This is a genomic window from Allomuricauda sp. M10, assembly GCF_020782875.1.
Lineage (GTDB): Bacteria > Bacteroidota > Bacteroidia > Flavobacteriales > Flavobacteriaceae > Flagellimonas.
In genome coordinates, this window is the sequence record NZ_JAJGBN010000002.1 from 346,029 (window position 1) to 403,699 (window position 57,671).

The 57,671-nt window shown below is 43.1% G+C and carries 50 protein-coding genes (2 of these 50 cut by a window edge); 18 read left to right on the top strand and 32 right to left on the bottom strand.

The window, feature by feature from the left end; genetic code table 11:
- Together LKX84_RS06655 and LKX84_RS06660 are read right to left on the bottom strand one after the other, a co-directional pair.
- Positions 1-202 carry the 5' portion of a YkoF family thiamine/hydroxymethylpyrimidine-binding protein gene (locus LKX84_RS06655; RefSeq protein ID WP_228236815.1) on the bottom strand. The gene continues 59 nt to the left of window position 1, outside the view, so the window shows 202 of its 261 coding nt (coding positions 1-202); the start codon lies at positions 200-202; its stop codon lies off the left edge, out of view.
- A gap of 44 nt (positions 203-246) precedes the next feature.
- On the bottom strand, positions 247-888 hold the full coding sequence (locus tag LKX84_RS06660) for a 4'-phosphopantetheinyl transferase family protein (RefSeq protein ID WP_228236356.1): 642 nt from the start codon (positions 886-888) through the stop codon (positions 247-249).
- A 74-nt stretch (positions 889-962) separates the two neighbouring features.
- Here LKX84_RS06660 and ahcY point away from each other — a divergent pair, with 74 nt between their 5' ends.
- On the top strand, positions 963-2,279 hold the full coding sequence (gene ahcY / locus LKX84_RS06665) for an adenosylhomocysteinase (protein WP_228236357.1): 1,317 nt from the start codon (positions 963-965) through the stop codon (positions 2,277-2,279).
- Positions 2,280-2,349: 70 nt separating this feature from the next.
- Here the strand turns inward: ahcY and LKX84_RS06670 are convergent, their stop codons facing one another.
- Positions 2,350-2,928, bottom strand: a complete 579-nt coding sequence (locus tag LKX84_RS06670) for a DUF3332 domain-containing protein (protein WP_228236358.1) — start codon at positions 2,926-2,928, stop codon at positions 2,350-2,352.
- Positions 2,929-3,092: 164 nt separating this feature from the next.
- Between LKX84_RS06670 and LKX84_RS06675 the strand changes: the two genes are divergently transcribed.
- Positions 3,093-4,205: an alanine racemase gene (locus LKX84_RS06675; RefSeq protein ID WP_228236359.1), complete on the top strand. Its 1,113-nt coding sequence runs from the start codon at positions 3,093-3,095 to the stop codon at positions 4,203-4,205.
- Positions 4,206-4,208: 3 nt separating this feature from the next.
- Here LKX84_RS06675 and eutC read toward each other — a convergent pair whose 3' ends face one another.
- The 8 genes from eutC to LKX84_RS06715 form a co-directional block, all read right to left on the bottom strand.
- Positions 4,209-4,964 carry an ethanolamine ammonia-lyase subunit EutC gene (eutC, locus tag LKX84_RS06680; protein WP_228236360.1) on the bottom strand — a complete coding sequence of 252 codons (756 nt, stop codon included), beginning with the start codon at positions 4,962-4,964 and terminating at the stop codon, positions 4,209-4,211.
- Entirely contained in the window at positions 4,964-6,334 is a 1,371-nt protein-coding gene (locus LKX84_RS06685) for an ethanolamine ammonia-lyase subunit EutB (RefSeq protein WP_228236361.1), read from the bottom strand. Before LKX84_RS06685 ends, eutC begins: the two co-directional genes overlap by 1 nt.
- A 52-nt stretch (positions 6,335-6,386) precedes the next feature.
- Positions 6,387-7,373, bottom strand: coding sequence for a phytase (locus tag LKX84_RS06690; protein ID WP_410548870.1), 987 nt, complete (start codon positions 7,371-7,373; stop codon positions 6,387-6,389).
- A gap of 149 nt (positions 7,374-7,522) precedes the next feature.
- The gene (locus LKX84_RS06695) at positions 7,523-10,426 is read right to left on the bottom strand and encodes a TonB-dependent receptor (RefSeq protein ID WP_410548871.1); all 2,904 of its coding nucleotides are present in this window, start codon (positions 10,424-10,426) and stop codon (positions 7,523-7,525) included.
- A 170-nt stretch (positions 10,427-10,596) separates the two neighbouring features.
- Positions 10,597-12,195 carry a tetratricopeptide repeat protein gene (locus LKX84_RS06700; RefSeq protein WP_228236364.1) on the bottom strand — a complete coding sequence of 533 codons (1,599 nt, stop codon included), beginning with the start codon at positions 12,193-12,195 and terminating at the stop codon, positions 10,597-10,599.
- Positions 12,196-12,336: 141 nt separating this feature from the next.
- Positions 12,337-12,597 (bottom strand): 50S ribosomal protein L27, encoded by a 261-nt coding sequence (gene rpmA, locus LKX84_RS06705; protein ID WP_163631761.1) that lies wholly within the window; start codon positions 12,595-12,597, stop codon positions 12,337-12,339.
- Between the two features lie 24 nt (positions 12,598-12,621).
- Positions 12,622-13,143, bottom strand: a complete 522-nt coding sequence (gene rplU / locus LKX84_RS06710; protein WP_228236365.1) for a 50S ribosomal protein L21 — start codon at positions 13,141-13,143, stop codon at positions 12,622-12,624.
- A gap of 95 nt (positions 13,144-13,238) precedes the next feature.
- On the bottom strand, positions 13,239-13,691 hold the full coding sequence (locus tag LKX84_RS06715; protein WP_228236366.1) for a DUF4199 domain-containing protein: 453 nt from the start codon (positions 13,689-13,691) through the stop codon (positions 13,239-13,241).
- Between the two features lie 186 nt (positions 13,692-13,877).
- Between LKX84_RS06715 and LKX84_RS06720 the strand changes: the two genes are divergently transcribed.
- Together LKX84_RS06720 and LKX84_RS06725 are read left to right on the top strand one after the other, a co-directional pair.
- Positions 13,878-15,200, top strand: a complete 1,323-nt coding sequence (locus LKX84_RS06720; RefSeq protein ID WP_228236367.1) for a M16 family metallopeptidase — start codon at positions 13,878-13,880, stop codon at positions 15,198-15,200.
- Position 15,201: 1 nt separating this feature from the next.
- Positions 15,202-17,274: a M16 family metallopeptidase gene (locus LKX84_RS06725; protein WP_228236368.1), complete on the top strand. Its 2,073-nt coding sequence runs from the start codon at positions 15,202-15,204 to the stop codon at positions 17,272-17,274.
- Positions 17,275-17,338: 64 nt separating this feature from the next.
- Here LKX84_RS06725 and LKX84_RS06730 read toward each other — a convergent pair whose 3' ends face one another.
- Positions 17,339-19,435 carry a TonB-dependent receptor domain-containing protein gene (locus tag LKX84_RS06730; RefSeq protein WP_228236369.1) on the bottom strand — a complete coding sequence of 699 codons (2,097 nt, stop codon included), beginning with the start codon at positions 19,433-19,435 and terminating at the stop codon, positions 17,339-17,341.
- Positions 19,436-19,515: 80 nt separating this feature from the next.
- Positions 19,516-19,911 carry a hypothetical protein gene (locus tag LKX84_RS06735; RefSeq protein ID WP_228236370.1) on the bottom strand — a complete coding sequence of 132 codons (396 nt, stop codon included), beginning with the start codon at positions 19,909-19,911 and terminating at the stop codon, positions 19,516-19,518.
- A 146-nt stretch (positions 19,912-20,057) separates the two neighbouring features.
- On the opposite strand from LKX84_RS06735, the gene LKX84_RS06740 reads away from it, so the two are divergent.
- A complete protein-coding gene (locus LKX84_RS06740; RefSeq protein ID WP_228236371.1) occupies positions 20,058-20,486 on the top strand; it encodes a hypothetical protein in 429 nt (142 codons plus the stop codon).
- Here the strand turns inward: LKX84_RS06740 and gldD are convergent.
- From gldD to mutY, 4 genes are read right to left on the bottom strand one after another with little or no spacing between them, the layout of a single operon-like run.
- Positions 20,483-21,037, bottom strand: coding sequence for a gliding motility lipoprotein GldD (gldD, locus tag LKX84_RS06745; protein WP_228236372.1), 555 nt, complete (start codon positions 21,035-21,037; stop codon positions 20,483-20,485). The genes LKX84_RS06740 and gldD overlap by 4 nt on opposite strands.
- A complete protein-coding gene (locus LKX84_RS06750; RefSeq protein WP_228236373.1) occupies positions 21,027-22,337 on the bottom strand; it encodes a gliding motility-associated protein GldE in 1,311 nt (436 codons plus the stop codon). Before LKX84_RS06750 ends, gldD begins: the two co-directional genes overlap by 11 nt.
- Positions 22,338-22,362: 25 nt before the next feature.
- Positions 22,363-22,818: a single-stranded DNA-binding protein gene (locus tag LKX84_RS06755; RefSeq protein ID WP_228236374.1), complete on the bottom strand. Its 456-nt coding sequence runs from the start codon at positions 22,816-22,818 to the stop codon at positions 22,363-22,365.
- 23 nt (positions 22,819-22,841) lie between these two features.
- Complete coding sequence (gene mutY, locus LKX84_RS06760) at positions 22,842-23,879, bottom strand: A/G-specific adenine glycosylase (RefSeq protein WP_228236375.1); 1,038 nt, start codon at positions 23,877-23,879, stop codon at positions 22,842-22,844.
- Between the two features lie 126 nt (positions 23,880-24,005).
- On the opposite strand from mutY, the gene LKX84_RS06765 reads away from it, so the two are divergent.
- The 4 genes from LKX84_RS06765 to LKX84_RS06780 all read left to right on the top strand — a co-directional run bounded on the left by LKX84_RS06765 (position 24,006) and on the right by LKX84_RS06780 (position 29,070).
- On the top strand, positions 24,006-24,296 hold the full coding sequence (locus LKX84_RS06765) for an HU family DNA-binding protein (protein WP_228236376.1): 291 nt from the start codon (positions 24,006-24,008) through the stop codon (positions 24,294-24,296).
- A 269-nt stretch (positions 24,297-24,565) separates the two neighbouring features.
- Positions 24,566-26,119, top strand: a complete 1,554-nt coding sequence (locus LKX84_RS06770; protein WP_228236377.1) for an Rne/Rng family ribonuclease — start codon at positions 24,566-24,568, stop codon at positions 26,117-26,119.
- 93 nt (positions 26,120-26,212) lie between these two features.
- Positions 26,213-28,585 (top strand): glycogen debranching protein, encoded by a 2,373-nt coding sequence (locus LKX84_RS06775; RefSeq protein ID WP_228236378.1) that lies wholly within the window; start codon positions 26,213-26,215, stop codon positions 28,583-28,585.
- A gap of 2 nt (positions 28,586-28,587) precedes the next feature.
- Complete coding sequence (locus LKX84_RS06780) at positions 28,588-29,070, top strand: regulatory protein RecX (protein WP_228236379.1); 483 nt, start codon at positions 28,588-28,590, stop codon at positions 29,068-29,070.
- 1 nt (position 29,071) lies between these two features.
- On the opposite strand, the gene LKX84_RS06785 is transcribed toward LKX84_RS06780, so the two are convergent.
- From LKX84_RS06785 to bioA, 6 genes are all read right to left on the bottom strand, one after another.
- Entirely contained in the window at positions 29,072-29,947 is an 876-nt protein-coding gene (locus LKX84_RS06785) for a cupin-like domain-containing protein (RefSeq protein WP_228236380.1), read from the bottom strand.
- 58 nt (positions 29,948-30,005) lie between these two features.
- Positions 30,006-31,103, bottom strand: coding sequence for a biotin synthase BioB (gene bioB, locus LKX84_RS06790; RefSeq protein WP_228236381.1), 1,098 nt, complete (start codon positions 31,101-31,103; stop codon positions 30,006-30,008).
- Between the two features lie 77 nt (positions 31,104-31,180).
- Entirely contained in the window at positions 31,181-32,623 is a 1,443-nt protein-coding gene (locus LKX84_RS06795; RefSeq protein WP_228236382.1) for a flotillin family protein, read from the bottom strand.
- A gap of 5 nt (positions 32,624-32,628) precedes the next feature.
- The gene (locus LKX84_RS06800) at positions 32,629-33,204 is read right to left on the bottom strand and encodes a hypothetical protein (RefSeq protein ID WP_228236383.1); all 576 of its coding nucleotides are present in this window, start codon (positions 33,202-33,204) and stop codon (positions 32,629-32,631) included.
- A 71-nt stretch (positions 33,205-33,275) separates the two neighbouring features.
- The gene (locus LKX84_RS06805) at positions 33,276-34,433 is read right to left on the bottom strand and encodes a beta-ketoacyl synthase N-terminal-like domain-containing protein (RefSeq protein WP_228236816.1); all 1,158 of its coding nucleotides are present in this window, start codon (positions 34,431-34,433) and stop codon (positions 33,276-33,278) included.
- Between the two features lie 12 nt (positions 34,434-34,445).
- Complete coding sequence (gene bioA, locus LKX84_RS06810; protein WP_228236384.1) at positions 34,446-35,732, bottom strand: adenosylmethionine--8-amino-7-oxononanoate transaminase; 1,287 nt, start codon at positions 35,730-35,732, stop codon at positions 34,446-34,448.
- A gap of 62 nt (positions 35,733-35,794) precedes the next feature.
- Here bioA and LKX84_RS06815 point away from each other — a divergent pair, with 62 nt between their 5' ends.
- Complete coding sequence (locus LKX84_RS06815; protein ID WP_228236385.1) at positions 35,795-37,273, top strand: ArnT family glycosyltransferase; 1,479 nt, start codon at positions 35,795-35,797, stop codon at positions 37,271-37,273.
- Here LKX84_RS06815 and bioD read toward each other — a convergent pair.
- From bioD to LKX84_RS06830, 3 genes are read right to left on the bottom strand one after another with little or no spacing between them, the layout of a single operon-like run.
- Positions 37,262-37,876 (bottom strand): dethiobiotin synthase, encoded by a 615-nt coding sequence (gene bioD, locus LKX84_RS06820; RefSeq protein WP_228236386.1) that lies wholly within the window; start codon positions 37,874-37,876, stop codon positions 37,262-37,264. The two genes, LKX84_RS06815 and bioD, sit on opposite strands and share 12 nt — an antisense overlap.
- The gene (locus tag LKX84_RS06825) at positions 37,873-38,259 is read right to left on the bottom strand and encodes a DUF2007 domain-containing protein (RefSeq protein ID WP_228236387.1); all 387 of its coding nucleotides are present in this window, start codon (positions 38,257-38,259) and stop codon (positions 37,873-37,875) included. The genes bioD and LKX84_RS06825 overlap by 4 nt, the downstream gene beginning before the upstream one ends.
- A gap of 2 nt (positions 38,260-38,261) precedes the next feature.
- The gene (locus tag LKX84_RS06830; RefSeq protein WP_228236388.1) at positions 38,262-39,410 is read right to left on the bottom strand and encodes an aminotransferase class I/II-fold pyridoxal phosphate-dependent enzyme; all 1,149 of its coding nucleotides are present in this window, start codon (positions 39,408-39,410) and stop codon (positions 38,262-38,264) included.
- Between the two features lie 63 nt (positions 39,411-39,473).
- Between LKX84_RS06830 and LKX84_RS06835 the strand changes: the two genes are divergently transcribed.
- Together LKX84_RS06835 and LKX84_RS06840 are read left to right on the top strand one after the other, a co-directional pair.
- Positions 39,474-41,270: a M61 family metallopeptidase gene (locus LKX84_RS06835; protein ID WP_228236389.1), complete on the top strand. Its 1,797-nt coding sequence runs from the start codon at positions 39,474-39,476 to the stop codon at positions 41,268-41,270.
- Entirely contained in the window at positions 41,271-41,801 is a 531-nt protein-coding gene (locus tag LKX84_RS06840; protein WP_228236390.1) for a GNAT family N-acetyltransferase, read from the top strand.
- A gap of 49 nt (positions 41,802-41,850) precedes the next feature.
- On the opposite strand, the gene LKX84_RS06845 is transcribed toward LKX84_RS06840, so the two are convergent.
- From LKX84_RS06845 to LKX84_RS06870, 6 genes are all read right to left on the bottom strand, one after another.
- Positions 41,851-42,129, bottom strand: a complete 279-nt coding sequence (locus LKX84_RS06845; RefSeq protein WP_228236391.1) for a F0F1 ATP synthase subunit epsilon — start codon at positions 42,127-42,129, stop codon at positions 41,851-41,853.
- A gap of 76 nt (positions 42,130-42,205) precedes the next feature.
- Complete coding sequence (gene atpD, locus LKX84_RS06850) at positions 42,206-43,714, bottom strand: F0F1 ATP synthase subunit beta (protein WP_228236392.1); 1,509 nt, start codon at positions 43,712-43,714, stop codon at positions 42,206-42,208.
- Positions 43,715-43,876: 162 nt separating this feature from the next.
- Positions 43,877-46,636, bottom strand: a complete 2,760-nt coding sequence (locus tag LKX84_RS06855; protein WP_228236393.1) for a TonB-dependent receptor — start codon at positions 46,634-46,636, stop codon at positions 43,877-43,879.
- Positions 46,637-46,845: 209 nt separating this feature from the next.
- Positions 46,846-48,693 carry a glutamine--fructose-6-phosphate transaminase (isomerizing) gene (gene glmS / locus LKX84_RS06860; RefSeq protein ID WP_228236394.1) on the bottom strand — a complete coding sequence of 616 codons (1,848 nt, stop codon included), beginning with the start codon at positions 48,691-48,693 and terminating at the stop codon, positions 46,846-46,848.
- A 129-nt stretch (positions 48,694-48,822) separates the two neighbouring features.
- Positions 48,823-50,646, bottom strand: a complete 1,824-nt coding sequence (locus tag LKX84_RS06865; RefSeq protein ID WP_228236395.1) for a DUF4270 domain-containing protein — start codon at positions 50,644-50,646, stop codon at positions 48,823-48,825.
- 5 nt (positions 50,647-50,651) lie between these two features.
- Positions 50,652-51,461 (bottom strand): glycogen/starch synthase, encoded by an 810-nt coding sequence (locus LKX84_RS06870; protein WP_228236396.1) that lies wholly within the window; start codon positions 51,459-51,461, stop codon positions 50,652-50,654.
- Between the two features lie 102 nt (positions 51,462-51,563).
- Here LKX84_RS06870 and panC point away from each other — a divergent pair, with 102 nt between their 5' ends.
- The 6 genes from panC to LKX84_RS06900 all read left to right on the top strand — a co-directional run.
- On the top strand, positions 51,564-52,412 hold the full coding sequence (gene panC, locus LKX84_RS06875; protein ID WP_228236397.1) for a pantoate--beta-alanine ligase: 849 nt from the start codon (positions 51,564-51,566) through the stop codon (positions 52,410-52,412).
- Positions 52,413-52,424: 12 nt separating this feature from the next.
- The gene (gene panD, locus LKX84_RS06880) at positions 52,425-52,775 is read left to right on the top strand and encodes an aspartate 1-decarboxylase (RefSeq protein ID WP_119640500.1); all 351 of its coding nucleotides are present in this window, start codon (positions 52,425-52,427) and stop codon (positions 52,773-52,775) included.
- Between the two features lie 2 nt (positions 52,776-52,777).
- Positions 52,778-53,743, top strand: coding sequence for a lysylphosphatidylglycerol synthase transmembrane domain-containing protein (locus LKX84_RS06885; RefSeq protein WP_228236398.1), 966 nt, complete (start codon positions 52,778-52,780; stop codon positions 53,741-53,743).
- A 25-nt stretch (positions 53,744-53,768) separates the two neighbouring features.
- Positions 53,769-54,914 (top strand): alpha/beta hydrolase, encoded by a 1,146-nt coding sequence (locus tag LKX84_RS06890; RefSeq protein WP_228236399.1) that lies wholly within the window; start codon positions 53,769-53,771, stop codon positions 54,912-54,914.
- 123 nt (positions 54,915-55,037) lie between these two features.
- Positions 55,038-56,396, top strand: a complete 1,359-nt coding sequence (radA, locus tag LKX84_RS06895; RefSeq protein WP_228236400.1) for a DNA repair protein RadA — start codon at positions 55,038-55,040, stop codon at positions 56,394-56,396.
- Between the two features lie 58 nt (positions 56,397-56,454).
- Positions 56,455-57,671 carry the 5' portion of a PQQ-binding-like beta-propeller repeat protein gene (locus LKX84_RS06900; RefSeq protein WP_228236401.1) on the top strand. The gene runs 937 nt beyond the window's last position, so the window shows 1,217 of its 2,154 coding nt (coding positions 1-1,217); it begins with the start codon at positions 56,455-56,457; the stop codon falls past the right edge of the window.

Sequence of the window (57,671 nt, forward strand, 5' to 3'; positions counted from 1 at the left end):
CATGATCTAAATTTTCAAAAGCTTCCTTGATTTCGGATTGAAGCAGCTCCATGACCTTATCATAATCCCCATAAACCTGGGTACTCAACGGGTTTTCCAATACCGTGAGCCCTGAAGCTCTCAAGTTTTTTATGAATGCTATGATCGGGGGTTCAAAATCGTCTTGAAGCGGGGTAAGGGTAAGTTCGGCAGATATTTTCATGGGCATGATTGCAATTCGGAAACAAAACTACTAAAAAGAAACCGTCATCCGCCCATCATTGTTAGGGCATAGACACAGGTAAAGCCTTCAAACTCCAGAAACTCGATTTCGTAATGCGATTTTTTTCCTTTATATAAGATCTCGGCAACGGTACGTCCGTCGGCAAATGCAAAATCCATGACATCAATATGCCTTAAAAAACTAAGCCCCTGCTGGGCATAAATTTTATATAGCGATTCCTTGGCACCCCAAACAATGGTCAGTTTTCTCATAAGGGCCTCGGCGTTGGCCAAAGTCTTGTATTCCCCTATTGGGGTAAATTTATGGGCAATCCGAAGGATTTTGTCGCGCTGCATTTCTATATCAATGCCCACCTCATCGGTTTCACTGACAATGATTCCTGTAAAATTGTGCGAATGGGTGATGGATATATGGTTCCCGTCCTTTAAATGGGGCTTACCAAAATCATCATAAACAAGGTCCTTGTCCTCATAACCCGCCAAGGCCAATAAGTGTCTGATACTCAGGAATGCCCTTCGGTGTGCTTCTGATTTCATGCCATCCATCCGGTTTTGGCAGTGCTGGGTAAGCTCCACATTTTTTCCCAATTCTTCCTCTGGCTCGGTCACCTTCCAGATGTAAACTTTGGTTGTTGGGGAAACTGTTATGGTTTTGTAAATGGGCATGACCAAAAATTAAGCGAATTTGTATCTTTGTCGCACTATAAAAGCGAAGCTACAAAAGTTAATTTATATAAAGTATGAGCACAAAGACAATTCCGTATGTACCTTATAAAGTGAAGGATATGTCCCTGGCGGATTGGGGAAGAAAAGAGATTGAGCTTGCCGAGGCCGAAATGCCGGGGCTCATGGCAATACGTGAAGAGTACGGTAAAGAGCAACCTTTAAAAGGTGCCCGAATTGCGGGATGTCTGCACATGACCATCCAAACGGCTGTTTTGATCGAGACGTTGGTGGCCCTTGGTGCCGAAGTAACCTGGAGTTCCTGTAATATTTTCTCAACCCAAGACCATGCCGCCGCTGCCATTGCCGCTGCCGGAATTCCTGTTTATGCTTGGAAAGGTATGAACGAAAAGGAATTTGATTGGTGTATAGAGCAGACCCTTTTCTTTGGAGAGGACAGAAAACCGTTGAACATGATCTTGGACGATGGTGGTGACCTTACCAATATGGTGTTGGACCTCTATCCTGAAATGGCAGCTGGTGTTAAGGGACTATCCGAAGAAACCACTACAGGAGTGCACCGTTTGTACGAAAGGGTGAAAAAAGGAACCCTGCCGATGCCTGCTATCAACGTGAACGACTCCGTGACCAAATCCAAGTTCGATAACAAATATGGATGTCGCGAAAGTGCCGTGGATGCTATCAGAAGGGCTACGGATACCATGTTAGCCGGAAAACGCGTAGTGGTTGCTGGATATGGAGATGTTGGTAAAGGAACCGCCGCCTCTTTCCGTGGGGCCGGTGCCATTGTTACCGTTACTGAAATTGACCCTATTTGTGCCCTACAGGCCTGTATGGACGGGTATGAGGTGAAGAAATTGGAATCCGTTGTGGAAAATGCCGATGTAATCATCACCGCAACCGGAAACAAGGACATTATCCGTGAGGAACATTTCAGGGCGATGAAGGACAAGGCCATTGTTTGTAATATTGGTCACTTCGACAACGAAATTGACATGGCTTGGTTGAACCGCACTTATGGCAACACCAAGAACGAGATCAAACCTCAAGTGGACAAATACACCATTGAAGGTAAGGATGTGATCATTTTGGCCGAAGGCCGATTAGTAAACTTGGGCTGTGCCACAGGCCACCCAAGCTTTGTAATGAGTAACTCCTTCACCAACCAGACATTGGCTCAAATTGAATTGTGGAAAAACCACGACAACTATGAAAACAATGTGTATACCTTGCCCAAACATTTGGATGAAAAAGTGGCCCAACTGCATTTGGCCCGATTAGGTGCTGAGCTTACTGAATTGAAGCAAGATCAAGCGGAATATATCGGTGTTACGGTTGAAGGACCCTTCAAACCGGATTATTACAGATATTAAGATTTCGAAGAAATACAATAGAAAAACCCATGGTTTAGGCCATGGGTTTTTTTTATTTAAATGTGATGGTTTAATCCGCTAGAAGCCCTTCACCGTAATAACAGGTTTTGGCCTCATTCAATAGAGCCAAACCTTCCTGTTGGGTGTTCATCGGGTCTATTTTGATTTTTTCACCATTGGGCATATATACAATGTAGAAACCTTCTTCAAAAGAGGAAAGTTTGATGATCTCACCATTAGGACGTACGGCGTTCCATGATTTTTCATCGGGCTTGTATACCAAATCCAATTTCTTGCCTTTTTTAGGTCCTTCTACCACTGTAATCTGAACCCTGTTTTTTGTAGCGACCATCTCAAAGGTATTGCCCTCGTGTTCTACCATTTGGGTTTCAGTCTCCCCATCTTTCATGGCAATAGGATTAGATCCGGACCAGAACTCGATCACATTAAAGATCAAGGCATCACCCAAGAAAAACAGGCCATACACGGGTACAATATTCAATCCCCAAAAAATAAGGTTGTCCAAGAATTTACTGCTAGTGGCACCTTGGTTCCAATCTTTTAGATTGTTAAATGCCTGGAAAGACCCCAAACAGCTGGTAAACAAAATGGAGCAGGCTAGCAATGATGAAATAACGATTTTTTTCATGATAAATGAGTTATGGTTAATATTCTTAAAGCTACGAAAACATTTTATGGGATTCGTCTACAAACCTAAAATCCGAACCTGCTTTTTTGCAACATCACCAAACTAAAAAGATGGCTCACATGTCTTTTGGGATCCTTACCTTTATTCAATCAAAATGCAAAAGGATGAACAACGATTGGTATAGGATTAAAAATGTGGAAACGGTGGACTCCCCATCCATTGCCCTGTATTTGGAAAACTTGAAATTCAACGTACAGGAAATGATTTCACTGGTCCATGGTAATACAGAACGATTGATGCCCCACATCAAAACCAACAAAATGCCTAAAGTGATGGATTTTTTGTTGGAATCCGGAATCTCCAATTTTAAGGCATCCACAATTTCTGAAGCTGAAATAGCGGCAGAAGCTGGGGCCAACTCCGTGTTGATTGCCCATCAATTGGTGGGCCCTAAAGTGGACCGCTTCCTTCAACTGTGCCAACATTTTCCCAATACCCAATTTTCAACCTTGATCGACAATTTGGGCAGCGCTGAACTTTTGAACAGCAAAGCACTCGAAAGTGGAACAATGGCCCACATCTATATCGACATCAATAACGGTATGGACCGATCTGGCATCAAGATAGATACTGGATTGGATGACTTGTTACAATATTTAGATACTTGCAATGGCCTTCATTTTGACGGATTCCATGTGTACGATGGTCACTTACGGGATTCTGAATTTAGCCAACGCAACGAAAAAATTGAGCATGACCTGGAACAGGTCACTGGGTATTTCAACAACATCAAAAATCAATATCCCGAGGCAAAAATGATCTGTGGAGGCACGCCTTCCTTTACCTCCCATTTATTGGAAGAAAATAGAATCACTAGTCCAGGAACCTGTGTGTTATGGGATTGGGGTTATGGGGAAAAACTTACCGAACAATCCTTTAGATATGCCGCTTTGGTGGTAACGCGGGTAATTTCCAAACCCACGGAAGGCATCATCACAGTGGACATGGGACATAAATCGGTATCTGCGGAAAACCGGATCGATAAACGCATCAAGTTCCTCAACATCAACAATTATGAACTGCTTTCACAAAGTGAAGAACATGGAGTAATCCGTGTGAGCGATTGGGACCATTGGAAGGTTGGCGATGTACTGTACGGAGTTCCTTATCACATCTGCCCTACCATTAACCTGCACGACGAAGTATCAGTAATTGAAAACGGAGAAAAAGTTGACACTTGGAACATTACGGCCAGAAAGCGAAAACTTCAATTCTAAAAATTAATCTTCCAAAAGTTCTTTCAGATTGATTTTGATATCGACACCACTGATCTGTTTGGCAAAGGATTGACGGACCAAATAGCCAACCAAAGAAGCAGCTTGTTGATGGTCAAGTCCATTTTCATGAATGTTGGAAATACAATTTCGGCGTTCGTCGGTCAGACCCATTTTGGGGGCGTAGGTGGTATAAATCCCCATGCTTTCCGGAGAGGACAATCCTGGGCGTTCCCCGATGAACAATGCCACAAATTTGGTATTCAGAGCACTTCCAATGGCATCGCCTAACGCTACACGGGCCATGGTAGCCGTAACAAATCCAAAGGAATACCCCTGCAGTTGGGGCAACAATAGCTGAAGTAAGGGAAGTGCATTTTGGTTCACCGCTCCGGCTGAAAGCCCATCTGCCAAAACAAAAATGATATCAAAAGTCTCAGTGTTTTTTTTCAACAGTACTTCCGATTCCGGATCCAATTTTCTTCCCAGATCGGGTCGTTTAAGATATTCCGACCTATCCGAAGCTTGACTTTTTACTTCCCAAATGGGAAAGCCCCAAGATTCGATTTCAGTCTTCAACATAGGAACGTCTAATTCTGTTGTAATGGCATCTTTGGAATGGGCATGGGCAAACTTGAACTGCAATACCTCGTTTAATGGAATAGCATTGCCAGTACTCCCCAAGGCAATACGGGCATTGGTGAACTCCTTTAAATTTTCCCACGGATCCCTAATGGTCGGTTTAGAATGTTCTTTTTTCATCACAGGTTCTTTAACAATCGATGGGAGGGTTCAATGGGCAAACGATTTCCAACATCGTCCAAAATCCCCATGTTTAGGAGCCATTTTTCAAACTCTGGAGCCGATTTTTTGTTCAGTACTTTTCGCACGTAAAGGGCATCATGAAAGGAGGTGGATTGGTAATTCAGCATCACGTCATCCGAACCCGGAACCCCCATAATGAAATTACATCCTGCAACTCCCAAAAGAGTCAATAAGTTGTCCATATCATCTTGGTCGGCCTCGGCATGGTTGGTGTAGCACACATCCATCCCCATGGGCAATCCCATTAATTTTCCACAAAAATGATCTTCCAATCCGGCACGGGTAATCTGTTTGCCATCATACAAATATTCAGGACCAATGAACCCCACCACGGAATTCACCAAAAGCGGATTAAATTGTCGAGCCACGGCATAAGCTCGGGCCTCACAAGTCTGCTGATCCACTCCCCAATGTGCATTGGCTGAAAGGGATGATCCTTGACCCGTTTCAAAATACATGAGGTTGTTTCCCAAGGTTCCCCTGTTCAATTGTAAAGCACCGTCATAGGCTTCCTGCAACATGGAAAGGTTTATGCCGAAGGATGCATTAGTTTTTTCCGTTCCGCCGATGGATTGAAAAACGAGATCAATTGGGGCCTTGTTCAACAATTCCAAAGAAGTGGTCAAATGACAGAGCACACAGATCTGAGTGGGGATATCGAACCGTTGACGGATCTCGTCCATCATTTTAAGTTGATCCCCCACTATGTCCACACTATCTGTGACAGGGTTGATTCCAATGACAGCATCCCCGCTTCCGTACAAAAGTCCATCTACAATACTGGCGGCAATGCCATGCAAGTCATCTGTAGGATGATTGGGTTGTAACCTGACTGACAGATGCCCTTTTTTACCAATGGTATTTCGGAATTGTGTGACCACCTCGCACTTTTGGGCCACGGAAATCAAGTCTTGGTTCCGCATCAGTTTGGAAACAGCGGCGACCATTTCCGGGGTGAGGGCTTTGGCAATCTGTGCCAATTTTTGAGAATCCACTTCATGGGAAAGCAACCAATTACGCAAATCGCCCACGGTAAACTCCGAAATTTCCTGAAAAGCAACGGCATCATGGGTGTCCATAATCAAGCGGGTCACCTCATCCTTTTCGTAAGGAATAATGGTCACATTTAGAAAATCTTTCAAGGCGATTTCACTCAACACAAATTGGGCCGCCACCCGTTCCATATTGCTTTCGGCCGCCAAACCTGCAAGGGCATCTCCCGTTCTAAATGGGCTGGCCTTGGCCAACACCGATTTTAGATCGGGAAATGAATATACATGTTGCTGAATGGTATCGGAGTAGGACATCTATAAAGATCTTCCCTTAAATATACCCTGTAAGTACATGCGGAAGAAGGAATCACTCAACTTTTAATTCCAATTTGCCCAAATCGTAAAAATAGAAGTCTTTTTGATCATTCATGGCAGCAAAAAGCCCATTTTTAAAAGTGTCGTTCAAAGGTACGGTGACCACATCACAACCATCGGTTTCTGTAGTTGACAGGTTTACCGCCTTGATGAAACTGTTGTCCTTTCTGGAAAAGATATTGAACTGTCCCCGCTGTTGATCGGAAACAATGATGAACCCTTCCCCATTTGGGTAAGTGGCAATGGCAATTCCCTCAATGTCCTGTAAAAAATGTTCGCCACCAAAGCAGGCAAGCTCCTCATTCCCCATGGAAGGTTCGGCATAATATTTTTTGATGCAGACGCCTTCATCGGAATAGTACACAAAGCCTTGTTCGTCATCCACAGCAATGGCCTCGATTTCTTCCTTACCACTAAAACTGCCAAATTTCCTGACCAAATTGGCCTTTACCCCTGTACTGTCCATCTCCAATTTGTACTGATAGAGATACGAACCGCTGGGACCCGTTTTTCTACCCACAATGGCATAAATGGCCGAATCCTTTGGGGATTTGTAGAGGCTTATACCCATGGGCAAACGTTGTTCCAGGTTGGTCTCATCTTCAAAAACAGGAAAACCACCACCGTCCAAAGGCTGCATATCGGGTACGGAGAACAAACGGAATTGTTGCTTTTCCCTTTCCGTAAAGGCCAAAATGTCAACCGCAACGGAATCGTTCAGTTGAAAACCGTATTCAAGGTCTACATTGTTGGGGCGTTCTATATTTTTGATGGATTTTTCATGAATGATTTTTCCATCAAGGTCAAAGGCATAGATACCCCCATTAGTTTGTTTATCAGTTCCGAAAACGATGCTTTTTGAAGGGTCATCAGGATGGATCCAAATAGCGGGATCATCGGTATCGTTGGGTGTTTTTTCAGTAATAATATCGGGAGCTATTGCAGGTAATTTGGTTGCCTGTTGTTTGCAGGAAAACATAAATATTGATAGAAAAAGTAATATTTGTATCTGTTTCATCAGAATCTATCTATTAAAAGTACATTCAAAAATGTCATATCGAGCGCAGTCGAGATGTTTTCCAAAGAAATCGTTCATACTCGTTCTCGACTGCGCTCGAACTGACAATGCTATTTTTTAAACAAGTCATATTTCAACCCAAAAGTCCATCGAGTACTATAGAACTCCGCTTGTTGGGTCCTTTCCTTCACCCCTTGGAAATACCTTAAAGGTTGGTTGGTGATGTTGTTCACATCGGTATAGATCCTCAAGTTTTTGTTGATGGCAAAACTGGCATTGAAATCCAAGAAGAACTGAGTATCATAGTATCTGTCCTCAAAAGCGTTTCCGCCGATCTCATCAATATAGAAATCGGAAAAGTTGGCCGATAGCCTTGCACTGAACCTCTTGTCCGCATAACCCAACGAGCCGTTAAACATATTGGGTGCCGTGTTGGGAAGATCTAAATCGGTACGCTCGTCACCATCTTCATTACGGATGCCATCGGCACTGGAGGTCAAATAGGTATAGTTCAGATAGATGCTGAAATTTCTAGCGAAGCCAGGCAAGAAATCCAATTGTCTTTGGAAGGAAAGTTCAGCTCCAAAAATGGAGGCAGAATCCCCGTTCAACGGCTGGAACACATCATATCCAGTAGTTCCCGATCCAAAGGTATCGTCTTGTGCTTCCGTGATGAAGGTATAAATGAAGTCATTGATCCTTTTGTAGAAAACGCCACCGGAAATAATCCCTACACTCTCAAAATAATGCTCTGCATTCAGATCGAAGTTCATAGAAGTGGTAGGGTCCAGCTCAGGATTACCAACTACTACCTCTGCATCTTCATTGATGATCTCTGCCCTTGGAATCAAATCGGAATAATTGGGACGTGCCAAGGTATTGGTCCAAGCAAATCTCAAGATGGTATTGTTGTCCACATCATATTTAAAGTGTACTCCAGGTAGAAGGTTGGTGTATGAGTTTTCATCGGATACGGATTGCACCTCAATGCCTTCCTCAATACCGTTGTCTTCATCTTCTTCAATATAGATAACCCTGTTGCCATCGGATTCCAATTTGGTATTCTCCATACGCAAACCTGCTAAAACGCTTAATTTATCCGTCAGTTTTTGATTGAACATGGCATAGGCGGCCCAAACATTTTCCTTCACTTTGAAGTTGCCAGGAAGATATTCGTCCGGAACATCTTCGCCATTGGTGCTGTTCAAATCCAAAGAACCCAACCATGCTTCGCTAGCAAAAGTTCCTGCTTGGTATTTGCTTCCAGCCAAATAATCGGGGTCAGTGTAAATTTTAGTAGGCACGTCTGCAAGGGTTGGGTACAAGTCCTCCAAATCGTATTCGAAGAAATCATTTTCACGTTCCTTGGTCTTGAAACGACCTCTGGCACCAAATTTCACGGTTCCGTTCCCTTGTCCAAAAAAGTCGGCAGGTAACTCAAAATTGACGAAAAAGTTCATATCCTTTTCATCGGTATATTGGTTTTCATTGGTCACTTCCCCAAATTCAAAGCTACCCAGATCATTAAAATCGTTTGGATCCACGGCAGTCATGATCGGATACTTGGGATTGCTGTTGTCGTTATTGACGATGTATTCCGATTCGTATTCGGCATAGCGTTCGTTCAAACGCTCTTCGGATGCCTTGGCATAGGAAGCCATCCAATCCAGTTTCAAAGATCCCCACAAGTGATTACCGCCAAGGGTATAGTTCTGCATGCGCTGATCTTCCAGACGGGCATTTTGGTTGCGTCCGCCTGCAATACCCCCTTTGGTCTGTCTTTTGATTTCCGCAGGGAAACGGGTCAATGCACCATTGGTGATGGTAAAATCGCCCACTTCAATATCCTCTCCATCCAAAATTTCCTGCTCCAAACGGAAACGGTTTTCACGGTCATCCCTCCAGTTGTACATAGCTTTCAGGAAAACATTGTTGTTCGGATCAATTTGAAAATCAAAATTGGCAGCAAAACTTCTTCTTACCCTTTGCACAAAATAAGTACGCTGTTCGGTGACATTGGTATAGGGATCAACATCCACTTCTTCCAAAATAGGATCACCCTCATCATCTTCTTCACCAGTGTTGTACTCAAATTCGTTTTCCCATTCGGCTTCAATATCATCTGATCCAAAATCATTGTCGTTGATGGTGGCGGAAAGCATATAACCGAATTTTCCATCCTTGGTGCGATCACCTACCAAAATAGATCCGTTCCAAATTCTTTTATCGGTGATGAAGTTAACACCTGATCCAGCTGTGGCGGAAACCCGAAATCCTTGCGGTGCGGTTCGCGTAACCAAATTCACCGAACCACCCAAAGCATCTGCATCCATGTCGGGCGTTACCGCTTTGTTGACCTCGATAGTTTGGATCATATCCGAAGGAATCAAATCCATTTGAACGTTCCTGTTATCGGCTTCTGCGGAAGGAATTCGGCTTCCGTTCAAAGTCACGGAGTTCAGCTGTGGCGACAAACCACGCACAATGATGTTCCTTGCCTCACCCTGATCCACTTGCATAGTGATCCCTGGAATACGTTTTACCGCATCCCCGATATTCGCATCCGGAAACTTTCCGATTTGGTCCGTGGAAACCACATTGGTAATATTAATGTTGGTCTTCTGCGTGTTCAAGGCCTTGGCCTGCCCGCTAAGTCCATATGCGCTTACCTGTACTTCATCCAATTCCACATTTGAAGGATTCAGAGACATGCTAACCGAAGTGGTTTTGCCAGCCGTAACGACAACTTCCTGCTCTACGTCGGCATAACCCATATACGTTATTTTCAAGATATAGTTGCCTTCGGGGATTGCCACCAAGGTGAATCGACCGTCAAAATCGGTAATTCCTCCTTTGGAGATGGATTCAATATAAACGTTCGCCCCAGGTACATATATTCCATTTTCATCGGTAATGGTTCCCTGAATATTTCCGGTTTGGGCCTGTGCCATGGCCATCCCAACCATCATAAAAAGCGTTACAAACAATAGTTTTTTTAGGTTCATTGGTTTCATTTTGGTTCTTGTTAGAATGCATTCCAAAACTATGTATATCAACCTATTATGATTTAAATTAAAGGGAAACAAAAAGGCAACAAATGGGAAATTGGACAGAAACAAGAGGGCAACAATTACAGTTAGTTTACATTGGGCTAACCTTTTCCAAAAAAGAGGCGAAAAATGAGCTATAGATCGATCATAAAGTTTACCAATTCGTCTTTTTGGTCAATGGGAAGTTTTTTACGGAGACGATGACGGGCCACCCGAACACTATCAGGCGTCACCCTTAAAATGGAGGCAATCTCTTTTGAAGAAAGGTTCAATCGCAGCAACATCCCCAACCGAAGTTCCGCCGGTGACAAATTGTTATCGGAGAGGGTCGATAGTTTTTTGATAAACTCCGGATGGATTTCCTTGAAGAAAATCATAAACTCGTCCCACTCCTGTTCCTGTTGTAGGTTAAAATCGATTTCCTTTACTAGGTCTTTGATTTTATCGGAGGTGTTCATGTTTTTTCTACCGGCAATGTTTCGCAACGTATTGGCAAGATCAAGCAAAATCTTGTTTTTCTGTGACAGGTGCAGGCTGTATCGGGACAACGACGATGTCTTGAGTTGTATTTCTTGCTGAAGATTTTGTTCCTCAATGGCCTTCTTTTCCAACTCCGCCTTGAGCATACGTTGTTTGTACTCTTGGATTTTAAGTTTCGCCTTGCGCTTTCTTCCCAAATAGTTATACAAAATGGTGAGGATGGCAGCAATGGCAAAAAGAGCTACCCACAACAGGTTTTGATTGGCACGGCTCACTTTGTTCTGCTCCTTCAATAACCGGATCTCAGCCTCCTTTTTGTTTGTTTCGTAAATGGTCTGAAGTACATTGAGTTGGTCCGTATTTTGAGCCTTGAGCATGGCACTGTTGAATTCTTCCGCTTGAAGGAGGTGTGCATGGGCTTTTTCAAAATCACCCAAAAAAGCATAGGTCTTGGAAAGGTCTTTGTGTGCGCTTTCCAATTGATGAAAGTCGTTCAGTTTTTGAGCCACTTCCAAAGCCAAAGTGGTTTTTTCAAGAGCAACGGAATAATTACCTGTTTTCCTGAAAGAATCGCCCAGATTATTTAACACGTTTACCTCTTCGGCGGTGCCTTTTCCTTCAAAATAATCATATGCCCTTTGGAAATATTGTCTTGCCAGATCAAACTGCTCCAAATCCTCATAAATGCTCCCGATATTCTCGTTGGTCGTTGCCACTCCATGCTCATCGCCCATTTTTTGGAACAACAAGAGGCTTTCTTTTTGATCCTTTAGTGCATCATCATACTCAGCTTGTTTTTCGTGGCTTGCTCCCAACAAACCCAACGAAATAGCCAATCCCCTATCATTATGTATTTCTTTGGAAGCATTCAAGGTTTCAGTAAAATGCTGTTCGGCCAATTCAAAGTTGTTCAGCGATAGATACACCTTTCCAATATTGTTGTTCAAGGTGATAAAGAGTGTATCGTTGAAATCGGTACCCAATTGATCCAAAGCCTTGTTGTATTGTTCCATAGCTTCGGAATACAAACCCAAGGAATGGTAGTATTCTCCCAGTTTTAAATGGCTCTGAGCTATTTTTTTAGGTTGGTCAGGGTTCTTTTTGGAAATATCCAATTGATGTTGAAGTGTGCGAACCACAGAATTGGGATCACTGATAGTCTGTTCCATCCCAGGCTTTTGCGAAAAACCGTGGTGATGGACAAGGATGACCATAAACAGGACCATTTGTGCATACCGGATAATTCTTTTCATGGACTGACCTTGGAATAACCGAGGTAAGAAAATCAATCAGCCTCATCCCAACATCACCATTAGGTTATTAAACCTTTAAAAAATGGTGTAAAAAAAAGGCCCCGCAAATGCGGGGCCTTTAACTTGTATATAAACTCGTTCTTAAGCTTGGAAAGGCTCGATGGAAACGAATGATTTTCCACCGGATTTTTTCTCAAACTTAACGATACCGCTTACCTTGGCGTGCAAGGTATGGTCTTTACCTGCGTATACGTTGTCTCCAGGATTGTGCTTGGTACCACGTTGTCTTACAATGATGTTACCAGCAACGGCAGCCTGACCACCAAAAATCTTAACGCCCAAACGTTTCGATTCCGATTCCCTACCGTTCTTTGAACTACCTACACCTTTCTTGTGAGCCATGATATCTAAATTTTGGTTCTTTTCTTATTTGCTTAATGCTTCGATCAACTCGGCTTTCTTCATGGAAGAGTAACCGTTAATGTCCTTGGCTTTGGCCAAATCCCTCAATTCAGCAACCGTTTTGGAGCTTAGGTCCTCTGTTGCAGCTGGAGCTTCAGCTTTAGGAGCTTCCACTTTTTTGGCAGCTGGTTTTTCATCAACCTTTGCCTTAGCTGGAGCAGCTTTCTTGGCACCGGAAGCAACAATACTTTCAACCACGATCTCGGTCAAATATTGTCTGTGTCCGTTTTTCTTTTGGTAACCTTTACGTCTTTTCTTTTTGAAGACGATTACTTTATTTCCCTTAAGGTGCTTTACAACTTTGGCCTCTACGGCCGCACCTTCTATGACTGGGGCGCCAATGGTAACGTTTCCACCATCTTCCAAAAGAAGCACTTTGTCGAAAGTAACTTTGCTACCTTCATCTTCTTGTAAACGGTGAACGTACACTTTCTGGTCTTTTGCAACTTTGAATTGCTGCCCTGCCATCTCTACAATTGCGTACATAATGCGTTGATTAGATTAAATTTATTTCGCTTTATCCATTTAAGCGGGTGCAAATATACTGCTAAATCCTTAATCCACAAGTATTATTACCGCAATTACCGATTATTTTTTGTAGTTGTTGGGGTTTTGAACAACTGCATAAAGGAAAGGGTCAAGACCAAGGTTGTGGCAAAACCCATAATGGCCACAGTGAAGAATACGATTCCCTGAAAGTTTTTATAGTCCTTGGACCATGCCGTAGAGAGTTTGTCCAAAAAACTACTGTCCAGTTCCGTAGCATAAAAAGCAAAGAAAATGGTGAAAAGCAGCGTTGCCACAAAACCTGTGGTCACCCCTGCCGTAAATCCATTTCCATAACTGAACCCCTTGCCCTGCCGAAGCTTCGTGTATTTAATCGTCTCGTAGATTCCAAAACCCGTTATAATCCCATTGAAAAGACTGAAGAAAACGTTGGTGTGTTTACCCATTAGAGCCAAAAGCAAAAAATAGGCAATGAGAACGGCACTGGTTACAATGCCAAAGCGGATCGGAAGGGTTAAATTTTTCATTGTCATGCTTTTTAAATCCATTGTTTAAATTACTGAATATTTGCCAATTATGCCTTAACTTGTGGTAAAAGACTGACTTGGATTCCAACTTTATTTCTATTTTATCCTATATTTAGCGTAACATCAATCAACAAATCGCTACCAACCTTATTACAACACCATTAATTTCTAATACTAACTATTAAAATGAAAAAACATTTGCTTTCAGCATTCTCGTTGCTTCTTGTGGGAACCCTGGTTTCTGCACAGGAAGTGGCTTTTGAAGAGTACGATCTGGACAACGGATTGCACGTGATATTACATCAGGACAATTCCGCTCCAGTGGTCACCGTTTCCGTGATGTACCACGTGGGATCTAAAGATGAAGATCCTGAAAAAACAGGCTTTGCCCATTTCTTTGAACACCTCTTATTTGAAGGAACGGAAAATATTGCCCGTGGTCAATGGGATCAAATCACGGCTGCCAATGGTGGACGAAACAATGCCAACACCTTTTTGGACCGTACCTATTATTACGAAGTTTTCCCATCCAACAGTTTGGAAGTTGGCCTTTGGTTGGAATCTGAACGAATGATGCATCCCATCATTGGGCAAGTTGGAGTGGATACCCAAAAAGAAGTGGTCCAGGAAGAAAGAAGACTGCGTGTGGACAACTCCCCTTACGGCGCCTTCTTTGAACAACTTTTGAAAAATCTGTACACCAATCACCCTTACCGTTGGGCCGTAATTGGTTCTTTGGACCATTTGGCCAGTGCCACTTTGGACGATTTCAAAAAATTCAACAAAACCTATTACGTTCCCAACAATGCGGTGTTGATCGTAGCCGGGGACATTGATTCCGATAAGACCAAAAAAATGGTCAAGGATTATTTCGGACCCATCCCAAAAGGGGCCGATATCAAAAGACCTGATGTTCAGGAGGCCCCGATTACCCAAACCATTTATGCCAAGTACAACGATCCCAACATCCAAATTCCGGCCATTCTTTTGGCTTACAGGACTCCGGGGCAAGGACAACGTGATGCTTATGCCATCAACATGATTTCCACGTATTTGAGTGATGGTGAAAGCTCCAAACTCTACAAAAAATTGGTGGATGAAAAGAAAATGGCCCTTCAAGTCATTTCGGTTCCCATTGATGCCGAAGATTACAGTTCTTATGTGGTAGGTGCACTTCCCGTAGGCGAAAATTCCATCCAAGACCTGAAAAAGGAAATCGATGAGGAAATCCTAAAACTTCAAATGGAACTGATCTCTGAAAAGGATTATCAAAAGCTTCAGAATAAGTTTGAAAACATGTATGTGAATGCCAACAGCAGTATTGAGGGCATCGCCAACAATTTGGCCGAAAACTATATGTTGAAGGATGACACCAACCTCATCAATACCGAAATCGACATTTACCGCTCCATAACCCGTGAAGAGATCATGGAAGTGGCCAAAAAATATTTGAAGGTGAACCAACGAGTGGAATTGGAATATCTACCCGAACAAAAAGACGCTAACTAAGATGAAAAAGTATTTTGTATTGACTGTGCTGTCTTTATTGATGACGGCAACATACGCACAAATTGATAGGAGCAAACAGCCCAAACCAGGACCTGCTCCAGAAATAAACCTGAAAGAGCCGCAACGTTTTGAGCTCAATAACGGATTGAAGGTTTTGGTGGTAGAAAACCACAAACTACCCCGTGTCCGTATTCAATTGAATATTGACAATCCACCAATTTTACAGGGGGATAAAGCCGGAGTTTCCGACCTGACATCCAGCATGTTGGGAAAAGGTTCCAAGAGCATTCCAAAGGATGATTTTTATGAGGAAGTGGACTTTTTGGGGGCCAATATCTATGTGGGCGATCAAAGTGCCTTTGCAAGTTGTCTCTCCAAATATTTTCCAAGAATCTTGGAACTGTTGGCGGATGCCTCCCTCAATCCAAACTTTACACAAGAGGAATTCGACAAGGAAAAGGATAAGATCATTACGGGTATCAAATCAGAGGAAAAAGACGTTTCCGCTATTTCAAACCGGGTTCAGGTTGCCTTGGCGTATGGAAAAAACCATCCTTTTGGTGAAATCACCACCGAAGAGACCGTAAACAATGTAACCCTTGCCGATGTAGAGCAGTTCTATCGCTCCTATTTTGTGCCTGCCAACGCTTATTTGGTGGTCATCGGGGATGTAGAGTTTGATAATGTGAAGGAACTGGTGACCAAATATTTCACTCCTTGGTCTAAGGCAGCTCCACCTTCCTTTTCATATACAGAACCAACTGATGTGCAATACAACCAAATCAACTTTATTGATGTACCCAATGCCGTTCAGTCTGAAGTGGCGGTGGAGAACATTACCAACCTAAAAATGAAGGATCCCGATTATTTGGATGCCCTTTTGGCCAACCGAATTTTAGGAGGAGGATCTCAGGCCCGCTTGTTCAAAAACCTTCGGGAAGACAAAGGGTATACTTATGGATCTTATTCCGGACTGCGTGACAACAAATACAGCCCCATGCGCTTTAGTGCATACGCGCAGGTACGTAACGCCGTGACCGATAGCTCCGTGGTGCAGATCTTGGAAGAAATCAACAAGATGACAACCGAGCCAGTAAGTGCAGAGGAATTGGCGAATGCCAAGGCCAAATATGCAGGCAGCTTTGTAATGGCATTGGAAAGTCCTGAAACGGTGGCCAATTATGCCTTAAACATTGAAACAGAAGGTTTGCCCAAGGATTTTTACAAAACCTATCTGGAAAGACTGCAATCCGTTACTGCGGCGGACGTTCAAAAAGCGGCCCAAAAATACTTTTCCACTACCAACACAAGGGTTGTGGTAACAGGAAAAGGAAGTGATGTTTTGGAAAACTTGGAAAAAGTTTCCTTCAATGGAAAAGCAGTACCTGTTTTGTTCTATGACAAATATGCCAACAAAACGGAAAAGCCCAATTACAATGCGGAAGTACCGGCCGGAGTCGATGCCAAAGCGGTTCTTGAAAAGTATATTGAAGCGATTGGAGGAAAAACCAAATTGGATGGCGTACAATCCTATTCCATGGTGGCCGAGGCCGAAATGCAGGGCATGAAACTGGAGCTTGAAATGAAGAAAACCACCCAAGACCAGTTTATGCAAGATGTGAAAGTAATGGGCAACTCCATGAGCAAACAAGTATTGGATGGCGACTCAGGTTACATGATGATACAGGGGCAACGTAAAGATCTTTCTCCAGAAGAAATTGAAAAGATCAAGGAGGAATCCTCGGCTTTCCCTGAGTTGAATTATTTGGCTGCCGGAAATGTTTCTTTGGAAGGCATTGAGCCTGTGGGGGATTCCAAGGCGTACAAGTTGAAAATCAGCAATGATAAAACCGCTTACTACGATGTGGAAACTGGCCTGAAAGTTCAAGAGATCAATACCCAAGAAGTACAAGGTCAGCAAATGAGCAGCACTTTGGGCTATGGTGATTATCAAGAAGTTTCCGGGATTTTATTCCCATTCAAGATTACCCAAAGCATGGGTCCGCAAAACTTTGAATTCATGGTGAAAGAAATAAAAGTCAATGAAGGGGTGGATGCCTCGGACTTTAAATAATTTCATGAAACTATATAGAAAAGGCGCCCAATGGGCGCCTTTTTTGCTTTCACCAAATATCACCTTAAAAACTATACTGAACAAAAGCAGTAAGGTTCCTTCCAGGATCGTTGATGGGCACCCTGCCAAAATCAGCTTGGTTCACATAGGAAAAGTTGAGGTGGTTGTGATAGGCTACATCAAAAAGATTGGAAGCGGCAACCCCAACCGTAAAATGTTGAAATGGTTTGGCACCGAAACTTAAATCCACAATGCCATAACCCTCCGTTTCCGTTTCTCCGAACGAGGGAGCAATCTCCGATTGTTTTGAAGTAAGGGTATAGGTAGCCCTTGCCCAAATTTTCTCCTTTTCAAAACGTAGGTTGAAACGGGACACCAAAGGTGGAGTCAAAGGTAGGGATTCGTCAAGGTCCTTGTTCTTGGCATGCACATAGGACAATTCTGTTTTAAAGGAGAAGTCCTGAAGAAAATCCAATTGTGCGAAAACCTCAAAACCTGTTTTATAGGCTTGGTCCAAATTGGTGAATCTTTTCACTTCGGTTGGTTGAACGGTTGGCATATACTTCTTATCCAGACTAGGATCTATTATGGCAACGATGTAATTCTCATAAATGGAATAATACATAGAAGCACCATAATCCAAGCCATTGAAGGCATAACCTTCAAAAGGTTTTTTGGCCTTAAAGCCCAACTCAAATTGATTGTTTACCTCGGCATCCAAAAACGGATTGCCCACATATTCATAGGCATCCTGGCCGACAGTAAAATGGTTAATGTACCGCTCGATCATATTGGCTGAACGCACCCCTCTTCCAAAAGCCAATTCAAACAAAAGATTGGAACTCGCCATATATTTGAATGATACCGTTGTGCTGATATTGTTCTCGGTCCTCGCATCCAAATCGGGGTACAAGGCAACGAAATCTTCAGCAGGAGCATCGGCTTTGGAACATACCATATCATAACGTACCCCAACATTCACCAAGAACTTTTCTGAAATCGGATATTTACCTTCCACAAAAGCGCCAAAGTCATCAATTTGGGCATCTTGCCAAACCTCATCCATAAATTCCATGGGCATGGGCAACAAATCCCCATTCATGTTGCGCTTTACCAAACGGGTCCTGTTCCCTGTCCTTCCCACCGAAAGGACGTCAACCCCCGTGTACAATTTAAAATCTTGGACAGGTCTCCATTCCAATTCGATTCTCCCACCCAAAGTGGTAGCATCGACTTCGGAAACCGCTTCGGTACTGTTGTAACTTGGCCTAAGTTCATTGGACATGATGTGATCTACTTTTGAACGATAGAATTTGGCACTAAGGGCCTTTAGGTCTCCAGAAATATCATCCAACTTATAATCCAAGGAAAGTACATTGCTGTTGTCCTCTTTGGTGTCCATGTGCAGTCCGGCATGTAACACATCCCTTCCGAAAGACTGTCGGAAACCGACCTGGATTCGTTGATTTTCATCAGGATTGTATCCCAATTGCACCCCATAATCGGTACTCTTGAAGGAGGAGGGAACTTCGTTGCCATCTCCATCTTCGTAATTTCCAAAATCGCGATAACCCGCATTAAAATCTACATCAAAATCCTTCTCTATATATTTTACATTGGCAAAGGTTGTAATGGCATTCCCATTGTTCTCCCCACCAAAATTCACCTTTCCGTGATAGCCTTTATCCTGTCTTTCCACTTCTTGGGTCACCAAGTTTACGATACCACCAAAGGTGGGGCCATATCTGAAAGTGTATGGTCCTTTAACAACCTCGATCCTTTCTATCTCCTCTGGGATCACATGCGTTGTGATGGGATCCATTCGGTTGGGGCAGGCATGCATGACCTTGGTTCCGCCATTGAACTGCACATTAAGCTGTTCGTATTGGGATGCCCTGAACGAAGGGTCTATGGCATAATTACCCCTTTTGATCAAGGAAAATCCATTGATGTTGCTAAAAAGGTCGGCCACATTTTTGGATTGTACCACCTTTTTTTCGGGTTCACTTTTGAACATGGAAAAAACAGGGTCCGTCTTGCTTTTTCCTTCCACCAACACTTCATCCAATTGAATGGTGGGCCTTACAATAGAATCTTGCGCTGTTGATAATTGCGCATAGGACACAGCGGTCCCAAAGAACAAAACGCAAAGTTTTGTCACTGAACTGATATTCATTTTGAAATAAAATTTAAGATTATACAATGCAGCAAACCAGGTTTGCCGACTTACACTATAACATCTTAAACAATGGGTGGTTTGTTCAGTACATTGCTGAACCTGAAGGAATAATGGTTGGTATACCGATGACATTTCGCATCGGGGTTTACACTCTTATGTAATTGAAAATCGGGCAATTTTACCAGAAATACAAGTATTTGTTCCCATCCGATCATGGGCATAGGCTGCTCGTCCTCGGCACTTTGTGCCCGGAGCATTTGGGCCAACATACATTTACCATCGCACTTCAGCTCAGGTTTGTCCTTGTTCTCACAAAGGCGCTCTATAAATCCTTCACGATCAATACTGTAGTACACATACATACTGGAAAAGCGCAGGTTGCTTATCAGAATGAAAGCGACAAAAACCCCCACTAAAATGGGGTGCCTAACCTTATTATGTATTGCTATTTGGGACAATTATGTGCTTTACTCAATAACAGCTACAAAAATATGAACACTGAATATTTAATTAAGTGACCCTTATCATCTATTAATTCTTTTTAATCAAGTATTTTCCTTTTGTAAGGGATTTGATAATTAAATTTGGACTATAAATTGAGAAAATGAAAAAACTACCTTTCCTATACATTCTTGCTGTATCAATCTTCATGATTTCGTGCAAAGAAGAAAAAAAAGCTCCCGAGGAACCCACCCAAATGGAGCGTGTAATGGCCATCCATGATGAAGTGATGCCAGAAATGGGGAAAATTGGAAAATTGGTTGGAGAGCTCAAAAGCAAGGTTGACACCACCGAAGTTGGCCAACAATATGAATCGGCCATGAAAGATCTTCAAGATGCCCATGCCACTATGATGGACTGGATGAAGGAATTTGGCGACAGGTTTAACTCCGATGAAATATTAAACGGGAAAGAACTTTCTGAAGAAAAGCAAAAATGGCTTGACGAAGAAGAGGTGAAAGTCCAAGTGGTAAAAGACAAGATCAATACCAGTATTACAAAGGCGGAAGCCCTTTTAGCCAAAGAAAATTAATTCCAGCGAATGCTTTCCATAATCCTGCGGATGTCATTCTGCAAATACATGGCGGCCGGCAGAATGGAATCATAATTGGGTTTGGCATAAAAATACAGGGACCCGGTCACAAAATGTTGGATGCTGTCCGTTACATAAAACTGTGACTGGGAGGCCGCATTGCCACTAACTTCGTAGAACATGCCATACACCTTTGCTTCTTCATGTTTATATTCGACCGGTAATATCTGATCGGCTTTAACCACATGCTCATAGGTGAGTTTTTCAGCATCGATCATTAACTCCCTAATATTTCCATCTACCTTTTTATACGTAAGAAAGATGGAACCCTTCATTTGTGGATAGTCCAGAACAAGTGAACAGTCCGTGCTTTCCTTGATGTCCGAAAGGGTATTTTGATCAAAAATATAGGGGCAATCCGTATTGGTCTGGATATACGTTGCGGCCGGATACTCCAAACGCAACATGGCTTTTGGCTTGGGCAGTACATCTTCTTTACAACCTAAAAAAAGTAGGGCCAAAACGAAAAAAACAAACGGGCTATGCTTCATGAGGCAAGGTGACTTTTATACGTTTCAATCTTTTTTTATCCATACTCTCCACCACAAATTGGTATTCATTGAACAGTATTTTTTCTCCCACTTTGGGAAAACTACCGGAAATTTCAAGAACAAATCCGGCTATGGTCTCCGATTCTCCCTTATGATCTTCAAATTCCTCTTCTTCCTCAATTTTCACCACGCGGTAAAAATCCTTTAGGGCCGTCTTGCCATCAAACACATAATTATGGTCATCCAACTTGGAGAAAATCAAATCCTCGTCATCAAACTCATCGCTGATATCTCCAACGATTTCTTCGATCACATCTTCCAAGGTAACAATTCCAGAGGTGCCGCCATACTCATCGACCACCACGGCCAAATGGTTTTTTTTGGACTGAAATTCCAACAGCAGATCGTCCAACTTTTTGTTTTCAGGGACAAAATAAGGCTCTCGGATGAGCGACATCCAATTGAAACTTTTTCTATCGATATAAGGCAAAAGATCCTTTACATAGAGTACCCCCAATACATTGTCCATATGCTCGGAGAACACAGGAATCCTAGAATATCCATGTTTTTTGATCTCCAGTAATACTTCGGGAAACTTCATTTTTTCGTTGAGGGCAAAAATATCGATACGGGGTTGCATCACCTGTTTGGTGTCCGTATTACCAAAAGTCACGATACCTTCCAAAATCTTTTGTTCCTCTTTGGTGGTATCCCCTTCGGAAGCAAGTTCCAATGCTTGTGACAAGTGATTTACACTTAGACTGGACTTTTGCTTGCCCAATTTATCCTCCAAAAACAAAGTAGCCGACCGCATGGGCATACTCAACGGGGTGAACAAAAAATTCAATCCTTTTAAAGGTACGGCCATAAATTGGGAAAACTGCACCTTATTTCGGTTGGCATAAATTTTAGGAAGAATTTCCCCGAACATCAAGATCAGGAAGGTGGCCATCACCACCTCTAACAAAAATCGTAGAGTACCATCAATGCCTTCAAAAAGGGTATCCCCAAGGGAACTGAACAACAAAACAATACCAATATTGATGGCATTATTGGTAATCAAAATAGTTGCCAATAATTTTTTGGGCTTTTCCAATAATTGTGCAATCAGTTTCCCTCGTGAAGAGTCATTCTCTTCCAGTTCGTTGATCTCGGTCTGAGACAGTCCGAACATGGCCACTTCGGCCGCGGAAATCAGGGCAGATCCCGTCAACAGAAACAAAAGCACAAGAATTTTTATAGTGAAGATTCCACTAAACGCTGTGAACAAAATTGCCAAACAATGGGGCTCGGGATCCAAATTTGAATTGCTTTAAACTTTATTTTTAGAATGGTAGGTCGTCATCCTCATCCGTTTCTATACTAGGAACTTCTGGTGCACTGGGCCTTGAAGGTACATTTTGTGGTGCCGAGCCTTGCATTTGCGTATTCGGCATACCTTCATTCTTGGTCGTCAAAAAGGTAAAGTCCTGAACATGTACCTCAGTAGTGTACCTCATATTGCCATCTTCACCCTGCCATTGCCTGTTCTTCAACCTTCCTTCAACATAGACCTTATCGCCTTTGCTCAGGTATTTTTCACAAATTTCGGCGGCCTTGTTCCGTACCACAATATTATGCCATTCCGTATTCGTCACCTTTTCACCTGTCTGTCTGTTGGTGTAGGTTTCGTTTGTGGCCAATGGAAATCTGGCAATACAATTCCCTCCTTCAAAATAGTGAATCTTCACTTCGTCTCCCAAATGCCCGATCAGCATTACTTTATTCAATGTTCCGCTCATAGTTCTCTAATTAATCAAAAGTACTAAATTTTCAATGTCCTGATGAAATCAGCAATCAAAACAGGTACCGGGAATTTGGTTATTTCATCCCACGCCGTGCCGTTTTCCAATTTATGGGAAGTTTTCAGTATCCAAAATTTGGTATGTAAATGTTGGTGCGATAGTTTGTGCACAATGGGTTCCGTGTTGAAAAGATGAAAGGATTCGAATGGTTCCAAAGCCATCTCACTCGTAAAATGTTGCTGAAATGCATCCGGATGGATTTCGTTCTCCGACTCCAACAATGGAAATTGATATAGGTTTTGCCAAATGCCCTTCCCTTTTCGTTGTTCCATGATCGTTTGGTTCTGGTCATTTAGATATACCATATAATTAAAGTGCCGGATCCGAGCCTTGGTCTTGTTGGTCTTCACCGGCAGACTATCTACCTTATTATCCTTAAGCGCCACACAACCTTCGTTCAAAGGGCAAAGCAAGCAATAGGGTTTTTTGGGCGCGCATTGTATGGCCCCAAACTCCATAATACCCTGGTTGTAGTCCCGAATCTGATCTGCATCCATGACCTCGCGAGCCAATTCCTTAAAATATTTGGTCCCGGAAGGACTGTTAATAGGAAGATCCACCCCGAAATATCTCGCCAAAACCCGATACACATTGCCGTCCACAACTGGTTCTGGTACATCAAAACAGAAAGATGCAATGGCACTGGCGGTATAATCACCCACTCCTTTTAAGGATTTTATCTCTTCATACGTTCTTGGAAACTCGCCATCAAATTGTTCCACAACCATTTTTGCTGTGGCATGCAGGTTGCGTGCACGGGAGTAATAGCCGAGACCTTGCCAAAGCTTCAAGACCATTTCCTCTGGCGCCTGGGCCAGGTCGTGAACGGTTGGGAAAGCTTCCAAAAACCTATGATAATAGGGCATTCCCTGCGCCACGCGGGTTTGCTGGAGCATAATTTCGGACAGCCAAATCTTATAGGGGTCACGGGTCTCGCGCCACGGAAGTTCCCTTTTGTGGGCATGGTACCAATCCAGAATTTTATGGGAAAAAGACATGCAAAAAAATACTAGGGATCAAATGTATCAGTTTATATACTTAAAATTAAAGGGTTTAAACGAAAGATTAATTTTAATGTTTATATTTGCAAGCCGAAAAAAACAAGAAAAAAATAATCAAGAGAAATGACGAAAGCAGATATTGTAACTAGGATCTCAGAGAAACTAGGAATTGAAAAAGGAGACGTGCAAGCGACAGTGGAATCTTTTATGGATGAGGTAAAAGCATCGTTGGAAAACGGAGATAATGTTTACCTAAGAGGATTTGGAAGTTTTATCATCAAGACAAGAGCTGAAAAAACCGGAAGAAACATTTCCAAGAATACCACTATCAAAATTCCAGCACACAATATCCCTGCATTCAAGCCAGCCAAAGTTTTTGTGGAAGGTGTAAAAAGCAACGTAGACGTAAAATAATTATATAACACTAAAGGAAGAGCCATATGCCGAGTGGAAAGAAAAGAAAAAGACATAAGGTAGCTACCCACAAGCGCAAAAAGCGTAGAAGAGCTAACCGACACAAGAAAAAGTAGTTGTAACAACTACTTTTTCATTTTTAAGTAAACGTTCTTTGACATAGAGATTCAAGTAACGAATTTCAGTCGGTCCGAAAAATGGCCGACACCATATATTGTTTAATCATTTGTCCCAACTTATATGTTCGGGACGAATAAAAATCGATTCAGGTGAATAGAGAATTAATTGTTAGATCTACTCCTGAAGCAGTCGAATTTGCCTTATTAAAAGATGGAAAACTAATAGAATTCCACAAAGAAGAGGATAACAACAACTTTTCCGTAGGGGATATCTTCCTAGCCAAGATAAGAAAACCCGTTACAGGCCTAAATGCGGCATTTGTCAATGTAGGTTATGAAAAAGATGCGTTCCTGCACTATCATGACCTCGGTCCGCAGTTGTCCTCCATGTTGAAATTCATCAAAAAAGTCAGGACAGGGAAGTTGAAGGACTATACCCTCAAAGATTTTCCATTTGAAAAAGACATTGACAAGAATGGCAGCATCAATGATGTAATCAAAGCCAATCAGTCATTATTGGTACAAATAGTAAAAGAACCCATCTCCACCAAGGGACCCAGGATAAGCTCGGAGCTATCCATTGCCGGTCGATACTTGGTCATGGTCCCCTTTTCAGATAGGGTCTCGGTATCCCAAAAAATAGCGAGCAAAGAAGAAAAAGACCGCTTGATCAGACTCGTGAAGAGTATCAAGCCAAAGGGATTTGGTGTCATAATCCGTACCGTTGCAGAAGGCAAAAAGGTTGCTGAACTGGACAAAGATCTTCAGAACCTGTTATCCAAATGGATAGCAATGTGCAAGAAATTGCAGCGAGCGCCCCATCCAGCCAAAGTATTGGTGGAACTGAACAGGGCCTCCTCCATCCTTCGGGATGTCTTCAACGATACCTTCACGGGTATACATGTTGATGACGAAACACTTTACAATCAGATCAAGGACTATGTGCATGAAATAGCCCCGGAAAAAGAATCCATTGTAAAGCAATACACCGGTTCGGCCCCCATATTTGAAAAGTTCGGGATAGAACGACAAATCAAAACCTCATTCGGGCGCACGGCATCCATGAGCAGAGGGGCGTACCTTGTTATTGAGCACACCGAAGCCCTACACGTTATAGACGTGAACAGTGGTAACCGCTCCAACAAGGCAAAGAACCAAGAAGACACCGCTTTGGAAGTAAACCTACTTGCCGCTTCAGAAATTGCACGGCAGTTGCGTTTACGTGATATGGGCGGAATCATCGTAATTGATTTTATCGATATGACCAAAGGAGATCACAGAAGAAAACTCTTTGATCACCTACGGGATGAAATGAAGGACGACAGGGCAAAACACAAAATCTTGCCCCCCAGTAAATTTGGTTTGGTACAGATTACCAGGCAAAGGGTACGTCCGGAAATGAACATCAAGACCAGTGAGGAAAACCCGAACGTAGCGGGGGCCGAAGTGGAAGCTCCGATCGTTCTGATCGATAAAATCCAATCAGATCTGGAAAGGATCATTAAAGGTGAGAAAAAGCCGGACGGCATTGTATTGAACATACATCCGTTCATTGCGGCCTACCTTACCAAAGGGTTTCCTTCCATACGTTCCAAATGGTTCAAGACCTATAAAAAATGGGTCAAGGTACAGCCACGGGACGCATACCAGTATCTGGAATATCGTTTTAAAGACAAAGACGGTAAAGAAATCAACATACCTTAATAAAAAAGCGGTCCATTTTGGACCGCTTTTTTTGTTTAAAACGGTTTCAACACAAAATGCTACTTTTGATAAATGCCTAATTGAAACATTATTTTGAGACCCATTTTATCACTGATTGCCCTAATCTTGATTACCGCCTGCTCCAAAAAAGAGGCAGAATCACTGTCTGTATTGTTGGGAGATTCACCCTTTATCAAAGGTGCCTCCGCTTACTTGGAATCGCCTTATGTGACGGCTGGGGACCGAGTGTACATGGTGGGTCACCAAGACGGTAGTTTCCCTCCTTTGGGTTGGCACATTAAGGGTGAAATGGGCGGAATTTGGAATCATCCCATCAAGCTTATGGATGGTTTTGATGCCGAATTGATCGTGGATGGTAAAGTGATGCCTTTCAACAAGGCCATGGAATTTACCAACTACCCTTTTGCAAATAAGCACGAGTTTAACTTCGAAGAAGAAGGTATTTCTGTAGAACGTATTCAGTTTGTTCCCGATGGAAAACAAGGGGTTTTTGTCCAATTTGTGATTCATAACAACTCCAATAACATCAAAAAAGGGAAATTCCAATTTAGTGGGCAAACCGATTTGAGACCCACTTGGCTTGGAGAACGTACCAACATGGTTGATGGCAAGGACGAGGCCAACTTCGATGGAAAAAAATGGACAGTAAAGGATGCATCCAATCCGTGGTTCAGCATTTTTGGTGCCGAGCAAACCCCTGACCTGACCTTGACCCATGAGAATCCAAATGCTGCCAACGGGGTTTCCAATACCTTAATCTACGAAATCGAACTTCCTGCCGAGTCCAATTTTATATTGAATTTTACCATCGCCGGATCCTATATTTCTTTGGAAGATGTGGAGGAAAATTACACCTCTATCCAAAATAACTATTATACCCTAGCCCAAGAAAAGAAAAATCGGTACTCTGAATTGGCCAACGAGACCAAACTGACCATTCCGGATAAAAAATTGGAACAAACCTTTGAATGGCTCAAATACAACTGTGATTGGTTGGTCCGAACCGTTCCTGAAATCGGAACAGGTATTGGAGCCGGGCTTCCCGATTACCCTTGGTGGTTTGGTGTGGATAGCGAATACGCATTAAAAGGTTACATGGCCATTGGACGGGAAGATATTGTGGAAAAGACCATCCAACTTCTGGACAGTGTTTCCATGGCCCTCAATGGCAACGGGCGCATTTTGCATGAAATGTCCCCCAACGGCGCTGTTTTTAACGAAGGAAATATCAACGAAACTCCCCAGTTTGCCTCATTGATTTGGGAAATCTACACATGGAACGGAGATAAAGCGTTTTTGAAAAAGTATTTTCCAACGGTTCAAAAAGGACTGGATTGGCTATTAGCTGAAAACGACGGCAATCAAAACCTTTTCCCCGATGGTTTTGGGATGATGGAAATCCATGGTCTAAACAGTGAAATGATCGATGTTGCCTCCTATACCCAAAAGGCTTTTTTTGATGCTGCTCAAATGGCCGCCGAATTGGAGCAACCGGAATTGGCCATGAAATATCAAGCATTGGCAGACACCTTGAAACAAAAAATCAATGATGAATTTTGGTCCGAACAGTTTGGTTCCTATGCTGATTTTATTGGAACAGACGAGCAGGCCATTCATTTGATCGAGGATGCCATAGTGAGAGCCGACACTCTGAACAAACCTTGGGCCGTTGAAGAATTGAATGCAACAAAGCAACAAATCCTCAATCATCCATCAAACCAACCAAGACCCTTTGTGCTCTACCACAATTGGGTGGTGAACACGCCAATGGAAATGGGTATCGCCGATTCTTCAAAAGCCATTGCAGCCTTGGACAACGCCAAAAAATTTACGAATCCCTTTGGGATGTTCGTTACAGGGATCGATCGGGATGAATCCGCTGGTAAGGATTTGGGTTCCTTTAAAGGGAGTAAGGTTTTTTCCTATACCGGAGCCGTGATGACACTACCCACAGGAGTGCAAGCTGTGGCTGAAAACAATTATGGTCGCCCCGATGATGCCTTGGATTATTTACAGAGAATGACCCGCACCTTCAGCTATGCGCTACCGGGAAGCATTTATGAAGTTTCCCCAGATTATGGGATGGTGACCCAGGCCTGGAACATTTATGCGTTTGCTTTTCCCATTGTTCGGCAATTTTTTGGCATACAACCCATGGCGCAACATCAGATGGTAAAAATTAAACCGCAAATGCCAAGCTCTTGGGACCATGCATCCTTGGAAAATGTAAAAATCGGGAACAATGAAATCTCCATTTGGTACGAAAACAAGGATGGCAACCTTCAAATGAAAGTAGAGCAAACTAATCCCAATTGGTCTGTTATTGTAGTGTTGCCGTATGATGATTATAAAATTTTGGAAGGCGAAGCCCAGATGACCTCTTCAGGAAAGCAAACCATTTTTACTGGAAAAGGTGCCTCTCTAGAGATATCAAAAAAGCAATAAGAATGCCGAACCCATTTCCTCAAAGATCATTTGTTTCGGTTACGGAAGCCACCAAAAAAATGGAACATTATTGCGCCTACCAAGAGCGTTGCCATCAGGAAGTAGTAGAAAAACTCAAGGGGATGAACATGATTCCCGAAGCTATTGACAAAATTGTGGGACACCTCATCCAAGAAAATTATTTGAACGAGGAACGTTTTGCCAAAAGTTATGCCCGGGGAAAATTCAATATTAAAAAATGGGGCAGGAACCGTATTGTGCGCGAATTGAAGTTTCGACAAATTTCTGCTTTCAACATCAAAAGTGCCCTAAAAGAAATCAATGATGGGGATTACCTTGATACCTTGGACGAACTCGCCCAAAAACGATTGGATCAGATCAAGGAAACCAACATTCAAAAAAGAAAGAAAAAATTAGCCGATTACCTATTGTACCGTGGCTGGGAAAGCCATTTGGTTTTTGACAAAGTCAACGAGTTGGTCTAACCTAACTCCACTTTTGGGCCATTACCCTTTGGGTGCGCAGAAGGGCTTGCTCGTTCTTCCAATCGATCCATTGTTGGCCTTTCATTTTACGCATCATGTTATCAAAATGGCGCATTACGAAAATGTTATACACTGCCCTACTCAAGTTTTTGGGCTTTTTGGCAATGGAACGCAAGCTCATGGAAAAACCCGGCGTCACATATTTCATATAGTGCCAATACCCTTCTGGAATATAGAGAACATTCCCGTGTTCCAAATGGGCGATATGTCCCTTGGCGCGTTGTAGGGCCGGCCATTTGTCCAGATCCGGATTATCAAAATCGATGTCTTCCCTAGTAATTAACGAATGGGGCACTTTGTACAAAAATTTGGTTTCTTCCTGTGAAAAAAGGATACATTGCTTTTTTCCTTCAAAATGAAAATGGAAAATATTGGCCAAATCAATATCGTAGTGCATAAAGGTATAGGAATCTTCCCCGCCGAAGAACAGCATAGGCAAGCCTTTCATCAATTTCAAACCAAAATCAGGATAGGTGAAATCCTTTTGCAGTTCTGGAATTTCTTTTAGAATGTTCCAAAGAAAAATACGGTATTTGGTAGGGCCACTCTTCAAAAGATCTACATACTCCGTCATCTTCATTCTGGCATGCGGCTCGTTAAAACCTTCATCGTGCTTTACCGGGCGATCATCATAAAGCGGTACTTCCTTATCACCTGCCACCTGTTTCATATACTCCAGGTTCCATTTGGAATAGGCTGGCCAATCCTCAATAAACCTTTCGATCACAACAGGCTTTTGAGGCTTGAAATAGTTTTGGATAAAGTCCTTTTTCGAAAGGGTCTTTTCCCGAGGTATCTGTTCAAGGTTCAGCTTCAAGATTTCAAGGAATTAGGAAAAGCTAATTTACTAAAACGTTTTGAAATGTTTAACCGCCTTAACTTTTGGAAACAGCACCCTTTTCCTTGGCCAATTCGTTCCTTTCGATGATATGGCCTGGTCTGGACCATTTCGGTTTTTCGCCCAAAGCAGTAAATTGGGAATCCGCAGCTTCCACGGTTTGTGGCTGGGAAATCTTGATAAACGGTTTTTGGGGAATCAATCCTAATTGTTTGAACATTTCCATATCCTCATTAACATCGGGATTGGGAGTGGTCAACAATTTATCCCCGGCAAAAATGGAGTTGGCACCAGCAAAAAAGCATAGGGCCTGTCCTTCCCTGGTCATTTCCGTTCTTCCCGCAGAAAGACGTACTTGGGTCTCTGGCATTACAATCCGGGTTGTGGCCACCATTCGTATCATTTCCCAGATTTCTACAGGCTTTTGGTCTTCCATCGGAGTACCTTCCACGGCTACCAAAGCATTGATGGGCACGGATTCCGGTTGTGGATTCAAAGTAGAAAGGGCCACCAACATTCCGGCGCGATCTTGTTCACTTTCGCCCATACCGATGATACCACCACTGCAAACGGTAACATTGGTCTTTCGAACATTTTCTATGGTCTGCAAACGATCTTCGTACCCACGCGTAGAGATCACTTCTGTATAATATTCCTCTGAAGTATCAAGGTTATGGTTGTAGGCATACAGCCCAGCTTCGGCCAAGCGTTTTGCTTGATTTTCGGTCACCATACCCAAGGTACAGCAAACTTCCATATCCAACTTGTTGATGGTGCGGACCATCTCCAATACTTGATCAAATTCGGGACCGTCCTTTACATTTCGCCATGCAGCACCCATACAAACCCGTGAGCTTCCTGAAGCCTTGGCGCGCAACGCCTGAGCCTTCACCTGTTGTACGGACATCAAATCGTTTCCTTCCACATTGGTATGGTAACGGGCCGCTTGCGGGCAATACCCACAATCTTCTGGGCATCCACCTGTTTTTATGGAAAGTAGGGTGGAAACCTGAACAGTATTGGGGTCGTGATGTTGCCTGTGGATGGTAGCCGCCTCGTAAAGTAACTCCATCAATGGCTTGTTATATATGTCAAGGATTTCTTCCTTGGTCCAGTCGTGTCTTGTCTGATTCATAAACCAAAAATAGTCTATAGAACAGAAAAACCGAAGGTCAACCTTCGGTTTTCTTTCTTTTGAATTGTTAATTCCGACTATTCTTCTTTGGTATCATCGGATTCCTTGGAAGGTTTTGCCGGTTTTTTATCGCTTTCAATGGCTTTCACATCCTTCCCCTTCAAATACTCGGGAAGATCCATTCCGGCCATGTTGAACATTTCTTGCAAAGGCGGAACCGACTTGTACATCCCCGAAATAAAATTGGCGGTTGAATTCTTGCCATCTTCGGATTTGGTACCCGAATCCCAAACAGTGACCTTATCGATCTTGATGTTTTTGATGGCCTCAGCCTGTTTTTCAACAAGTTCGGGCAATTTATCCGCAATGAGCAACAACACCGCATCCTTTGGATTGTTGCCTGCAGCCTTCACGATCTTGTCCAACCCTTCGGCCTGCTTGGTCAATACCTCAAAAATACCCTTGGCTTCCGCTTGCGCCTTGAACAGGATTGCATCCGCCTCACCTTTGGCTTTTCTTCGGATTCGTTCGGCTTCGGCCTCCGCCTCGATCTCTACTTTTTGCTTGTCTATTTCAGCAGGAATTACAATATCGGCCATTTGGGAGCTACGTTCCCTATCGGCCCTAGCAATCTCCGCATCACGTTCAGCAGAATAGGATTCTTCCAACGCTTTTGCAGCCTGTACTTTTTCAGAGGCGATAGCGGTTCTTTCCGCCTCGGCTTCCCGTTGACGACGTAGCGAATCTGAATTGGCGACATTAATTTTGGCCAAGTTTTCTCCTTCAACCGCTTTCGCATTGGCCGCAGCTACTTGGGAACGTTCATCCTGCAAGGCGTTTGCCTCTCCAATGGCACCATCCCTGTTTTTCTCCGCTACCGATTTTCTGGCGGCGTTGATGGCGTGGGCAGCGGCTTCCTTACCCAAGGCTTCGATATAGCCTGATTCATCAACAATATCCGTAATGTTCACGTTGATGAGTTTTAGACCCACTTTTTTCAATTCCGACTCCACACTTTGTGAAATGTTGGTCAGGAACTTATCCCTATCAGCATTGATTTCCTCAATATCCATGGAGGCCACGACCAAACGCAACTGACCGAAAATGATTTCCTTGGCCAATTCCTGAACTTCCTTCAAACCAAGACCCAAAAGTCGTTCCGCGGCATTCTGCATCACACCGGGTTCGGTAGAAATACCGATGGTGAAACGGGATGGCACGTTCACCCGAATATTCTGCCTACTCAAGGCATTGGTCAAATCAACTTCGATGGAAATAGGGGTCAGGTCCAAAAATTCATAATCCTGGATGATCGGCCAAATAAAGGCGGCCCCACCGTGAATACATTTTGCGGAATTTCCGGTACCTACTTTACCATAAACCACCAAAATCCGGTCGGATGGACATCTTTTATACCTTCGGATAAAGGAGATTATGATGATAAAGAAAAATAGTATGGCGAAACCAATGACCAGTAAAGTGGCCCCTCCTCCGCCCATTTGTAATGGTAGTGTTAGCATGCTGATTATTTATTTAAAAGATTAACGATCAAAATTCCGGTGTCGGTCACATCTTGGACCTTCACCACATTACCTTGAACCAAATCGTGGTCTTCATCGGTAAGTGCTTGCAACTCCCTCAGTGTTCCTTGCACGTTAACGGACACCTTGCCCATTCGACTGCGTTTGGCCCCAATAGTGAGGTAAACTTCTCCAATTTGGTTCACTGCATTTTTTAGGTTGAGGGTGCCACTGCTCTGTAACTTGGCCAAATAATAGAACAAAGAGGCCATGGCCAACATCATCAATAATCCGCAAACCACCGAAATGAAAATGGTTAGTCCGGTGGACAAATCACTTTCAATACACGCAATTCCCGACCAACCGAAAATGGTAAAAAACCCCATTAGGTTCTTGAAGGACAAAAACTGAAAATCGATACCAGTATCCGCTTCAATGTCGGCATCCACATCGCCCATATCATCCACATCTCCTCCAATTAGCGTCATGGCAACGAGCACCAATAAAATGGCAGAACCTGCAATGGCAATTATCCAATAGACTTTCTCAAAGAGTGTAAGTGCTTCAAACCAATTTTCCATGGCAACAAAATTTAAAGTTGGTACTATTTGTTAAGATAAGATTTTGAACGGATAATCTGTAGTCCGTAAAGTTATCTTTTGGAAAGTAAAATCGACACTGCATTTCCACCAAAGCCGACGGCATTCACCATGACTTTTTCAATGGTTTTTGGAAACACTTCGTTTGGAACGAACGGAATGGGTATGGGCCTCTGGTGGTTAAGCATTAAAACAGCCATTTCCAAGCTGAGCAAACCAGAAGCTCCGAAGGTGTGACCTACTTTCCACTTATTGGTAGTCAAAAATGGCAATTTGTTACAGAACACTTTTTGAATGGCGTTGAACTCGGTCTGGTCTCCTTTGATGGTGCCTGGAGCATGCATCACTACGGCATCCACTTGGGATGGATCCAAATTCCCCAAGGCCATTTTCATCGAGTCTTGGAAACATTGGGCATCCGTACTGATGGACACACTGTGTTCCAAGGGTTCGGTGGCGTATCCTATCCCTTCAATCATGGCCAAGGCATTGGTTTTTTGACCTTTTTCCAAACAAGCAAGTCCAGCCGCTTCACCTAAAACCATGGTGTTTTGGTGTTTGTTCAAATCCATGGCCAAACAGGGATAACCTTCTTTTTCCTTGGAATACACTTTTAATGCTTGCATTTGAGCAATGGTGAAAGGGGTCAGCGGTGCTTCGCTACCACCCACCAAAAACTTATCTATCATACCACTTTGGATCCATGCTACGGCATTCAAAACCGCATGCAAAGCTGTGGAACAGGTAATGGAATGTGAAATTTCCGGGCCTTTGGACTTTAGATCATGGGCCACCCAGGAGGAAATATTCCCCAAGGTTGTTGTGGGAGAGGAAAGGGTGGATGATTTTCCATTGGTCAAAAATTCCTCATGGTATTTTTCAAAAAGTGTTGTTGCCCCACGTGAGGAACCAATGTTGATGCCAAATTGGGTTCCTTTTTCCCAACCGGCAGTGGCCACTGCTTTTCGGGCCGCATACATGGCGAACAACACCGAATCGTCCAAAGGCTTGTACTTGGCATCGGATTGGCGCAAGTCCTCAATTTTTAGTTTGATGGATTCTGGCAATTGTGAAACCCAAACCATTTGTTCTCCAATACGTTTTTCGGAGAGAAAATGTTCCTTTTGGTAATAGGATTGCCAAACTTCTTCCAAGGATTCTCCCAAGGCGGAAATGGAGGATAGGGCGGTAATGGAAATGGGTTCCTTCAACATAGCAAAAATCTAAACCAGCTCAAGAGCCGACCGAATGGCATCGTAAATTTTGTTCATCTGCTCTTTGGTGGTCACGTATGGAGCCAAAATATAGATGGTATTGCCCAATGGTCTTAAAAATACCCCTTGATCCATAAAATGTTTGAAAAGTCGGTTTCGAAGATTGCCGTACCGCTCCATTTGTACATTCAGATCCAAGGCATAAATAACCCCAAGTTGTCTCGTATTGGTCACTTTCGGATGGGTTTTCATTTCCATATCAAAGGCCGAATGCCACTGGATCATGTTTTGGATATTCTGCTGAATCTCATCGGTCTGCAACAATTCCAAAGCGGCCAAAGCTGCGGTGCATGCCAACGGATTTGCAGTATACGTATGCCCATGAAAAAGCCCCTTCGCCACCTCATCACTATAAAAAGCCATGTACACTTCCTCGGTGCAAGTGGTGAGTCCCATCGGGATCAAACCGGCCGTAAGAGCCTTGGACAAGCACATGATATCCGGTTGGGTCTCTAAATATTCCGAAGCGAAATGTTTCCCCGTTTTTCCAAATCCGGTCATGACCTCATCGGCCACGAGCAGCACTCGATGTGATTTTAGCAAAGTCAGGATTTTTTCAAGACCTTCGGCATCATGCATCTTCATGGCGGCGGCACCTTGAACCAAAGGTTCGTAGATAAATCCTGCCAAGTTGTTGTTCTGTAACCTCTCGGTCAATTGGGCCAAAATGGAATCGATATTTTCTTTAGTTGGCACGGGAATACGCTCCACTTCAATAAAGAAATCCTCAAAAGGACCATTGTACACCGAAAGCCCTGAAACGGACATGGCACCAAAGGTGTCACCGTGAAATCCTTCCTCAAAAGCCAAAAGTACGTTGCGTTTTTGCCCCTTGTTGAAATGATACTGCAACGCCATTTTGATGCCCACTTCGGTAGCCGTGGAACCGTTGTCTGAAAAAAACAGCTTTTGTTGATTCTTGGGTAGAATCTTGACGAGTTCCTCTGAAAGCCGCACGGCTGGCTCATGGGTAAAACCACTGAAAACCACCTGGTCCAAGCTTTGCATCTGTTCCATTACACTTTCCAGAATAAATGGGTTGCAATGCCCGTACATGCAGGTATACCATGATGAAATGCCATCTACATATTCCTTTCCATCCTCATCATACAGCAAAGCGCCCTGGGCTTTGGTTATGCCCAACATTTCTGGGTGGGTCTTATGCTGTGTCAGGGGGTGCCAAAGGTGTTTTTTGTCCCGATCCGATAATTTTTCCAGTGCTACGGAATCTCTCAAAACATTCAATTTATCTATATTGCAAAGATGATCATTAATAGCCAATAAAACCGCCCCAGACCGTGCATAATCCATTTGTAATTCGAGACTATGAAGACCTGAATTGGAAACGGGTCATTTTTATTTTGGTGTTGGTGGCCCTAGTCATCCGGTTTCCATTCTTTTTCAGGGATTATGTTGATCGAGACGAAAGCACCTTCATCATCATGGGGCAGTCTTGGGCCGACGGGCACTTGCCCTACACCCAACTTTGGGATCTAAAACCACCGATTACCTTTTTGTTTTTTGCTTTGATCATTAAAATATTTGGGCAGAGTTTTATTGCCATTCGATTTTTCGGCTCGTTGATGGTGGCCATTACCGCCCTGTTTACTTATGGAATCGCCACCAAGATAACCACCAAAAAAATTGCCTTTTGGGTAGCCCTGTTCTGTGTCTTTTTTCAAAGTTTATTTGGCAGTCTGCAAGGGGTAATGTCCGAACACATTTGCACCCTCTTTTTTGTAACCGGGGTCTATTTGTTGTTCTGCAGAAAAGTTTGGCATCTCTATTTGGCATCTGGACTTCTTTTCGGATTGTCCATCATGTCCAAATTGAACATGGCCTATCCCGTTTTTGTGGTGGGGTTGTTTTTGTTGTGGGAAGGATTCCGGGAACGTAAAATAACTTCGACCATCATCAATATGACCCTAATGGTTATGGGCACTTTTTTGATTGTAGTGTTGACAGCTTTGCCGTATTACCTTGAAGGGAACATTCAAATTTGGTGGCAATCCATCTTTAAGGCGCCCATGGCCTATTCCGAAGGAAAGTTTCATTCTCCGTTGAATACGCTTCCTTTTTTGATTGTCATTTTAGGATTGTTGGCTGTTGGGTTTAAAACCAAGGTAATCGACTACAAATCTAGGGGTCTACAATTATTGACTGCGGTTACCACCGGTATTCTTTTGTCTTTCATGCAGGCGGGGAAGGTGAACGGTCATTATTTAATCCAATTGTATCCCTTTATTTTGATTCCGATGGGCATGGCTGTTGCCAAGCTTCCCCCGCTTCAGAAAAAATTAAAGCCTGTCATTATCGTATTGCTTTTTTTGATTCCGATGGAAAGCTACTTGGAATATGCCAACATCATTTCCAACAAAATGAAAAAGGGGTCCTTTTTTAATGGCGAAGGAGTTGATGTGCCCCAATACATTATGGACCATCATCTGGAAATCAAAGACATCTTTTTTACCGAATACCACATCGGATACTGGGTTTTAGGGGTATCACCACCTACAAAGGCCGCCACACATCCTAGCAATATTACCCGTGAAGAGCTGTTCCCCTACATGCAAAATCCAAGACAAACAGGAATGGAGGAACTGAAATATATTATGGAAGTGATCCAACCCAAAACCTTGGTGGCACGCAAGGGCAAGGAAATCTTCGATAAAAAATTACTGGAGTACAATGCCTATATCGATGCATATTTAGCGGAGCACTACACTTTGGTGGCAACGGTAGATCGTGGCCTTATTTACCAAAGATTAAAACGATAACAACGCTTCCTGAAATGCGGCTGCGTATTTTTTTACAACCGCTTTATTGAACTTTTTCTCCTCATTGATCCGTCCTAAAAATGCAGCGGTGGTTTTTTTCAGGATGATTTCTTCTGTGGTCGGATGTTCATTTCCACTGAAAATGATTCCGATCGCAACCCCTTTTTGCTGTAATTTTTCAATGGTCAATAAGGTGTGGTTGATGCTCCCCAGATAATGTCGAGAAACCACGATTACTTTGTAATCGGGTTGGATCAGATCATAAATGGTATCGGTGTCGTTCAGAGGCACCATCAATCCGCCTGCCCCTTCGATTACTAAATCGTTCTTTGTGGTTGGTGGTACAATTTTGTCCAATTGAATGGAAATACCATCAATATCCGCAGCGGCGTGCGGGCTCATGGGCGTGTTCAAAGCGTAGCTATTGGGATGTATCACCGTACGATCATTGGATATCAAGGCTTCAATTTTATGACTATCGGAACGATTTAAATCGCCCGCTTGAATGGGTTTCCAATAATCCGCAGCCAAGGCTTCCACCACAATGGCGGATGCTACCGTCTTTCCGACTTCTGTTGATATGCCCGTTATAAAAAAAGTCATTTTGGGTGTTTTATGATAAAATTGCACTGCATGCATTTGTACTTCCTTGGTTCAAAAAAGGGAAATAACTTATAGAAAATCGTATTTCTGGAATAGTAAATTTCAGATTTTGTAGCCTTACAGTTTGGGCAAAGGATAGGATTACCAAAATCATCCGAAGCATATCTTCTAACCTCATCATAAATTTGCTTTGCAGCTTCCTTGTCGGTGGAATATACCTGAAGTTTTACTCCACCAATTGCAGTACTAATCAGGGGATCAGAGTTGATGGTCGCTTCATCACGAAGAAAAACCGTGATTCCTTCTGATTCCAGCTTCCCTTTAATGATGAGGGCATCGGCAGGAAACTCAAACGACCCCAATGTATAAAACTTAGCATTCATTATTACATGAGATTTTTTAACAGGGACAAAACTCGTGAAATTTCTTCTTTTGAGTTAAAGGCATGTAAGCAAAACCGCAAACGTTCCTCTCCTTCCTTTACAGTCGGGGAAAGAATGGGTTTTACATCAAACCCATGTGATTGCAACTGTTGGGCCATGTACTTCACATTACTGTTTCCAATAACTAGGGCACAATGAATGGCCGAATTACTTTGAATAAACTTCTCGGAAAGCTGCAATCGTGTTGCTTCCGATTTAAAAAAACCGATGTTCTCCTGCAAAGTTTGAATGACGGGTTCACCCTGCTCTTTTAAATACTGATGCGCTGCCAAAACCGTGGCCAAACTATGTGGAGACAGAGCCGTGGTATAGATAAAACTTCTTGAAAAATTAATTAGGTACTCTTTTAAGGATGGACTACCAAGAACGGCGGCCCCATGGCAACCGATGGCCTTGCCAAAGGTTATGAGTCTTGCAAAAACTTCCTTTTGAAGTCCTAGCTGTGATACCATGTCTCTACCTTGACCAAAAATACCTGTAGCATGCGCTTCATCAACCACTAGAAAACAATTTTGCTCCCTGCACAACATGGCCATTGATTCCAAATTTGGGGAATCGCCATCCATGGAAAAAACAGATTCCGTGACCACATAGATTTCCGATTCATTGCTCGATTGCGCGCGAAGTGACAAAATCCTTTCTTTCAAGTGATCTATATCGTTGTGCGAAAATTTGAAACTTTTGGCATGGCCCATTTGAATTCCGTCTCGAATGCTGGCATGCGCCAGTTCATCATACAGCACAACATCACCACGCTGGGGAACGGAAGAAAAAAATCCGATATTGGCATCATATCCAGAGTTGAAGACCAAGGCCGATTCGGATCCATAATGTTCGGTCAAAAAATCCTCTAACTGACCATATAATTTATGATTTCCCGTCAACAACCGAGAACCCGTAGCACCGTTTATCGGAGTTACCTCTTTGATTAAATAGGAGGCTCTCTTGGAAATATCCTCACTTCTGGCGAAGCCCAAATAATCATTGGAGGAAAAATCGACCAATTCGCCTTTAAAAGTCAAAGCACGCAAAGCGTTTTCTGCTTTTCTTTGGTCGATCTTGGATTGTAACTTTTTGGGCAGTTTCTCCATATCACAAATGTAGTACTTACTGTTTTTAAACAGTATCTTAGTCCCTCTTAAACCACACTTAAAATGAAATTTGCTTTCTCCCTTGGATCTCTGTTGTTTTGTTTTTTGTTGAACGCACAGACCAACAGCTATACCATTTCTTTTGAAAATGCGGTACATCACGAAGCTGTTATCAATGCCACTTTTCCAGACCTAAAAGTGGAAACGGTTGCCTTTCGAATGAGCCGTACTTCACCAGGGCGCTATGCCTTGCATGAATTTGCCAAGAATGTTTATGGTTTCAAGGCTACGGACAGCAAAGGCAATCCGCTAAAAGTGACCCGCCCAAACCCTTACGAGTGGTTGGTTTCCGGCCATGATGGCACCATCAATATTCAATATATTCTATTTGCCAACAGAGGTGGAGGAACCTATTCCCAAGTAGATGAGACCCATGCCCATTTGAACATTCCAGCTACGTTTATGTTTGCCCCTTCGCTGAGCGACCGTAAAATTGAAGTTACTTTTGGAGTTCGGGAAGATTTGGATTGGAAAGTGGCCACGCAATTACCACAGGTTTCTGGCAACACTTATTCAGCCCCGAACCTTTACTATTTTATGGATAGCCCCACGGAAATCAGTAATTATATGCTTCGCTCCTTTGAGGTGGATGGAAAAACCATCAACCTAGCCTTACACCATAATGGAACCGAACAAGAAGCAGACACCTATTTTGAAAAAGTGAAAAAAGTGGTCCTGGCTGAAAAAGAGGTGTATGGGGAACTTCCCGATTTTGACTATGGAAACTACACCTTTTTGGCCTGTTATATTCCAAATGCATCGGGTGATGGCATGGAACATCGGAATTCCACCATTGTAACCAGTACCCGAAGCCTCGCCGATGGAGGAATGGATGGTAATATAGGTACTATTTCACATGAGTTTTTCCACGCTTGGAACGTGGAACGCATCCGACCCAAAACGTTGGAACCTTTCGATTTTGAAGCGGCCAATATGAGTGGTGAACTTTGGTTCGCGGAAGGATTTACCAGTTATTATACAGGGTTGATCCTTTGCAGGGCGGGATTGATTTCTCCCAAGGAATATGTGGAAGGCTTGGCAGGTACCTTCAATTATGTATGGAATTCCCCTGCCCTTCAATTTTTCAATGTTGTTGAAATGAGTTATCAGGCTCCTTTTGTGGATGCCGCCACTTCGGTTGATCCCGTAAACCGTGAAAATACGTTTATCTCTTATTATTCCTATGGAAGTGTTTTGGGGTTGGCCTTGGATCTTTCCCTTCGGGAAAAAGGCCTCAATTTGGATGATTTTATGAAATCCGTTTGGGTGAAATATGGAAAGACTGAAATTCCCTATACCCTTGACAATTTACATTCCGCATTGGTGGAATATGCAGGCAAAACCTTTGGTGATGCCTTTTTCAACAACTTTGTATACCATAGCAATATGCCGGATTACACCCCATTGTTGAATGCTGCCGGCGTACTATTGCAGCAACCCAAGAACGATCCTTACTTTGGTGCCTATACCGTGGTAAATGCAGAAACTACGGAAGCCACCATTCTGAGGAACACAAAAATGGGAAGTCCTGCGTACAAGGCTGGTTTGGACAATGGCGATGTGATCTTGAACATTAACGATATTCCTTTTAAGGCCGATCAAAAATTTGACGATTATCTAAAGCAATTTGAAATGGGGACCCCCCTAAAAGTGAATTTCACCCGATTTGGCACTCCAAAAACAACCAATTTGGTTTTGGAACCCAATCCAGATTATTCGTTCAGTTTGATGGAGGACAAGGAACAAAAGCCATCCAAAAAAATGTTGCAGCACCGCAAGGACTGGTTAAAAGTGGAATAGATGATTACCTACAAGCAAGCTTCTACCATGGAGGAGTTGGAACAGATTCTGGCCCTTCAACAACTAAATTTGATCAAGAACATTTCAGCGGAAGAACGCAAAAACGAAGGTTTTTTGACCGTGGAGCACGACATGGATATCTTAAAGGCCATGAACGATGTGTGCGGACATATCATTGCTGTAGAAGATGATCAAGTGGTCGGTTTTGCCCTATGTATGCATCGTCAATTCGCAGAAAGTATTGAGCTATTGCAACCCATGTTCGAGGAAATTGACAAAGTGATCGAAAACAAAAATGGGTATATGGCCATGGGACAGATCTGTGTGGCAAAGAGCCATAGGGGAAGAGGGGTATTCCGAAACCTGTACCTAACCATGAAGGAAAAACTACCTGAGGGCATTGATACCATTGTCACTGAAGTGGAAGGTAAAAACACAAGGTCTTTGGCGGCACATGCCGCCGTTGGTTTTAAAACGATCAACGTTTACCCTTCTGGGGAACTGGAGTGGCACTTGATCATATTACAATAAAAAAGCCGCTCCAAGGAGCAGCTTTTTTGTGAATGAATTCATTTATTTCTTAGTCGGCCAAAACAATAACCTTGTTATCTTTCATTTCAACGGTACCACTGGTGATGGCCAAAATGGTCTCCCCATTGCTTCCCTTTGAAAATTTATCCTGAAAAGCCTCTTCAATGGTGATATTACCCTTCACCTTCACGTTTCCTTCTTGTAATAGGGAAACGATCGCTGCGTGGTTTTCCAACATCTGGAACTCTCCATCAACACCAGGAACGGTAACCGAGGTTACTTCCCCTGCGAACAATGTGGCTTCTGGTGATACAATTTCTAAGTACATACTTTATAGTATTGAGATATGAGATTCCAGTATTGAGACTATTCTAACCTCTAAATACTAGTGTCTCAAATCTGTTCTACGCTTCAGCTAACATTTTCTCTCCAGCTTCCATAGCTTCCTCAATGGTACCTTTAAGGTTGAAAGCAGATTCTGGCAAGTGATCCAATTCACCGTCCATGATCATGTTAAATCCTTTGATGGTATCCTTGATATCTACCAATACCCCAGGGATACCAGTAAACTGCTCGGCTACATGGAAAGGTTGGGACAAGAAACGTTGTACACGTCTTGCTCTACCAACGGCCAATTTATCGTCTTCGGAAAGTTCTTCCATACCCAAGATGGCGATAATATCCTGAAGCTCTTTATAACGTTGCAACAACTCTTTTACACGTTGTGCACAGTTGTAATGTTCTTTACCCAAAATGTCCGGGGTCAAAATCCTTGAAGTGGAATCCAATGGATCCACAGCAGGATAAATACCCAACTCGGCAATCTTACGAGAAAGTACGGTGGTGGCATCCAAGTGGGCGAAAGTTGTCGCTGGCGCTGGATCCGTTAAGTCATCCGCAGGTACGTAAACCGCCTGAACAGAAGTAATGGAACCTCTTTTTGTTGATGTAATCCTTTCTTGCATGGCACCCATCTCAGTGGCCAAAGTAGGTTGGTACCCTACCGCAGATGGCATACGTCCCAAAAGAGCAGATACCTCTGAACCTGCCTGGGTGAAACGGAAGATGTTATCCACGAAGAAAAGCACGTCTTTACCTTGTCCTTCACCGGAACCATCACGGAAATACTCTGCAATGGTCAAACCTGACAACGCCACACGGGCACGGGCACCGGGAGGTTCGTTCATCTGACCGAACACGAAGGTAGCCTTGGACTCCTTCATGGCTTTTTTATCTACTTTGGTAAGATCCCATCCTCCAGCTTCCATGGAGTGCAAGAAATCCTCACCATATTTTATAATGCCTGATTCCAACATCTCACGAAGCAAGTCGTTCCCTTCACGGGTACGCTCCCCAACACCAGCAAATACGGATAGACCACCGTGTCCTTTTGCAATGTTGTTGATCAACTCCTGAATCAATACGGTCTTACCTACACCGGCACCACCAAACAATCCAATTTTACCTCCTTTTGCATAAGGCTCGATAAGGTCGATTACCTTGATACCGGTAAAAAGTACTTCGGTAGAAGTGGAAAGGTCCTCGAATTTTGGGGCTTCCCTGTGGATAGGTAGTCCATTGCTTCCAGTTTTAGGTAGGTTTTCCATACCATCGATGGCATCACCGATCACGTTGAAAAGTCTTCCGTACACATCCTCTCCGATAGGCATTTGGATAGGATTTCCGGTAGCAACCACTTCAACACCTCTGCTCAAACCGTCGGTAGAATCCATGGAAATGGTCCTAACAGTATTTTCACCAATATGCGATTGTACTTCCAATACCAATTTGGAGCCATCAGCTTTTGCAATTTCAAGGGAATCGTAAATCCTTGGGATCTGTACCCCTGATTCAAACTCAACATCAATGACCGGGCCTATAATTTGGGCAACCTTACCTGTAACTTTAGACATTAGTGTGTTTATTTTTAATTGAATACGAGGAAAAAAACCGTTTTTTTTCCGGCTGCAAAGATATGCTTTTACATTTTTATTCAGAAACTGATTTTCGCTTTTTTTAAAAGAAAAAAGGCACTGATTTTCTCAGTGCCTTTTAATATCCTTTTTTACTGCCAATTAAGGGTTTATGGTCCAGGATACATAATAAATGGATCCTATGAAACCAGTACCGATGGCAGTGTAGTATTCATCACCCAAGATATTGGAACCCCCAACCTTGAAAACAGACTTTAAAGAAGGTACTCCGTAGTTGATCTGTGCATCCAAAACCGTGAAGGCTGGAATGTCACCATCAGCAAAAGATGCTTCCCAATAGTAGCTGTCGCTCCATCTGTAGTTTACATTGAAACCGAAATTCTTGAACAGTTCGGTATGGCCAAAGTGGGCTTTTACCTTATGTTTTGGAGTGTTGAAGTTGGTCCTTAGATCAGGATACAATCCCTTGTCAATGTCCAATTCGGCATAGGTATAGTTAACCCCAAGGTCAAATCCGCCTAATTTGGTATCCACCCCAACGGTTCCACCAAATGAGTTGATGTCCACATCGGAATTGGTGTACGTTTGGTACACTTTGTAATCTCCATTTTGAAGGGCCAATAAAGAAAGACCCCCGTCGCCTGCCTGCCCATAAAGTGGAACTGCCACGGCCGTATTGGCCAGGAAGCTGGAATAGCTATTGTAATATCCACTTAAATCAATGGTGAACTTGCCCAATTGGGAACGGTATCCTACTTCGTAGGCCGTAATTTCTTCGGGCTTTACCACAGGAGTTTCAACTGCTGTTGGGGCACCGGCCAAAACAGAACCAATGGAATAGGCATTTTCATAAGCGGCGCGGCCCACTACTTGCACTGAGGATTGGCCCGTCAAGGTTTGACCACTTTGGCTCAAATTGTACGTCCTAACATCCCTATCCAAATTGGAAGGAGCGGAACCTACCAAAACGGCAGAACCGGCATCCAAGCCAATGAACAAGTCTTGGGTTGTTGGGTTCCTGAAACCTTGTTGAACCGAAACCCTAATGTTGTGGTTTCTTTCTTCCCCAGCCGTATATGCCAAAGATACCCTAGGGGAAACAAATCCGTCAAAGAACTCATTTTTATCATAACGGGCAGAACCAGTGAACTTAAATCGGTCATCCATAAACTTCTTTTGAAGTTGGATGTAGGCACCATATTCATTGTAGGATATGGGTCCATCAATATCGGTAAAGATGGTTCCGTTGGAATTCAATACATATTCGCGGAAAGAACCACCAACCTGAAGATCAGCCCAATTATCTATTAAATGGGCAAAGTTATAATTACCATTGATGTGTCTGAATTTGGTCTTATCGATAAACTTGGCGCCAGTGGTCAGGTTTCCATCATTGGTAACCTTATTGAAGGCACTTTCAAATCCTGGGGTACCGGGAATCAATCGCCCTGTATCGGCTGCTTGTCTTGCTGCGACATGCGCCTGGGTTGAAGATTGTTCCGGGGTAAGGCCAGCCTGTTGAATTCCTCCCAAATACGCAGGAATATAAGTTGATGCATAATCAGTAAACCATTGTACATCGGATTTCCAAGTACGGTTTACGTTGATGGCGGCGAAACGGGTATCGTAAGCATCACCCGAATTTTCAGAAACAATGTATCCCCTTAAAAAGAAGTTCTTGTTCTTGATCTCCAATTTGTGCTGTTGCATGGTAAATCCACTTACCGCATATCGGTTGGCACCTTGATAGATTGTGGTACCACGACCGATTCTACTGTTGAAAATGATTTCAAAATCGTCTGCAAACGGGCGAAGGTGCAAAGCAAAATCCGCTTTTACGCTTTCTGCACCATAATCCGCAAGATCCGCTTCATCATAACCTGTTCTTGAAACTCGGGCGGAACCAACAGTTCCAGAAGGCAATCCAGCTGCAGCATCAAAATTTAATGTGGTAACAACCTCATCCCCATATACGTTCAATCCATTATAAGCAGGATTGGAACGATCGGCTCCCGGGTTGTTCAAATCCACCCTGCTGTTGGCATGCCAGTCCTCACCGGTCAATACAGAAAGGTTGGCCTTAACAGCTACCCTATCACTAAAGGCATGGGCAGCACGTACACCAAAGTCTTTATAAAAATTATTCCCTGCAGCATCCTGAACGGTCACCCCTCCTTTGAAGTAAGCGCTAATGCCTTGAAAATCAAATGGATTTTTGCTGTTCATGAACAAAATACCGTTAAAGGCACCCGCACCGTACAAGGCGGAAGAAGCACCTGGAAGGATCTCAACGCTTTGCACGTCCAATTCGGACATCCCAACAAGGTTACCCAAAACAAAGTTCAGACCAGGAGCGGTGTTGTCCATACCATCTACCAACTGCAAGAACCTGTTATTGGCAAAAGTGGCAAAACCCCTAGTGTTGATGGATTGGAACGTTAAACTGTTCGTGTTGATGTCCACTCCCTTCAAGTTTTGGAGCCCACCATAGAAAGATTCCGAAGTGGTATTCTTGATTTCCTTTAACCCGAAACGCTCCACAGAAACTGGAGATTCAAAGATTCGCTCCGGTGTTCTAGATGCCGAGATTACAATCTCATCAAGCAATGTAGAAGCTTCTTTTAAGGTAATGGAAAGCGTTTGGTTATTGGAAGTGACACTGGTCACAAAATCTGAATATCCAATACTGGTAAACCTAAGTTGGAATGGAGGGTTTTGTGAAGTATTGAATGTAAAATTACCATCAAAATCGGTTGTGGTCCCCTCCGATTTGCCAACCAAAACCACGTTGGCCCCAGGAACCGGTTCATTATTTTCATCAACTACTTTCCCCTGTACGGTAGTCTGTGCATAGGAGACGATACCCAACAGCATCAGGGAAATTGACATCAGTCTTTTCATCGGTTATGAATTAGAGTTAATTTAGTTTTTATGTACATGCTAAGTTATGGAAGTGGAAGATACATTATTTTCCATTTCGATTATACAAATATGAAAAAAATTATGCGTGCATAATACTTTTTCGGTAAAAATCCATGGGATAATATACATAATCAACAAAAAAGCGCCCGTTTGGGCGCTTTTAAATTCAATATCTTGATATTTTTTGGTTACTCCACGGTAACTGATTTTGCCAAGTTCCTAGGTTGATCCACGTTACATCCTCTCATTACCGCAATGTGATATGAAAGCAATTGTAAAGGTATGGTTGTCAACAAGGGAGATAGACTTTCGGAGGTTTCTGGCACTTCAATAACGTGGTCTGCCAGTTCCTTGACTGATTGATCGCCTTCGGTAACAATGGCGATGATCTTTCCTTTTCTTGATTTGATTTCCTGAATATTGCTCACCACTTTTTCGTAATGCCCTTTTTTGGTCGCAATTACGATTACGGGCATTTGTTCATCTATCAAAGCTATAGGTCCGTGCTTCATTTCCGCGGCAGGATACCCTTCCGCATGGATATAACTGATCTCTTTCAACTTCAATGCACCTTCCAAGGCAACAGGGAAATTATATCCCCTGCCCAAATAGAGACAATTAGGGGAATCTTTATATATATGGGCAATCTCTTCCACTACGGGATTGGACAACAACGTCTTTTCAACCTTTGCTGGAATCCCCTCCAACTCTGCCAAGAATTCGTGATATTTGGATTGTGATAAGGTTCCTTTTTCAAATGCCAATTTAAGGGCAATAAGGGTAAGCACTGTAATCTGTGTAGTAAAGGCTTTTGTTGAAGCAACTCCTATCTCCGGTCCAGCGTGTGTATAGGCACCTGCATTGGTTTCCCTGGCAATGGATGAACCCACCACGTTGCACACCCCAAATACAAAAGCACCTTTTTCCTTGGCCAATTTTATGGCCGCCAAGGTATCTGCTGTTTCTCCGGACTGGGATATGGCAATAAGCACATCCTTATCCGTAATTACTGGGTTTCTATATCGGAATTCGGAAGCGTATTCAACTTCCACAGGAATACGAGCCAAATCCTCAAAAATATATTCGGCCACCAAACCGGCATGCCATGAGGTTCCGCATGCAACTATGATAATACGGTTGGCATTCAGGAATTTTTCCAAATTCTGGTCGATACCTGCCATTTTGATGATGCCTTTGTTAGCCAAAAGTCGACCGCGATAGGTATCGAGAATAGCTCTCGGCTGCTCATAGATTTCCTTGAGCATGAAATGGTCGTAACCGCCCTTTTCAATTTCCTCAAGGTTCAATTGAAGTTCCAAGATGTTCGGATAGGCTATGGCATCATCCTTTATCTTACGTAATTTGATTTCCTTACCGATGCGCACAATGGCCATTTCCTCATCTTCAAGATATACGGCATTGTTGGTATATTCAATGAACGGTGAAGCATCGGAAGCAATAAAATATTCGTTCTCCCCAATACCAATGGCCAAAGGACTTCCCAATTTGGCCACCACGATCTCATCGGGTTTGGTTCGGTCAAAAACAGCGATGGCATAAGCTCCAACTACCTGATTAAGTGCAATTTGTACAGCCTTTCCTAATTTAACCCCTTCTTTGTTTTTTACTTCCTCAATAAGATTTACCAATACTTCGGTATCCGTATCGGATTCAAAAGTATATCCACGTTTAATGAGGGCTTGTTTGATGGCATCGTAGTTTTCAATGATTCCATTATGGATCATCATCAGATCCCCAGAATTGGAATAATGTGGGTGGGAATTAACGTCATTTGGAACTCCGTGGGTAGCCCATCTTGTATGCCCAAGTCCCAACTTACCAGATGTAGGTATCGAGATTTCAGTCTTTTTCTTCAAATCTTCCACCTTTCCCTTGGTTTTGGAAAGATGGGTGTTTTCGCCGTCAAACAATACAATACCTGCACTGTCATAACCACGGTACTCCAATCTTTGGAGTCCTTTAATAATTATGGGATAGGCTTCCCGATGACCAATATAACCTACAATTCCACACATAAGTCTTTTTTTTAGTTAAGCACCACTATTGGGGGATAGTGGTCCCCAAATTTATAAGGTATACGTGACAAATAATAAATCTGGTTGTTTAAAACGACGAAAGTTTAGATATGATCTATGAGGCGTATTTCAATTGGCTTCAGTGTAAAATATTTCCAATTTCAATTTTTTGGCTTCTTCCCCAGCCTCTACATTACTGCCATAAAGGACAGTGCCCAGCGGACTAATAGTAGACATAACAGGGTAAAACACTCCTTGCATGCCGCTATCCACTGCTTCCTGCACATTCGGAAAAGCGATATTGGAAGTCATGGTCAACGCCAGTTTGGCATTTGAAGAATCCCTAACAATAATATTATTGATGTGCTCCGTAATCCTGATGGTATATTTGACACCCAGCCCATTTTCCTTTTCAATAATTCCGTCATGACTTTGGTACAACCTCAATGGGTTGTTCGTGGTTGCCGTTGTACCAGTTTCATTTGTCACATCATACAAGGGCATGCTCGTTTCCCCGTTGTACAGATATAGCCTCGGTGGTTCCACCACTCCTCCCGCCAAATCCAACGTTTCGCGATCTACATAAAAAACCAAGTTGGCTTCATTGATGACCCATTTATTGGACTTGATCTGGTTGATGATATCCGAACCGCCATTTTCCGCTTCATCGAACAAACGGATTTCAGCCAGTGTAGCTCCTCCCTTTACATAAATTCTAGAAGCATTGGTGTCATTATCCAATGCATCGGCAATGTTGGTCGGGAACATTTCATTCTCAAAAACGTTCACGGCATTACCTGTAATACCGGTTGTACTGTTGGCCGTCAAAAGGTTCAATACAAAATCCTTTTCGCTCGTTACAACAGTTTCTTCGGAAGTATCATAATCTTGATATTCGTAAGTTATGGTGATAGTGGCCTCGGTAAGATCCAAAAGGAACATCAACTCATCCATATCCGTTCCGGAAAGATAGATTCCCCTGAAAAAGTTTCTGAAGTTTGAATTGCTCAAAAGCTCTGACTGGCCTTCTTTATCCAAAATGTTCTGCTGAAAAAATTCAGGGTTCAAAGGCACACGGATCCCTGGATTCAGTTTAGTATCCACTTGTGTAGACTCGTCAACATCCTCAGTTTCCGGATCGTCTTCCTTATAAAAAAGGTAGTCCTCATTGTTAATGGTCACTTCCCCATCAAAAAGGGTTTCTCCAATAAATGCTGAAAAATCCTGATTGGAGTAATATTCTTGGGCCTCTTCAAAGCCTGAATTTGGATCAAGATCTCTTAATAAATAATTGGATCGGGCAACAAGTAAATTGAAGGATTGGTTTCTATCCCCATAAATACTGTCCAAATCATATCGCTGTGCGTAATTGTTTGCCACAAAGTCATCTTGGGTACCATCATCATCTGCATCAAATGGATTGGAACCGATTACCCGTTCCTGGTTGTCTGTTACGCCATCGCCATCCCAGTCAGAATTGGGATCATCAACATCGTCACCACTTTCAAACTCGTCATCAACGCCATCTCCATCACTATCTGCGGAAGGGGGCAATTGAAACGGAATATATAGGTACACTTCCTTTACAGTTTCGTTTTCCACCACGGTGGATGCACTGTCATCCGAGTCCGCCTTATCTTCGGATGCCTGGGAAATATCACCAAAAGTTGGGGGAACAGTCGATAAACTTACCTGGGATATAATGCTTGCCTTTCGCTTTCCATAAATGGGATCATTGAAGGTTCCCAATTGGTACAAAGACAATTTATTGGTCTGGACCGCAGTGATGCCTTTGTTGAAGGCAAACACGTCATATTCCACTTTTCCTGTGGTAAATGGATCGCCAGAAACTACTCCTTCACCAATGGTGTCCAACTCATCATCGCAAGAAGCAATCAGAAGAAACAAAGTTCCGAACACGGCCGAAACTTTAAAGATTTTGGAAAATCCCATGCAATTTATTTTAAAACCTCTGTTTTATAGAAATTAGTATATGCCTCTTCCGCTTCTTGGAGTGAAACGTAGGGCAGAACAGGTTTGGAAAGCTTTTCTATGTACTCTTTTAAATCTCCCTCCAACTGATCCGAGGCTAAAATAACCGCATCGGAATGATCTACGGCAACCTTTAACAAATTATTATAGTCGGGCTGCACCAGCGATGGGATTTCTTCTTTATCAATGCCGTCAAAGGCAATTTTGTTGATCATTTCCATGTCCAGGTTACCTTCAAAACCTTTGCCATACACAGAAGTTACGATCCTGCTGTCGGCAAACAAGGGTTCATCCGCATAATACTTTCTAAGATAAAGGGGCAACAAGGAGGCCATCCAACCGTGTACGTGTATAATGTCTGGCGACCAGTTCAATTTCTTCACGGTCTCCACCACTCCTTTGGCAAAGAAAATGGCACGCTCATCATTATCAGGGTAAAGATTTCCTTCGGAATCCCTAAAAGTAGACTTGCGCTTAAAATATTCATCATTGTCGATAAAGTATACCTGGATCCGTTCCCTTGGAATGGAAGCCACTTTAATGATCAACGGCATATCCATGTCATTGATCACCAAGTTCATCCCCGATAAACGTATTACCTCATGTAATTGATGCCTTCTTTCATTGATATTACCGTACCTTGGCATGAAAATCCGTATTTGACCCCCGCTGCTGTTCACCATTCGAGGCGCCTCGTACGACATTAAGGAAACTGGATTCTCTGGGAGGTATGGGACTAATTCAGAAGATACAAACAATACCTTTTTACCATTCATAAACACTTTCTTTTGTTTATCTGAAAAACGTAGCTGCAAAAGTACAAAAATTATGCTGATTACCAGTATTTATAGTATTTTTGCCCGCCTTTAAAGCTTGAAATGCATTTATTTGACCGTAAAATGGAGCTTGTTTCGTACCTGGAAGGGGAACGAAAAAAAAACCGTACCATAGGCCTTGTACCCACCATGGGGGCTTTGCACACGGGGCATCTCTCCTTGGTCAAAAAAGCACTTTTAGAAAATGATCTGGTAGTGGTGAGCATTTTTGTGAACCCCACCCAATTTGATAAAAAAGATGATCTGGAAAAATATCCCCGAAGTTTGGAAAGGGATATCGATCTTTTAAAAACGGTCTCCAAAAAAATCGTCGTCTTTGCTCCAACTGTGGACGAAATCTATGGTAACCACGTAAAATCGGAATCCTATGAGTTCGATGGACTGGACAAGGTGATGGAAGGGGAATTCAGAACCGGACATTTTGATGGTGTAGGCACCATTGTGGAGCTTTTGCTCAGAACCGTGGCCCCGAACAAGGCCTATTTTGGCGAAAAGGACTTTCAACAGTTGCAGATCATCAAAAAAATGGCCGAGATCAAAAAATTGCCATACACCATTATAGGTTGCCCCATAGAAAGGGAACCACATGGATTGGCCATGAGTTCCCGTAATGAAAGGTTGTCCAAAACGACTAGGGAGCAGGCCGGTTTCATTCATGTGACCCTACAGGCTGCCAAATCAAAATTTGGCACGGAAAATGCAACAACCATCGCGGATTGGGTAAAATCCGAGTTTGATAAAAATCCTGTGTTCAGCCTGGAGTATTTCGAGATAACCGACGAGGCCACCTTGACCCCCATGTTAAAAAAACAGGACAACCAAAAATACAGGGCGTTCATTGCCGTTTATGCAGACGGAGTTCGCTTAATTGATAATCTAAGATTGAATTGATAATTTTGCACCATGCAAGTAGAAGTTGTAAAATCAAAAATTCATAGGGTAAAGGTAACCGGCGCGGACCTTAATTATATTGGAAGCATCACCATTGACGAAGACCTGATGGATGCCGCCAACATTATTAGGGGCGAAAAGGTACAGATCGTGAACAATAACAACGGTGAACGATTGGAAACCTATGCCATTCCCGGACCAAGAGGTTCTGGGGAACTTACCCTTAACGGTGCCGCCGCCAGAAAAGTGGCCGTGGGCGACGTGCTGATCCTGATCACATATGCTTGGATGGACATCGAAGAAGCGAAAGTCTTCAATCCGGCATTGGTCTTCCCGAACGAAGCCACCAATTTACTCAATTAGTCTTGGGCAAATCCCTGAAAAAATTCCTGAAGATTTTTGTTCCCATTGCCTTTGGGCTTTTTTTGGTGTGGTATTCCTATAATTCAACCACACCCGAAGAACGCAAGGAAATTTTACATTATATCTCCAATGCAAGTCCATTTTGGGTCGGTATTTCCGTGATTATCGGAATTTTGAGCCATGTTTCCCGTGCCATTCGTTGGAACTATCTTTTGGAACCCTTAGGTTACAAACCGAAGATCATCAACAATATATTCATTGTATTGATCTCCTATTTTGCCAATTTGGGTATTCCCAGATCGGGGGAATTTTTAAGGGCCACGGCATTGACCACCTATGAGGGCGTTCCCTTCGAAAAAGGTTTCGGCACCATTGTTACGGAACGGGTCATCGACCTTATTATGTTATTGATGGTCATTTTGGTCACACTTGTTTTACAAACCGATATCATTCTTTCCTTTTTGGAAGAAAAAGGGGTAAACCTGATTGGTGCCGCGGGCATTTTGATTGTGGGAATCGTTGGACTTTTCGTGGGAACCTACATCATAAGAAGATCCAAGTCACCATTTGCCAACAAATTGAAATCTTTTTTGAACGGCTTGCTGGACGGCGTACTCAGCGTCTTCAAAATGAAGAAAAAATGGCCCTTTATTTTTCACACTCTTTTTATTTGGGCAGCTTACTTTGGCATGTTCTGGGTCATCAAGCACACGGTGGAAGAAACCATCCCACTATCATTGAGTGAACTCTTGGTAGGATTCGTGTTTGGAGCCTTCGCCATGTCCACTACAAATGGAGGTATTGGCCTGTATCCCATTGCGGTAAGTGCGGCATTGGGCATTTATGGAATCTCCTCCGTTTCAGGCGATGCATTCGGTTGGATCATGTGGATCGCACAGACCATGATGGTGGTCATCTTCGGTACAATATCTTTCATCGTATTACCGTTATTGAATAGAAATCGGTAAACCCCGACCACCTAAATCTTTACCAATGAAAAAACGGCTGTTAGTTGTTTTAATGGGCTTGTTGGGCCTGAACCTTGGTGCCCAAGTCAAAAAGGAGATTTTCGAATCCTTCAAACTACAGGAAAGAAGGAACGTTTCCTATTATTTTCCCGAGGACTATTCCGAAGAAAAAATATATCCCCTTTTGGTGGTTTTGGATGCCGAATACCTGTTTGACCTTGTGGTGGCCAATGCCAAGTTCCAAAGTAAATTGGACCGCATGCCTGAGGCCATCATTGTAGGCGTGGAGCAAGCAGAAAATGATATTCGATTAGAGGATTGTGCCTTTGACGAACAATCTGGGCTCCCTTCCGACAAAGGAAAAATGTTCTATGAGTTTTTGGGAACCGAACTTGTTCCCTACTTGGCAACAACCTACAAAGTAGCGCCATTTAAAATGTTGTTCGGGTATGATATCACGGCCAATTTTGGAAATTATTTTTTGTTCAAGGACAAGTCTTTCTTCAATTCCTACGTAAGCATATCTCCCGTTTTGGCTCCAGAAATGGAAAACAGGGTTCCTGAGCGATTATCCGCTTTGGATCAGGTAATTTTTTATAATGTAATTGTGGAAAAAGAACCTTCTGATGATAGACAACGGATTTTGCAAATGAACCATAGCATCAATTCTATCACCAAAGAATCATTGCATTATTTCTTTGATGAATATGACCATACAGATCACGAGTCTATTGCAGCCTATGGCATTAGCAAAGCTTTTGATAATGTTTTCAAAATCTTCAGACCTATTAGTCCGAAAGAATACAAGACAGATATCCTAACGTCCAGCGAACCTGCTTTTAAATATTTGGAGGACCGATACACCATGATCGAAAATCTCTTTGGTTTTGCAAAACCTGTGGAACTGAATGATATCATGGCCATTTATGCCGCTTGCAGAAAAAAGGAGGATTACGAATCCTTAAAGCCATTGGCAGAACTTTGCAAGAAACAATATCCGGATACCATGATGGGTTTTTATTTTGAAGGTGAATACTACGAATTTATCGGAGAGCCCAAGAAAGCTTTCAAGACCTTTGAAAAAGCCTTCCAAATGCAAGAAATCGATTTTTTGACCAAGGATATGGCTCTTGAAAAAATTGATGCCCTTAAAGCAGATTTTGGATATTAGATTATTGGATTGTTAGACTTTTAGATGATTAGACATCTCTATCCAAAAATCCAGTTGTCCAAAAATCCGATAGTCCAATGCTCCATCTAAATCCATATCTTTAGGCCTTCACCAAATTGAGGAATGGCCAAGACCAAAACCGCTTTTTTTTGCCAAAACTGTGGCACCCAATATGCCAAATGGGTAGGCCAATGCTCCTCTTGTAGGGAATGGAACACCATTGTGGAGGAAGTGGTCCAGAAGGAAGAAAAAAGGAGTTGGAAAACCGATACCTCATCGGTAAAACAGGCCAGCAAACCCCTTCGCGTTTCCGAGATCACCCAAGAAAAAGAACTTCGATTGGATACGTTGGATCAAGAGTTCAACCGGGTTTTGGGCGGTGGATTGGTTCCGGGTTCATTAACACTGTTGGGAGGAGAACCAGGGATAGGGAAAAGTACCTTGTTGCTTCAGATTGCCTTAAAACTGCCGTACAAAACCCTTTATGTTTCGGGCGAGGAAAGCCAGCGTCAAATCAAGATGCGTGCCGACCGCATTCAACCGAACAGCGAAAATTGTTACATCCTAACCGAAACCAAAACCCAGAATATTTTTCAACAGATTGCTGCCGTGGAACCTGACCTGGTGGTCATCGACTCCATCCAAACCTTGCACACCGATTATATTGAATCCGCTGCCGGAAGCATTTCACAAATTCGCGAATGTGCCGCAGAGCTCATCAAATTTGCCAAGGAAAGTCACACACCCGTTATTTTGGTGGGACACATCACCAAAGATGGAACCATTGCCGGACCCAAAATTTTGGAGCACATGGTGGATACGGTGCTTCAGTTTGAAGGTGATCGGAACTATGTCTACAGAATCCTTCGTTCTCTTAAAAACCGCTTTGGTTCCACTGCGGAACTCGGCATTTATGAAATGCAAGGAAGTGGGCTACGGGAAGTGAACAATCCTTCCGAAGTATTGATTTCCAAAAATGAGGAAGATTTAAGTGGAACTGCCATTGCCGCCACTGTGGAAGGCATGCGTCCCTTGTTGATAGAAATTCAGGCCTTGGTAAGTACTGCGGTTTATGGAACACCACAGCGTTCCGCTACTGGGTTCAACGCCAAACGCTTGAACATGCTCTTGGCCGTTCTGGAAAAGCGGGCAGGGTTTAAATTGGCAGCAAAGGATGTCTTTTTGAACATCACCGGGGGTATTTCGGTGGACGATCCCGCCATTGACCTTGCCGTTATGGCCGCCATATTGTCCAGCAATGCAGACATATCCATTGAAAAAGGCATCTGTTTTGCCGCGGAAGTAGGTCTGGCAGGGGAAATTCGTCCCGTACAGCGCGTGGACCAACGCATTTTGGAGGCAGAAAAACTGGGCTTCTCTACCATTTTTGTTTCCAAGAACAATAAGATTGGCTTGAAGAACACGGGTATTCAAATCCGAAAGGTTTCCAAAATTGAGGATGTGGTCGATTTCCTTTTTTAATCTCCTTTTCAAAAGTTTCCCTTTTTAAAACCTATATTTAGGAAACCTTCCAACGCACATGAAACGATTTTCGCTTTTTCTGCTGGTTGCCCTTTTGGCCTCCTGTTCAGATGAAAAAACCACATCTTCCAACAAGGACTATTTTACCACTTGGGAACACTATTTAGGGGATCCTGAGCGCACCCACTACTCCAATCTCGACCAAATTGACACCGCCAACGTTGATAAATTAAAATTGGCCTGGAGCTATAAAAGTGGTGGACTTCAAGAAGGAAGAACCACCCAAATCCAGACCAGCCCATTAGTAGTTGATGGAGTTCTGTATGGCGTAAATGCGGCCATTGAACTCTTCGCTGTCGATGCTACTACGGGTAAGGAAATCTGGAAATTCAAACCTGTTTCCAAAGACGAATCTGGTTTAGGAATGAACCGTGGACTGAACTATTGGAAATCGAATGGTGATGAACCCAGTCGCCTCTTTTTTACTTCGGGACCCCAACTTTTCGCCATCGACATTTCAACAGGTCAACCCATTCCTTCCTTTGGAAGTAATGGAAGCATCGATCTAAGGGATGGACTGGGCCGGGATCCTAAAAAACAATCCGTGGTATCCAATACGCCTGGAGCCATTTTTGAAAATATATTGATCCAGGGCACTCGTGTTGGGGAAGGGCCTGGTGCCTCTCCTGGACATATTCGAGCTTATGATGTTATTTCTGGAAAGATTGTCTGGACTTTTCATACTATTCCGCAACCTGGTGAGTTTGGTTACGATACCTGGCCTGCCGAAGCTTACAAAACAGTTGGTGGTGCCAACAGTTGGCCTGGTATGGCCATGGACCTTGAACGCGGAATTGTTTACATTCCTACCGGGTCGGCTGCTTTTGATTGGTACGGCGGAGATCGGGAAGGTGCCGATCTTTTTGCCAATACCCTATTGGCATTGAATGCTAAAACCGGGGAACGCATTTGGCATTTTCAGATGGTACATCATGATATTTGGGACCGTGACCCTCCTGCATCACCCAATTTATTGGAAATTAATAGAGATGGGAAAATTATTCCTGCCGTGGCCCAGGTCACCAAGAGCGGGCATGTTTTTGTGTTCAACCGAGAAACCGGGGAGCCCTTGTTTCCTATTGAGGAAAAAGCCTATCCCAGTTCCAAACTGATAGGCGAAAAGGCCTATGCCACACAACCACTTCCCTTGAAACCGGAACCCTTTGCACGTCAGATTTTAACTGAAAACGACTTGTATGCTCCCAACGAAAAGGC

Bases quoted from the DNA above. Each gene is read 5' to 3' on its own strand.
- LKX84_RS06660 (WP_228236356.1), bottom strand. From the start codon at position 888: ATGCCCATTTACAAAACCATAACAGTTTCCCCAACAACCAAAGTTTAC.
- ahcY (WP_228236357.1), top strand. From the start codon at position 963: ATGAGCACAAAGACAATTCCGTATGTACCTTATAAAGTGAAGGATATG.
- LKX84_RS06670 (WP_228236358.1), bottom strand. From the start codon at position 2,928: ATGAAAAAAATCGTTATTTCATCATTGCTAGCCTGCTCCATTTTGTTT.
- LKX84_RS06675 (WP_228236359.1), top strand. From the start codon at position 3,093: ATGAACAACGATTGGTATAGGATTAAAAATGTGGAAACGGTGGACTCC.
- eutC (WP_228236360.1), bottom strand. From the start codon at position 4,964: ATGAAAAAAGAACATTCTAAACCGACCATTAGGGATCCGTGGGAAAAT.
- LKX84_RS06685 (WP_228236361.1), bottom strand. From the start codon at position 6,334: ATGTCCTACTCCGATACCATTCAGCAACATGTATATTCATTTCCCGAT.
- LKX84_RS06690 (WP_410548870.1), bottom strand. From the start codon at position 7,373: ATGTTTTCCTGCAAACAACAGGCAACCAAATTACCTGCAATAGCTCCC.
- LKX84_RS06695 (WP_410548871.1), bottom strand. From the start codon at position 10,426: ATGAAACCAATGAACCTAAAAAAACTATTGTTTGTAACGCTTTTTATG.
- LKX84_RS06700 (WP_228236364.1), bottom strand. From the start codon at position 12,195: ATGAAAAGAATTATCCGGTATGCACAAATGGTCCTGTTTATGGTCATC.
- rpmA (WP_163631761.1), bottom strand. From the start codon at position 12,597: ATGGCTCACAAGAAAGGTGTAGGTAGTTCAAAGAACGGTAGGGAATCG.
- rplU (WP_228236365.1), bottom strand. From the start codon at position 13,143: ATGTACGCAATTGTAGAGATGGCAGGGCAGCAATTCAAAGTTGCAAAA.
- LKX84_RS06715 (WP_228236366.1), bottom strand. From the start codon at position 13,691: ATGAAAAATTTAACCCTTCCGATCCGCTTTGGCATTGTAACCAGTGCC.
- LKX84_RS06720 (WP_228236367.1), top strand. From the start codon at position 13,878: ATGAAAAAACATTTGCTTTCAGCATTCTCGTTGCTTCTTGTGGGAACC.
- LKX84_RS06725 (WP_228236368.1), top strand. From the start codon at position 15,202: ATGAAAAAGTATTTTGTATTGACTGTGCTGTCTTTATTGATGACGGCA.
- LKX84_RS06740 (WP_228236371.1), top strand. From the start codon at position 20,058: ATGAAAAAACTACCTTTCCTATACATTCTTGCTGTATCAATCTTCATG.
- gldD (WP_228236372.1), bottom strand. From the start codon at position 21,037: ATGAAGCATAGCCCGTTTGTTTTTTTCGTTTTGGCCCTACTTTTTTTA.
- LKX84_RS06755 (WP_228236374.1), bottom strand. From the start codon at position 22,818: ATGAGCGGAACATTGAATAAAGTAATGCTGATCGGGCATTTGGGAGAC.
- mutY (WP_228236375.1), bottom strand. From the start codon at position 23,879: ATGTCTTTTTCCCATAAAATTCTGGATTGGTACCATGCCCACAAAAGG.
- LKX84_RS06765 (WP_228236376.1), top strand. From the start codon at position 24,006: ATGACGAAAGCAGATATTGTAACTAGGATCTCAGAGAAACTAGGAATT.
- LKX84_RS06780 (WP_228236379.1), top strand. From the start codon at position 28,588: ATGCCGAACCCATTTCCTCAAAGATCATTTGTTTCGGTTACGGAAGCC.
- bioB (WP_228236381.1), bottom strand. From the start codon at position 31,103: ATGAATCAGACAAGACACGACTGGACCAAGGAAGAAATCCTTGACATA.
- LKX84_RS06795 (WP_228236382.1), bottom strand. From the start codon at position 32,623: ATGCTAACACTACCATTACAAATGGGCGGAGGAGGGGCCACTTTACTG.
- LKX84_RS06800 (WP_228236383.1), bottom strand. From the start codon at position 33,204: ATGGAAAATTGGTTTGAAGCACTTACACTCTTTGAGAAAGTCTATTGG.
- bioD (WP_228236386.1), bottom strand. From the start codon at position 37,876: ATGACTTTTTTTATAACGGGCATATCAACAGAAGTCGGAAAGACGGTA.
- LKX84_RS06825 (WP_228236387.1), bottom strand. From the start codon at position 38,259: ATGAATGCTAAGTTTTATACATTGGGGTCGTTTGAGTTTCCTGCCGAT.
- LKX84_RS06830 (WP_228236388.1), bottom strand. From the start codon at position 39,410: ATGGAGAAACTGCCCAAAAAGTTACAATCCAAGATCGACCAAAGAAAA.
- LKX84_RS06835 (WP_228236389.1), top strand. From the start codon at position 39,474: ATGAAATTTGCTTTCTCCCTTGGATCTCTGTTGTTTTGTTTTTTGTTG.
- LKX84_RS06840 (WP_228236390.1), top strand. From the start codon at position 41,271: ATGATTACCTACAAGCAAGCTTCTACCATGGAGGAGTTGGAACAGATT.
- LKX84_RS06845 (WP_228236391.1), bottom strand. From the start codon at position 42,129: ATGTACTTAGAAATTGTATCACCAGAAGCCACATTGTTCGCAGGGGAA.
- atpD (WP_228236392.1), bottom strand. From the start codon at position 43,714: ATGTCTAAAGTTACAGGTAAGGTTGCCCAAATTATAGGCCCGGTCATT.
- LKX84_RS06855 (WP_228236393.1), bottom strand. From the start codon at position 46,636: ATGAAAAGACTGATGTCAATTTCCCTGATGCTGTTGGGTATCGTCTCC.
- glmS (WP_228236394.1), bottom strand. From the start codon at position 48,693: ATGTGTGGAATTGTAGGTTATATTGGTCATCGGGAAGCCTATCCCATA.
- LKX84_RS06865 (WP_228236395.1), bottom strand. From the start codon at position 50,646: ATGGGATTTTCCAAAATCTTTAAAGTTTCGGCCGTGTTCGGAACTTTG.
- LKX84_RS06870 (WP_228236396.1), bottom strand. From the start codon at position 51,461: ATGAATGGTAAAAAGGTATTGTTTGTATCTTCTGAATTAGTCCCATAC.
- panC (WP_228236397.1), top strand. From the start codon at position 51,564: ATGCATTTATTTGACCGTAAAATGGAGCTTGTTTCGTACCTGGAAGGG.
- panD (WP_119640500.1), top strand. From the start codon at position 52,425: ATGCAAGTAGAAGTTGTAAAATCAAAAATTCATAGGGTAAAGGTAACC.
- LKX84_RS06890 (WP_228236399.1), top strand. From the start codon at position 53,769: ATGAAAAAACGGCTGTTAGTTGTTTTAATGGGCTTGTTGGGCCTGAAC.
- radA (WP_228236400.1), top strand. From the start codon at position 55,038: ATGGCCAAGACCAAAACCGCTTTTTTTTGCCAAAACTGTGGCACCCAA.